General features: G+C 50.9%; 36 protein-coding genes. 19 read left to right on the top strand and 17 right to left on the bottom strand.

What is annotated here, in order from left to right; genetic code table 11:
• Positions 1-212 (bottom strand): hypothetical protein (locus B157_RS38585; protein ID WP_020606558.1); only part of this gene is annotated, 212 nt, incomplete at its 3' end.
• A 313-nt stretch (positions 213-525) separates the two neighbouring features.
• On the opposite strand from B157_RS38585, the gene B157_RS0127640 reads away from it, so the two are divergent.
• The 3 genes from B157_RS0127640 (at position 526) to B157_RS39905 (ending at position 3,150) form a co-directional block, all read left to right on the top strand.
• Positions 526-1,395: an Rpn family recombination-promoting nuclease/putative transposase gene (locus tag B157_RS0127640; RefSeq protein WP_020606557.1), complete on the top strand. Its 870-nt coding sequence runs from the start codon at positions 526-528 to the stop codon at positions 1,393-1,395.
• Positions 1,396-1,868: 473 nt separating this feature from the next.
• Positions 1,869-2,570: an IS110 family transposase gene (locus tag B157_RS39910; RefSeq protein WP_245565297.1), complete on the top strand. Its 702-nt coding sequence runs from the start codon at positions 1,869-1,871 to the stop codon at positions 2,568-2,570.
• Positions 2,571-2,625: 55 nt separating this feature from the next.
• Positions 2,626-3,150, top strand: coding sequence for a transposase (locus B157_RS39905; protein WP_245565296.1), 525 nt, complete (start codon positions 2,626-2,628; stop codon positions 3,148-3,150).
• Positions 3,151-3,360: 210 nt separating this feature from the next.
• Here the strand turns inward: B157_RS39905 and B157_RS0127625 are convergent, their stop codons facing one another.
• Positions 3,361-4,797, bottom strand: coding sequence for a BamA/TamA family outer membrane protein (locus tag B157_RS0127625; RefSeq protein WP_020606556.1), 1,437 nt, complete (start codon positions 4,795-4,797; stop codon positions 3,361-3,363).
• Between the two features lie 122 nt (positions 4,798-4,919).
• Between B157_RS0127625 and B157_RS0127620 the strand changes: the two genes are divergently transcribed.
• The 3 genes from B157_RS0127620 (at position 4,920) to B157_RS0127610 (ending at position 8,845) form a co-directional block, all read left to right on the top strand.
• Complete coding sequence (locus tag B157_RS0127620; RefSeq protein ID WP_020606555.1) at positions 4,920-6,296, top strand: MFS transporter; 1,377 nt, start codon at positions 4,920-4,922, stop codon at positions 6,294-6,296.
• 95 nt (positions 6,297-6,391) lie between these two features.
• Entirely contained in the window at positions 6,392-7,339 is a 948-nt protein-coding gene (locus tag B157_RS0127615; RefSeq protein ID WP_020606554.1) for a carbohydrate kinase family protein, read from the top strand.
• A 108-nt stretch (positions 7,340-7,447) separates the two neighbouring features.
• The gene (locus B157_RS0127610; RefSeq protein WP_020606553.1) at positions 7,448-8,845 is read left to right on the top strand and encodes a S8 family peptidase; all 1,398 of its coding nucleotides are present in this window, start codon (positions 7,448-7,450) and stop codon (positions 8,843-8,845) included.
• A 71-nt stretch (positions 8,846-8,916) separates the two neighbouring features.
• On the opposite strand, the gene B157_RS0127605 is transcribed toward B157_RS0127610, so the two are convergent.
• The 4 genes from B157_RS0127605 to lgt all read right to left on the bottom strand — a co-directional run bounded on the left by B157_RS0127605 (position 8,917) and on the right by lgt (position 14,791).
• Positions 8,917-9,546 (bottom strand): hypothetical protein, encoded by a 630-nt coding sequence (locus B157_RS0127605; protein WP_020606552.1) that lies wholly within the window; start codon positions 9,544-9,546, stop codon positions 8,917-8,919.
• Positions 9,547-9,652: 106 nt separating this feature from the next.
• A complete protein-coding gene (locus tag B157_RS0127600; protein WP_020606551.1) occupies positions 9,653-11,266 on the bottom strand; it encodes a M1 family metallopeptidase in 1,614 nt (537 codons plus the stop codon).
• 336 nt (positions 11,267-11,602) lie between these two features.
• A complete protein-coding gene (locus tag B157_RS0127595; protein ID WP_020606550.1) occupies positions 11,603-13,711 on the bottom strand; it encodes a S9 family peptidase in 2,109 nt (702 codons plus the stop codon).
• A 234-nt stretch (positions 13,712-13,945) separates the two neighbouring features.
• Positions 13,946-14,791 carry a prolipoprotein diacylglyceryl transferase gene (lgt, locus tag B157_RS0127590; RefSeq protein ID WP_020606549.1) on the bottom strand — a complete coding sequence of 282 codons (846 nt, stop codon included), beginning with the start codon at positions 14,789-14,791 and terminating at the stop codon, positions 13,946-13,948.
• A gap of 162 nt (positions 14,792-14,953) precedes the next feature.
• Here lgt and yidD point away from each other — a divergent pair, with 162 nt between their 5' ends.
• Entirely contained in the window at positions 14,954-15,163 is a 210-nt protein-coding gene (gene yidD, locus B157_RS0127585) for a membrane protein insertion efficiency factor YidD (protein WP_020606548.1), read from the top strand.
• A 115-nt stretch (positions 15,164-15,278) separates the two neighbouring features.
• Positions 15,279-15,653, top strand: coding sequence for a co-chaperone GroES (locus tag B157_RS0127580; protein ID WP_020606547.1), 375 nt, complete (start codon positions 15,279-15,281; stop codon positions 15,651-15,653).
• 157 nt (positions 15,654-15,810) lie between these two features.
• On the opposite strand, the gene B157_RS36095 is transcribed toward B157_RS0127580, so the two are convergent.
• A complete protein-coding gene (locus tag B157_RS36095; RefSeq protein WP_020606546.1) occupies positions 15,811-16,275 on the bottom strand; it encodes a hypothetical protein in 465 nt (154 codons plus the stop codon).
• Between B157_RS36095 and B157_RS40165 the strand changes: the two genes are divergently transcribed.
• The gene (locus B157_RS40165; RefSeq protein WP_020606545.1) at positions 16,274-16,408 is read left to right on the top strand and encodes a hypothetical protein; all 135 of its coding nucleotides are present in this window, start codon (positions 16,274-16,276) and stop codon (positions 16,406-16,408) included. The two genes, B157_RS36095 and B157_RS40165, sit on opposite strands and share 2 nt — an antisense overlap.
• Before the next feature lie 93 nt (positions 16,409-16,501).
• Here the strand turns inward: B157_RS40165 and B157_RS0127565 are convergent, their stop codons facing one another.
• Positions 16,502-16,765, bottom strand: a complete 264-nt coding sequence (locus B157_RS0127565) for a hypothetical protein (protein WP_020606544.1) — start codon at positions 16,763-16,765, stop codon at positions 16,502-16,504.
• A gap of 661 nt (positions 16,766-17,426) precedes the next feature.
• On the opposite strand from B157_RS0127565, the gene B157_RS0127560 reads away from it, so the two are divergent.
• Positions 17,427-19,310: a sensor histidine kinase gene (locus B157_RS0127560; RefSeq protein WP_020606543.1), complete on the top strand. Its 1,884-nt coding sequence runs from the start codon at positions 17,427-17,429 to the stop codon at positions 19,308-19,310.
• A gap of 726 nt (positions 19,311-20,036) precedes the next feature.
• Entirely contained in the window at positions 20,037-20,474 is a 438-nt protein-coding gene (locus B157_RS0127555; RefSeq protein WP_026309000.1) for a DUF4174 domain-containing protein, read from the top strand.
• 199 nt (positions 20,475-20,673) lie between these two features.
• Here B157_RS0127555 and B157_RS0127550 read toward each other — a convergent pair whose 3' ends face one another.
• Both B157_RS0127550 and B157_RS0127545 read right to left on the bottom strand, forming a co-directional pair.
• Entirely contained in the window at positions 20,674-21,510 is an 837-nt protein-coding gene (locus tag B157_RS0127550; protein WP_245565294.1) for a hypothetical protein, read from the bottom strand.
• A gap of 276 nt (positions 21,511-21,786) precedes the next feature.
• On the bottom strand, positions 21,787-22,320 hold the full coding sequence (locus tag B157_RS0127545; RefSeq protein WP_020606540.1) for a DUF2911 domain-containing protein: 534 nt from the start codon (positions 22,318-22,320) through the stop codon (positions 21,787-21,789).
• 216 nt (positions 22,321-22,536) lie between these two features.
• Here B157_RS0127545 and B157_RS0127540 point away from each other — a divergent pair, with 216 nt between their 5' ends.
• From B157_RS0127540 to B157_RS0127530, 3 genes are all read left to right on the top strand, one after another.
• A complete protein-coding gene (locus B157_RS0127540; protein ID WP_020606539.1) occupies positions 22,537-23,457 on the top strand; it encodes an AEC family transporter in 921 nt (306 codons plus the stop codon).
• A 7-nt stretch (positions 23,458-23,464) separates the two neighbouring features.
• Positions 23,465-24,718, top strand: coding sequence for a cation:dicarboxylate symporter family transporter (locus B157_RS0127535; protein WP_020606538.1), 1,254 nt, complete (start codon positions 23,465-23,467; stop codon positions 24,716-24,718).
• A gap of 135 nt (positions 24,719-24,853) precedes the next feature.
• On the top strand, positions 24,854-26,647 hold the full coding sequence (locus tag B157_RS0127530; protein WP_020606537.1) for an acyl-CoA dehydrogenase family protein: 1,794 nt from the start codon (positions 24,854-24,856) through the stop codon (positions 26,645-26,647).
• Positions 26,648-26,650: 3 nt separating this feature from the next.
• On the opposite strand, the gene B157_RS36090 is transcribed toward B157_RS0127530, so the two are convergent.
• Entirely contained in the window at positions 26,651-26,896 is a 246-nt protein-coding gene (locus B157_RS36090) for a hypothetical protein (RefSeq protein WP_020606536.1), read from the bottom strand.
• A gap of 1,086 nt (positions 26,897-27,982) precedes the next feature.
• Between B157_RS36090 and katG the strand changes: the two genes are divergently transcribed.
• The gene (katG, locus tag B157_RS0127515; protein WP_020606534.1) at positions 27,983-30,280 is read left to right on the top strand and encodes a catalase/peroxidase HPI; all 2,298 of its coding nucleotides are present in this window, start codon (positions 27,983-27,985) and stop codon (positions 30,278-30,280) included.
• Between the two features lie 106 nt (positions 30,281-30,386).
• Here katG and B157_RS0127510 read toward each other — a convergent pair whose 3' ends face one another.
• The 5 genes from B157_RS0127510 to B157_RS0127490 form a co-directional block, all read right to left on the bottom strand.
• Positions 30,387-30,881, bottom strand: coding sequence for a hypothetical protein (locus B157_RS0127510; protein ID WP_020606533.1), 495 nt, complete (start codon positions 30,879-30,881; stop codon positions 30,387-30,389).
• A 233-nt stretch (positions 30,882-31,114) separates the two neighbouring features.
• Positions 31,115-31,684, bottom strand: coding sequence for a hypothetical protein (locus tag B157_RS0127505; RefSeq protein ID WP_020606532.1), 570 nt, complete (start codon positions 31,682-31,684; stop codon positions 31,115-31,117).
• Between the two features lie 269 nt (positions 31,685-31,953).
• A complete protein-coding gene (locus B157_RS0127500; protein WP_020606531.1) occupies positions 31,954-32,838 on the bottom strand; it encodes an Rpn family recombination-promoting nuclease/putative transposase in 885 nt (294 codons plus the stop codon).
• 221 nt (positions 32,839-33,059) lie between these two features.
• Complete coding sequence (locus tag B157_RS0127495) at positions 33,060-36,140, bottom strand: PD-(D/E)XK nuclease family protein (RefSeq protein ID WP_020606530.1); 3,081 nt, start codon at positions 36,138-36,140, stop codon at positions 33,060-33,062.
• 109 nt (positions 36,141-36,249) lie between these two features.
• On the bottom strand, positions 36,250-36,846 hold the full coding sequence (locus B157_RS0127490) for a MiaE family protein (protein WP_020606529.1): 597 nt from the start codon (positions 36,844-36,846) through the stop codon (positions 36,250-36,252).
• Positions 36,847-36,935: 89 nt separating this feature from the next.
• On the opposite strand from B157_RS0127490, the gene msrA reads away from it, so the two are divergent.
• The 4 genes from msrA (at position 36,936) to B157_RS0127470 (ending at position 40,828) form a co-directional block, all read left to right on the top strand.
• Complete coding sequence (gene msrA / locus B157_RS0127485) at positions 36,936-37,622, top strand: peptide-methionine (S)-S-oxide reductase MsrA (RefSeq protein ID WP_041952300.1); 687 nt, start codon at positions 36,936-36,938, stop codon at positions 37,620-37,622.
• A 185-nt stretch (positions 37,623-37,807) separates the two neighbouring features.
• Complete coding sequence (locus tag B157_RS0127480) at positions 37,808-38,491, top strand: hypothetical protein (RefSeq protein ID WP_020606527.1); 684 nt, start codon at positions 37,808-37,810, stop codon at positions 38,489-38,491.
• A 120-nt stretch (positions 38,492-38,611) separates the two neighbouring features.
• The gene (locus tag B157_RS0127475; protein WP_020606526.1) at positions 38,612-39,625 is read left to right on the top strand and encodes a hypothetical protein; all 1,014 of its coding nucleotides are present in this window, start codon (positions 38,612-38,614) and stop codon (positions 39,623-39,625) included.
• A 138-nt stretch (positions 39,626-39,763) separates the two neighbouring features.
• Entirely contained in the window at positions 39,764-40,828 is a 1,065-nt protein-coding gene (locus B157_RS0127470) for an acetate and sugar kinases/Hsc70/actin family protein (protein ID WP_020606525.1), read from the top strand.
• A gap of 62 nt (positions 40,829-40,890) precedes the next feature.
• Here the strand turns inward: B157_RS0127470 and B157_RS36080 are convergent.
• A partial coding sequence (locus B157_RS36080; protein WP_020606524.1) for an IS30 family transposase occupies positions 40,891-41,161 on the bottom strand: 271 nt, incomplete at its 5' end.

Raw genomic sequence — 41,161 nt, 5'->3', positions numbered from 1 at the left:
GGGATTTGGTTCATTAATTCGGGTTGACTGAGTTCGTGATAAGCTTTTCTGAGGGTTCTTTGGGAAATACTCAACAGAAAGCCGATGTATCGTTTGCCGCCATAGCCTATTTTTTGGGCTTCCAGGGCAGCATAATGGCGTTTATCTTTTTCGGCCAGACGGGCATAAAAGTCACGAATGGCTTGTTCGATGGAGGCAGAGTAGTGAGCCATGAGCGGAAATAGAAGCTGCGAGCAAAACTACAAAATTTGTGTCACCTTATTTTATCAGCATTCCTAAGGTTAGTCGACCCCATAAAATTCCATTAACGAAATTGTATCTCGGCACTCACCAAAGTCCTGACAGCTTTCAGAGGTTAACCCGGTTAGTTGTAGAGGCAGTTGGCTTACCTGAAAGTTCTTTCAGAATAATCGGCGAAACACCTAATTTAAACGCAAATTCAGATTAATAATCAGCCTTTGTGGGTAGTCAAGTCACGTTTGATAGGTGATAGGGCATTTTCGAGGTTTCCAGTAACTTTGCTACATGGAGACAGGCGTTTACATTCCCATTATTTCTGATTACGGCTTTAAAGCCACTTTTGGCAACGAAGCCGACAGCCTATTTCTTCGCACAGCGTTACAGGCTCTTATCAAATCAGAAACCCCCATTCGGGAGGTGCATTTCGACAAGAATGCGTTCGAGGCTCTGACCATTGACAGCCGAAGTGGTATTTTTGATTTAGCCTGTACCGATGAAAACGGCAGTCAGTTTATCGTTGAAATGCAATTAGGTCTGGCCCCGCATTTTGTACAGCGCATGAAATTTTACGCTTTACACAAGTTCAATACTGTAGTAGAACGGGGTGAGTTTGACTATGCCAATCTGCCTAAAATCTACGCTGTCGCCATTTTAGCAAAGAGCATTCTGCCAACGGCCCATTTTCACACGATTGCCAACCTACGAAGCGAGGCCGGTGAAATCATTGACACTCAAATGACGTTTATCACGGTAGAATTGGCTAAGTTTAACAAGCGAGTGGCTGAAATAAAGACCGATTTAGAGAAACTGGTTTATACCATGAAGACGCTACATACTACTGAACCCACCCAATACCCTGACTTTTGGAACGAGGAATGGCTCAAGCGGGCCATTGACGAGTTGGATACCCGGAAAATGACCCCGGAAGAGCGCGCCTACTTTGCCCGTGTGACGGCGGCTAATGCCGAAGCAGTCAAAGCGGAAAAGCAAAAGATTAGGGAAGCAGAAGAGCGAAAAGAAATCACTGTCAAGACAGAAGCTGTTAGCAAGGCTCTCAAAGCGGGAAAGCTTACTATTGAGGAAATTGCAGACTACAATGGGATTACGGTTGATTTCGTTCTTGAAATTCAACGTGGGCTTGCCCAAAATCAGTAAGGCAGCTTCCCGGTGACAGGCAGCGCGTCCCAAATTCGACATTTTCAGCCCAACCACCACCGAGTTCGCAGGCGAACAAACCCCCGGCAAACGCATGAAAATTAGGCTTGAATGACTAACTTTCGGCTGCTATCAGTAGCCCTTGAATGGGAAAATCGTACCTCATCTCTGGTGCTGTCCAACCCGCCCAACCACCCGATTTGGCTATTCGTAACCTAAGGGGCTTGCTCACTGGGTTCCTTGAAAACCCCACTGGTGGAGTCACTTACCCTGACTACCCCGTACATCCGACTTACTGTTCTCAATAATAGCCCGCTGATAGCCATTTTTCACGTTTTAACCCCTTCAAAACATGAAACAACAGTCCGACCGCGGAACCGTTAACTACCAGCAAATGCCTGTCATTCATCAGCAGGTGGCAGGCATTGACCGCACCGGCGGCCCGGATCGGCTCTAAATTCCACGTCGTAGCTGTGGGAGACAATACCAAAACCGATGTCAAGGAATTTGGGGTATCGACCAAAGCCCTTTTCGAGTTAGCCCAATTTTTAAAAGAAAATGGCATTCAGCATGTCGCCATGGAAGCCACAGGAGGCTACGAAAGACCATTGGTGAGCGTTCTCCAACAGGAAGGCTTTGACGTGTTGGTAACGGCTGGGGCCAATACCAAAAATTACCGGCGCTTTAAGTCCGACGTGTCGGATGCCATCCACATTCGAACCCTGCATCAGTTAGGTTTGCTACCCCCCATTTTCATCACGGACGAGTTTGCTACTACCATTCGGCCGCTGGTGCGGATGCGCCAAAGTCTCATTGAGGATGGAGCCGACTACATCCGCCGAATCCAAAAAACGCTTCGACTGATCAATGTGCGCTTAGATGCCACCTTGACCGACTCCACTTCTGTATCGGGCCTAGCGATCATCAAGGCTATCTGTGAGGGAGAAGAGGACGGGTCAAAACTGGCGGCTCTGGTTGATAAACACTGTAAGAAAACACCCGCCGAACTCACCCAATTGCTAGCGGGAAATTGGACACCCAGTGTGCGGCTACAAGTGCAGTCGTCCTACCGGCTTTATCAGGCCGTCCAGGCTGAAATGGCCCAGTTAGATGCCGAATTAGACCGGCTCTTCACCGAGCATACCGCACCGGCGGCCCGGTCAACATTTGCCTAAAGCTGAAGCGACTAAGAAAAAGCCCCGTAAGCATAGGAATGCGCCTAAAGTGGCGGTGGAACAATATGCTCGGCAGATGTTGGGGGTAAATCTACATGAGATACCAGGCTTTGGTCGCACGGCTATCCTAACATTAATGAGTGAGGTGGGTGAAAGCATTCACCGTTTTACCTCGGCCAAAGCTTTTGCCAAGTGGCTGGGCTTTACCCCCAATAACAAAGCATCTGGGGGTAAAGTACTGTCGCGCAAGACATTGAAGAATAAATTGAACCTGCCTAATACGTTCCGGCAGGTAGCCAATTCAATTGGCAACATGAAGGACTCCAATCCGTTAGTGAACTTTTTTCGTCGGGTAGCTTTCAAATCCAGTCGCAAGAAAGCGATTACAGCTACGGCCCGGAAGGTAGCCGTGTTGATCTATACAATGTTGAAAAACGGGGAAGCTTACCAACCCGAAAAGCTGGAGCGGGACAAGGAGCAAGTAAAGGTGATGCAGATCCGAAAAATCAAGAAAAATCTGCATAAGTTTGGGATCTCAATTCAAGATTTAGGCTGGAATGTTGACTTTAAATCTGCCTGATTATGAGGCAGTTAAAAAGCATGCGTACATCCAACAGGTGTGTAAAGGCTCCTACGTCGCCATCACCACATGGGGTCGTTGGGTGATCGATTCGGTGGCGTAGCGTTGCAGCAAGCGAATGACATGAGGGAAGAAATGGGCCCTACAAGCAAAGCCGATCCCGATTCCTGCCAGCTGGCTCCCCTCGTAACGATGCAACAGGAAGCCTGGCTAAAACTCCTTCGCCAGGTTGAAGAAGAACCCCTTGTTTCCCTGCGCGTTTACGGTGCCGCTGAAACGCATTACCAGGTTATAGAACGAAACTATATCGACGCTTAGCCCCGTACCAGCCAGGAGTTGGTTAGCCAGCCTGCTTTGGTACTGCTCGGCAACGGTACTGCTCACGTAGCCCGCATCGCCGAAAGCGGTCAGGTAAACGGCTATTGGTACGGTATTGAACTGGCGGACGTGCAGCCAGTTCAGTTGTTTGCGGACGTTGAGAAGCTGGTACCGAACGCTGTTTCGCCAGATGGCTGTTCGCTGTCCGTCAATAACGTAGAGTTCATAGCCCCGCACCATATCGATGGAGCTGCCCAGGCCACGCAGGTTGAAGTAGGGTTGCCGGGTGGGCCAGGTAGCACGGGCGCGCAGGCTGCCTGCCCCGTAAAACCGCCCCCCCATCGACCAGTAGCGGGTCATTGACGCCGACAGATCCAGAAAATTAAAATTATCGGACGGCAAAATGCCTGATACGCCCACGAAGGCCGTAAACAACTTTCCAACCAGCGGAAAAACTACGTTATCCCGCCGGTCGTACCGGTAGTTATAACTCATGGCCAGAAACTGCTGCCGTGTACGCCCATCCAGAAAATAATCGGGATTGAGCCGGGCAACGGTATCGGCAATGGTGTTTCTCGTGTAGCGCGTATCAAAAGTGTGGTAATGATACAGCCCGCGCCGGTTGGTCAGGGTGAGGCTGGCATAGGCCCGTTCCCGGAGCACATCCTCCGATTTTGTGTATACCCACTTGTCGAACTGGGTCCGGTACGGTATTTCCTTATTCGTGGCGTAGCTAACATCAACCCGTAAACCGATTTTCTGGGCCTTATCGATATATGGTTTGGAATAGGACAGGATAGTACGCTGGAGAAAGCCCCGTTCAATAACCACCTGGAGCCGGTCATTCGTACCCGTCACGTTCCGGTAACTAAGTCGACCACCGTAGACAACCCGCCGAAAATCGCGCCCCCGGTCGTACCACCACTCGTTGAAATTCCGGTCGGCCAAATCAAAAACGGGGTAGGCAATGATATACCAGCGCTCTTTCATCACAACGGTCAGATCGAGCTGGGCCAGCTGAGTCGAATCGGCCGCCGGGGTAATTTGGGTAGTGACATCTACCGTTACAAACAGGGTTGTGTTATTGATGTTACGCTGGTCCCACTGCACACGACCCGGCAAATCGGCCAGCCGAACGGAGTCCCCGACGTGAAGCGTCATTTCGCGCAGAATGATCCGATCCTTCGTTTTAACGTTTCCCTCCAGCGTAACGGAACGCACGATTACCGACTGCGACGAGTCAGTTTGTGCATAAACAGACATGATTTGAGATGACAACAAAAATACCGTCAGAACCAGTCCAGCTATTGGCCATTTTTGGGTAATCATGCTCAAAAGTGTGTCTTTACAAAAAAATAAGCCAAGAATATCTCTCTATCCTGCAAATCGCTCCGTATTATTGTTATCTGTACCATATCACCTATGATAACAGTTTAAAGATACGATAATCTATGCAAACGGGAAGCATTAAGAAGTCCTCGGCAAAGGTCAAACCTACGTTGAGTTTCTGGCAGATCTGGAACATGAGTTTTGGTTTTTTGGGGATTCAGTACGGTTTTGGCCTGCAACAGGCTAACATGAGTCCTATTTTCCGATACCTCCACGCCGACGAAGCCAATATCCCGATTTTATGGCTGGCGGGTCCGGTTACGGGTCTGATTGTGCAGCCCATCATTGGCTCTCTCAGCGACAGAACCTGGTCGGTGCGGTGGGGCCGCCGAAAACCATTTTTCCTGATTGGCGCACTTATTACCAGTTTCGCGCTGGTCATGATGCCCAACTCGACCTCGCTCTGGATGGCCGCCAGCCTGATGTGGCTGCTCGATTCGGGACTGAACGTATCGATGGAACCGTTTCGGGCTTTTATTGGCGATAAGCTGAATGATAAACAGCGCGACCTGGGATTTGCGGTACAAAGCTTTTTCGTGGGTTTTGGGCAAACACTCGCCAATCTGATGCCCCGTATCCTGCCCCTTTTTGGTATTACAATGGTGGCAGCCGGTACCAACGGCATTCCTGATTTTGTAAAATATGCCTTTTATGTGGGTGGGTTTGCCGTACTGGCTGCTGTGCTCTGGACGATGTACACCACCAAAGAGTACCCGCCCGAAGATATGGAGGCTTTTAAGCGCGAGAAACGCGAATCGAAAGGAATAGCAGGGGTTTTTAAAGAGATTGGTGTTGCCCTGCGCGAGATGCCGCCTACCATGAAACAACTGTGGTGGGTCAAATTTTTTACGTGGTATGGCCTGCCGCTGATGTGGCAATACCTCTCACTGGCCATTGCCCGCCACGCATTCAACGCGCCCACACCTGAATCCCCCGGTTTTGAACGGGGCATCGAGGTGGGCAACGATTGCTTTGCCCTTTTCAATATTGGCTGCTTCGGCATTTCCTTTTTCCTGCCTACCATTGCCGGTCGTATTGGTCGCCGGGAAACGCACGCGGTTATGCTAACCATTGGTGGTCTGGGCTTTATGTCCATGCTCCTGGGAGAAAGCAGTTCTGTGTTCCTGATTGGTATGACCCTGGTTGGCCTCTCCTGGGGTTCCATCTTATCCATGCCCTATGTATTGCTTTCTTCATCGGTCCCCAGAGAGCGAATGGGCGTTTACATGGGTATCTTCAACGGTTTTATCGTTGTGCCACAGATTATCAATAATGTCACCATCAAGTTCATCTACGGCCCAATACTGGGGAATGACCCCCGCAATGCGCTGGTCCTGTGTGGTGTTTGTCTGCTGCTGGCAGCCGGAGCCTGTTTTCTGGTGAAAGAAACTAAAAGAAGCGAGGAAGTCGCCTTCCCAATACAACCCGGCGGAAATTAACTTTGTAGTCATTAGCTTCACGGCATTGGTAGCCATTGATTGTCATTCATCGAAAAACAGTTACTGACAATCAATGCCCCTTCATGACTTCTTTTATGATAGATTTAACCCGCCCTTTCGCTGTTCTTTCAGTTGGTGAATTATTGGCCGATTTAATTGGCCACCACGTGTCAACCAGTTTGCTGGATGCCCAGGATTTCAGACGCTATCAGGGCGGTAGTCCAGCCAATATGGCGGCAAACATGGCCCGTTTGGGTGGTCAGGTTGCCCTGGTGGCCTGCGTTGGCAATGATAACATTGGGAAATACCTGACCCGGCAGGTTGCAGAAACCGGGGTAAACATCGACAATGTGACAGCCGATCCGCTGGAGCCATCCAGTATCGTTGTTGTGTCGCGTACGGCTGGCACGCCCGATTTTGTGGCCTACCGCCATGCCGACTGCCTGATAAAACCCGAACAACTACCCGATTCCCTTTTGGCCCAGACGCAGGTATTTCACACAACCTGCTTCGCCCTGAGTCGACAGCCCGCCCAGGATACAATTATTGATGCGGCTCGCCGTGCCCATGCGGCTGGCTGTCTGATCAGTATTGATGCCAATTATGCCCCAACCATATGGCCCGACCGGCAGCAGGTCTGGCGGGTTCTGACGGATTACTTTGCCTCTGGCGCACTGGTAAAGGTAAGTGAGGATGATGTCGAGCGATTGTATGGCGAAAAACAGGAGCCGGAGCGCGTCCTGAGCGACTTTCATCAAATGGGTGCATCCATAATCTGCCTGACACTGGGCCCCGATGGTAGCCTTGTATCCTACGATGGAGGGGCTAAACAGGCCCGGATACCGGGTAAAAAACTCGACGTGGTGGATGTTACCGGCGCCGGTGATGCGTATTGGGCCGGCTTTCTGACGGCCTATCTGGATGGGTACGCCCCCGGAAACTGCGCCCATGCCGGAGCCGCCTTGGCCAAAATGAAACTAACGCGTCAGGGTCCATTGCCGGAGAAAGTAGACCGAAAAATAATTTATCAGGATTTTGAGTAAATAAATATTGTTTGTATAAATAAAATAGTTACTTTAATTCAGTTTTAATCGAATTAAAGTAACTATTTTATTTTTTAACATTTTGTCAGCCTTTCAAATAATTTCCCAATGAAAAGCAACGTAACGCTTCGGCTTGCTCAGGTAGCAACGCTTACCTTCGCGGCAACAGTACTCCTGGTAGGTTGTCAACCCATAGACCCGGCTGCCTCCGTTTCACCCGGCACACATTCTGCCGCCAATGCCCGGCTTAAAGCCGATGTGGACTACGTAGACGGTGAGTTATTACTACAGTTTGACGAAGAGGCTACGGACGATGTCAAGAACAAGGCCCTCGACAAAGTAAAAGGAATCCCTGCCGAAAAAATTCTGACGAAAGCCATGGAAAAGGCGGGCAAAAAAGAGGGACTAATGGTCGTGAAAGTAAACAAGAATGTACTGGAAGCCATTGCCGACCTAAGCAATACAGCCGGGGTAGCCTTTGCGGAGCCTAACTTTATTTACACGCATACCGCCGTAGCGACTGATCCTTTTTTCACGAATGGCTCGCTGTGGGGAATGTATGGGCCCGCGACATCGCCTGCCAATCAGTATGGCAGTAATGCGGCCGCAGCCTGGGCAGCAGGCAAGACGGGTTCGGCAGCGGTGTACGTGGGCATCATAGATGAAGGAATTCAGCTTACGCATCCTGATCTGAGCGGGCAGGTATGGGTGAACTCTAGCGACCCGGTTGACAAGGTAGATAATGATAAGAATGGGTACATCGATGACACAAATGGCTGGGATTTCGCCAATAACGACCGTACCATTTACGATGGTGGAACACGGGGTACGCTAGATGACCATGGCACACACGTGTCGGGCACCATTGGCGCAAAAGCCAATACGACGGGAGTTGTTGGTATAAACTGGAACGTAACGCTCATCTCGGCCAAATTCCTGGGCAGTAGAGGAGGTACCACGGCCAATGCGATCAAGGCCGTCGACTATCTGACTACCCTCAAAAACAAGGGTATCAATATTGTGGCTTCTAACAATTCGTGGGGAGGGGGCGGCTATTCACAAGCCCTTTACGATGCCATCAGTCGGGCTAATACAGCGGGCATTATGTTTATTGCGGCTGCCGGCAACAGCGGAACCAACAACGATGCTACAGCCAGCTACCCTTCCAACTACGATTTGCCCAACGTCATTGCCGTAGCGGCTATCGATAATACCGGAGCATTAGCCAGTTTCTCCCAGTACGGTGCTACCACGGTTGATTTGGGCGCACCCGGTGTAGCCATCAATTCGACAACAGCGTATAACACTTATTCGTCCTACAGTGGCACGTCAATGGCAACTCCCCACGTAACGGGAGCCGTTGCGCTGTATGCCTCGACCCACCCTGGTGCTACGGTTGCCCAGATCAGAAACGCGATCCTGTCCAGTGCGGTACCAACGCCATCCTTAAGTGGTAAGACGGTAACCGGCGGGCGGCTGGATGCCAATGCGGCTTTAGCCCGGTAAAATCACCTGTCTACCCTACAAACGAAGAAAGCCGAAGCATGAACTTCGGCTTTCTTCATTTGTAGAAGTGATTACTTCATATCGGCCAGTTTATCCAGATCAATATCGTCCAGGGCCGCTTTTATTTTATCCATGCTTACTCCCCGACCTTTGGCGGTAATAACAAACCGTTTATTGACCAGCACGTTTAATTCTCCGTTTTTGTCGGCACTGTCGTATTTTTCATACGCCTTGTTATCCCCCATTTTGGTAGTTTTTTCGTAACCGTGTTCGGTTTCTTTATCGACATCTATCATCGACCAGGCGGCCAGTCCCATCATCATGGGTGAGCCACCCCCATCTACAATCGACAACTCGATACGTTCACTGCCGTCTCCGTTTTCGTACTTACCCGTTGCGGTTGAAATCGTAAAGCCCATGGCTCCATTTTTTTCACCGGTAGCCTCCTTACGGGGCAAACCATCGGCATCGGCGGGAAGCAATTCTTTCAGCGTGCGGAAGTTGACCGTTTCAACGGGGCCATTTTTCTGCATGTCTTCCATCTGCGATGCCATCTCTTTCATCGCACCGGCGGCCCCCATCATTGATACGGATTCGTCGTCTTTTTTCTCTTCCTCTTCTTTTTCTTTATTACTTCCGCAACCGATGAGCAACATCACCGGGAGTAGTCCGGCCCAGAGTAAATTTCGATTTGTACGCATAGTTGTTTTATAGGTAAGAATGGGATAAAAATTAATCATTGGCAAAGTACATTTCCTTTCCATGCAGTAGCCAAACTTTTGAGTAAGCGTACCATCCAATGTTCGTTTACTCGGCTACCCGTCTACTCAAAACATAGTAATTCGCGTCTACCGTCAACGTCTTCACTCCCCTGGCCGACAGTTTCTGCCATTGTGCCGTGGGCTGAATAACCTGATACGGTCCCGACTCTCCCAGACACACCCGCACCGGCATCGAAAAGCCGGGCACCGTATTGACCCACCGATACTGAAACCCATCGGCTACCGGGCGGTATTCGAGTACGGGTATTCGGGTATCGCGTAGGTACTGGTCAAACACGGGTTTTAGATTCAGACCCGCCTGCTGACTCATGTATTGTTCAATCTGGTTCGTGGTTACGGTTTGGTGGTAGAATGTTTTATTCAGACCACGCAGCATCTGTCGCCATTTATCGTCGTTACCAACCAACTGTCTAATCGTATGGAGCATGTTACCCCCTTTGTAGTACATATCGCCCGATCCTTCATGATTCACATTGTAGGTGCCAATAATCGGTTTGTCGTTACGGATGTTGGCGCGACAGCCAATGACGTATTGCGCCCCAGCGGCTTTACCCCAGTAGTACTCCGTAAAAAGGCATTCCGAATAGTTGGTAAAACTCTCGTGAATCCACATATCAGCCACATCCCGGTAGGTGATGTTATTGGCAAACCACTCGTGCCCCGATTCATGGACGATGATAAAATCCCATAGCAATCCCCATCCCGTGTGCGAGAGGTCGCGGCCCAGGTAACCATTCCGAAAGTGATTCCCGTAGGTTACGGAACTCTGGTGCTCCATGCCCAGATACGGTGCCTCGACCAGTTTATAGCCATCTTCGTAGAAAGGGTACGGCCCAAACCAGTACTCGAATGCCTTCAGCATTCTTGGCACCTCTTTAAACTGTGCTTTAGCTGAATCGAGGTGCTCAGGGAGTACATAATAATTAAGCGCAAGTTTGCCTTTTTCGCCTTCATACACCTCCGACCAGTGGGCATAGCGGGCGATGTTCAGGTTTACACCATAGTTGTTGATGGGGTTCTGCACGTACCAGTCAAAGGTGCGGGTATGGTCGGGATTGGTGGTTACCTGACGGAGTTGCCCGTTCGATACATCCATCAGATCCTCAGGGACAGTTACCGTAATGGCCATCGAATCCGGTTCGTCGTACATGTGGTCTTTACAGGGCCACCACGCGCTGGCCCCCAGCCCCTGACAGGCCGTGGCAATGAACCAGTTACCGGCTTTGTCGTGCGACCAGACCAGCCCTCCATCCCAGGGCGGGCGTTTGGCCACGCGGGGTTTACCACTGTAAGACACCGTTATCGCTTCGGTCTGCCCAACTTTCTGTGCTTTGGCCAGGGTAACAAAATAGGCGTTGCCATCCTGCCGCACGGCTAGTTGTTTTCCGTCCTGCTCTACCCGTAGTACCCGCAGCGGCTTTTGCAGATCCACCTGCATCACCTGCCCCGGCTTCAACACCCGATAGCGGATCAACGTTGAGCCGCTCAGGGTACTATCAACGGGTTGCACCCGGACGCGCAGGTGATAAAAAGCCAGATCCCACCAGGCCCGCTCGGGCGTGATAGTCCCCCGCAGTGTATCGGCGTGCGTAAACCGGGTGTGTTGCTGCGCCTGAGCGGGGATTACCAGGAGCAGCATTAGTAGCTGAAGAACTGCTATTCTGTTTTTTGTTCGCATTTTTTTGGTGGCCTAGACTTTAGTCCGGGTAGCCGTTAGGCTAATTTTGTAAGTACTGGCAATCGCAACTCAGCTTACAGTTACCCGGACTAATTGATTTGAACAAAATAACCGCCGAACTAACAATCGCTTTTTCGCCCATACTGACCACCCCCAACCCCCTCCTAAAACAGGAGGGGGCTACGCTGAAGGGTTCCCTTTTTCAAGTCCCCTCCTGTTTTAGGAGGGGGTTGGGGGTGGTCGCAATCCGGCGGTTATTTACGTCAAATCAATAAGTCCAAGCTACTTTCAACCGGTCTACCGCGCCCCTGGAGGGCAGTTTTTAAGCAGATAATTCGTGTACAATGTTCGCAGGTGCAGGGTAGTTCCTTCCCCCTCATAAATACCGTGCGAGCGGTTGGGGTATGGCATCATCTGGAACTGCTTGTTGTACTTTATCAACTCGTTGATCAACACTTCGGCATTGTCGTACTGCACATTATCGTCGCCGGTACCGTGAATGTAGAGCAGATTACCCTTTAAGTTTTTAGCATAGGTTATGGGCGAACCCGCCACAAAATCGGCCCGGTTCTCCTGCGGCAATCCCATGTACCGTTCCTGATAAATGTTATCGTAAAACAACTGATTACCCACGGCAGCAATGGAAATGCCGGTTTTATAGATATCAGGGTACTGAAACAGCAGGTGCAGGGTAGTAGACCCTCCACCACTCCAACCCCAAACGGCCACGCGGCTGGTGTCGATGTAGGCGTGTTGCGAGAACAGTTTTTTAGCCCCCATCGCCTGGTCGCGGACGTTGAGTCGGCCGATGTTGCGGTAGATGGATTTCCGCCAGTCAGCCCCTTTCAGGTTAGGCGTTCCCCGGTTATCGAGGGCCACGTAGAGGTACCCCGCTTTGGTCATATCGCCCTGAAACAGCCGATTTTGCCCGGTCCCGAATACATCATTGACCGTGGTAGCGGCCGGTTCGCCGTACACGTAGAAAACAATCGGATACTTCTTCGTACTATCAAAATCAACCGGTTTGGCCATCCATCCATCTAGATTCACCCCATCGTCGGTGGTGACGGTGAAGAAACTAACATTTGATTTGTCAACCGGCTTCATCCGTTCGGCAATACGTTCATTTGCATTAACGGGGGTATGATCGGGCAGGCTTACCCACTCCCGAACGTTGGGGGTGTAGTAATTGGTGAACGAATGCCGGGCCAGTTTGCCCGACGGTGAAATGGCGTAATCGTGCGTACCGGCAAGGTCGGCGGGGGTTACCCGCTCGGCTTTCCCTTTCCCATCCAGACTGGTGCGAAACAGGTACCGCTGATTGGGATTCCGGGGAGAGGCAATGAAATAGATCTGATTGGCGGGTTCGTCAATCAGGCTGATGGTTTCAATATCATAATCGCCGGGGGTAAGCAGCGTTTCTTTTTTCCCATCGGTCGTAACCCGGTACAGGTGCCGCCAGCCATCTTTTTCGGATACCCACACAAAAGATTTACCGCCGTCGAGCCACTCCCAGCCGCTGGGATCATCGTCGTTCCAGCGACTTTTTACATCAATCCAGGTGCTATTGGATTCGGTATGGATGGGGGTAACGGCCTGCGTAGCGGGATTGCATATGAACACGATACTCTGATTCTGCTTGCGGTTCAATTGCTGAACAATCAGCGTATTCGCTTTTGGCAACCACTCCATGCGGGTCAGGTAGTGCTGCTGCGCATCGCCGGGGATGGGAAGCCAGTTGGTTTTACCACCCGTAGCGGCCACTACGCCAATGCGGGCGGGCGACGGACTAACGCCTACTTTCGGGTATTCGACCGGCACCGTGTAGGAGTAATTGGAATCCGTGGTGTTCAGCATCAGATAGTCCGGGATTTTTGTCGCGTCGATTTGCCAGTAGGCCAGTTGCTTGCTGTCGGGACTCCACCGGAAGCCATCCCGACAACCGAACTCCTCTTCGTAGGCCCAGTCGAACGTACCGTTGATGCGTTTGCGGGTGCCATCGGTCGTGAGTTGAACGGCCTTCCCGATCGCTACGTCTTCCACAAACAGGTTATGTTCACTCACGTACGCAACGCTGCGGCCATTGGGCGACAGTTTGGCGTACAGCAACGACTGCGCCGGACGGCTTTTGCCCACCTGCCGGGCTACGCCCGTTTTTCGGTCGATGAGGTAATAGTCGCCCCGCGTGTTATACCGCCACACGCGGGCGGTGTTGGTAAAAATTAATACCTGGGTACTATCGGGTGTGAAGGCAAAGTCCGTTACGGGCATGGACTGCTGCATTCCGGGTTTATTGAGTTTATCCGCTGGCAGCACAATCGTTTTTTGGCCTGTACGAATATCAATATTGGTCAGGCCCTTCTGTTCAGGAACCGTATAGGCATTGCCATCGGCCGACCAGTGCATCTGTCGACCGGGGACCTGCGCTACGGCGGAGTGGAGACTACCAACAAGTAAAGCGGGGAGTATGAAGCGGGAAAACGAAGAAAATGAATACACGGAAAATGCGATATGATTGATGAACGATAAACGTCAAAAATACAGCATTTTATGTATTCTGGTGCCCTCAAAAAAAATGCCCCGGCACAGAGGCCAGGGCAGGTGATACAGGTCATGCGTCGGGGTAGGGCGTGTAGGCCACTACGACTCAATCGGTTTCGACTCCTTTTTAACGGGTGATACTTCCGGATTCCGGTAACTGCGGACCAGGAAATAGATGCCCAGCAGCACGGCGGGAATGCTTAGAATCTGCCCCATGTTCAGGGCCAGGGTATCTTCAAAAGCCACCTGATTTTCTTTCAGGTATTCGTAGAAAAAGCGCAGGGTAAAAATCCAGATGAGAAAAATACCGAGCATACTCCCCCGTGGCGTCCGTTCTTTGTTCCGGTTCCAGAACCACAGCAGGATGAAGAAAAGAATCAGGCACGAAATGGACTCGTACAACTGGGCGGGGTGGCGCGGTATTTTGGCGTACTCACTGTTGTTCATGAACACAAACGCCCAGGGGACATCCGTTGGGCGACCCACAATTTCGGAGTTCATCAAATTACCGAACCGGATACAGGCGCCCGCCAGCGCAACTACAATAGCAATTCGGTCGGTTACCCATAAAAACGTTTGATTGGTCAGCCTGCTTTCTTTCCGGCGTGAGTAGAGCCACAGGCCCGTCAGGATACCAATAATAGCCCCGTGACTGGCTAGACCCGCAAAGGGAGGAGTAATAACCGTGAGCGGATGATGCAGCAAAACCTCCGGTTCGTAGAATAGAAAGTGGCCAAATCGGGCGCCAACAATGGTGGATATAACCATATAAATCAGCAGGGAATCCGTATCGGCAATGGGCTTGTCTTCTTTTTTGAAAATGTAGCCCATAATCTGCATCCCAATCAAAAAACCCAGCGCGAACAGGAGTCCGTACCACCGCACTGAGAAAGAGCCAATGTGGAAAATTTCGGGATCAACCTCCCAGATAATGAATTGGAGCATATGAATAGTTTGACGTTTGTGGTTTGTGGTTTACGGTCTATAGTTAGCCAACTGCACCGGCAACCAACTCATAGACCGTAAACCACAAACTATAAACCGAATATTGGCAAAGATACGGATTGCGGGAAAGATTTTGGGTGTTTTGCTGTTTATGCGTTTATGATGCGAACAATTCTGGTTGGATTCGTAAAAGTATATCAGGCGATTGTATCCCCTTATTTACCGAATGCCTGTCGGTACACGCCTACCTGTTCGCAGTATGCTATAGAGGCCATTCATAAACACGGGGCCTGGCGGGGCGGGTGGCTGGGGCTGAAACGCATTGCCCGCTGCCATCCCTGGGGGGGGCATGGCTACGACCCGGTACCCTGAGCAGTCAGCCGATTGTTAAGTCGGAGCGTTATAGTTACTGACAAGTTGACCTATACGTCACTCCTGCCCGATTTTTGCTCCCCCGCTACCGACTAGTTAACTCACGAACCATTCTATGATAGGAATTACTGCCGATAACAAACTAAAGCGCCTGATTGTGGTAGGCGACCGGGTACTCATCAAGCCCAAAGACCCCTCCGACCGTACATCCAGCGGGTTGTATTTACCGCCGACGGTGCAGGAAAAGGAAGAAATCCGGTCGGGCTACGTCATAAAAGTAGGCCCGGGTTATCCCATTCCCAACCCGACGGAAGATGAACCCTGGAAGGAAACTGAGGAAAAAGTGAAGTACATGCCGCTTCAGGCGCAGGAAGGCGATGTAGCCCTGTACCTCCAGCGGAACGCCATCGAATTACAGTACGAAGGGGAACAATACGTTATTGTGCCGCAGGGGTCCATTCTGATGCTGGAACGGCTGGAAGAGTTGTAGCGTACTGATCCATCGTATACCGATGGGGCTACCGAATAACGTAGTGGTAAGTGATGTTACCCCTACGCTATTCAATAGCCCCGATTGGTGATATGGGTAAGAAGACCCCGGTTGACAGTATGAACCAGCCCCCCGTTTACCAGCGGCCTGAGCATGGTTATTTCCTAACGACCAATTGTTTCCGGGTTGGAACTTCGGAGATAACGCGCTCCGTCTGGTTGTCCATCGAGATAGCGCCAGCCTGGGAGGCTTCAATGGTAAACGGTTTCACCACGTGACTACCCGTAGTTGTCAGATCAACCGTATAGTTGCCGACTGGCAGCGGTGATAAATCATAATACTCCCGACTGGCCACTACGTTTTTGTACTCGTCGTACACAAGGTTACCGCTTTCGTTCCGGATCATTACCCGCACTGCCTTACCGATAGGATTATCAAAATTGATCCGAATAGTCTGGGGACGGTTGGCTACCGGATAAATTAAAGCCTCGAATATTTTAGGGACTTCGGTCAATTGCCTGGCCCGGTTGAAGGTCTGAGCCTGGGTAGGACTCACGAGAAAAAGGCAGGCAGCGAGGGTAACACCGGTGTTGACAATCGAAAAAATACGGTTCGTTTTCATGGTCAATAAATGGTTTTTTGTGGATAGTGAAAAAGAAATGCATGAACAGATACAGGGGAATGTGGATAAATCAACGGAATGGATTGGAGCACAGACCAATAGTGAGCAATCCTCCTCCATGGGTGCTTCCTAACGACGGCCAGACGATAGCCATCCGGAAAGCGCCCACTCCCAGAAAGGCTTTCCCGCCCAGATCGCCCGACGAAAACGATTTTTCCAGTCCGTACTAGTCTTTTATTTTAACCGATACGGTGGCATAGCCCAGCCCTCCTCCTACGTAGAAACTGGATGTTCTAGAAAAACGAAACAAACCATTGGCGGTAAGAATCCCGTAGTTGGGGGCCGACTGTCCGAAGTAATTCATAATATCGACATCCAGCACAATGCCCCCCATTCGGCCGGGACCCAGAAAATAATAACCCGACCCATACGTGATGCCGTTTGCTTCGGCAAATGCCGAACTGGGCGTTGTATAACCTACATTCCACATCCAGCCTGTGCGCTTTACAGCCGACTCATCGGATACAGGTGTTGACGGAGCCGTGTAGGCCGATGGATCGGATCGAACGGCAGGTTGCTGAACGTAAGACGATGTGGGTACCGAAGCAGGTTTGGCAATGGCTTCATTGAACTTCTCGCGGGTGCCGTCTTTGTAGATAATGACGAAGACGTCTGATTTTTTCGGACTGTACGTTGGCCCATCGAGTCGGCTGGCCTATTAAACTACCTGAGTTTTTGGTGCAGGTTTTCCTAACTTCCCAGTTTACTTAAAGACAAAGATAAATTCTGCCCCCTTACGGTACCATCGCATAATGATGTGATGCTTTAAACGGATAGGGCAATTACACAAATAATATTTCTAAGAAAGCATGGTACTATACCGTTTTATGGCGATTTAACTAGCATTGAAAACGACCTGATTTGACATGAAAACAATCAATTCTTTACGTGCGAATCACTTTCGATAGCTAACTACCACTTTCATGCAATGGCCCTATTAAACGGATAGCCCAGTTGAATGTACCAGGCGGTTTAGCTACCAAAAGTAATCAGCTTTATTAGCCATTACCATACCCCTTTCGGGGTATTTTTAAACCGGCATTCATTACCGTTCTTTGTATCAATTCGCACCACATAACGGTATTTTTTCTATGAAGACCCTCTGGCAATTAGCCTGCTTTTTACTTCTTCCTGCCAACGGCATGGCGCAGGCTGCGTATAAAATACAGCCTGATTTCAAAGTCGTTACGCTCAAAAATCCGTTTTTACACCAACTTCCCCAGCCGGTTCAGGCCATAAAGTCTCCCGCTGCGCTACCCATTGATCCAGCCCAGTGGGAGCCGGTCGAAAGTATCAATTACGGGCGTCTTCATTTTGTGGGCTGGGCGCGGTTTACGGTCCGCAGTGAATCCGCCCGAACGGTCTGGCTAGAACTGACAACGCACTTTCTGGACTCGTTATCGGTATGGACTGCTCAGGCCCATACCCCGCCCGTTCCCGTCCGGGGACCGGCTACCTACCGGCAACAAGCCACCCACCTGTCCCCCGTCAACCATCATTACTTCCTGTACGCGCTGAACCTCCCCGCCCACCAGACTACCACGGTCTGGATCAGGGGGCAGGTTATACCGGGCGACGCTATGAAATTCGACGTCAGGCTATGGTCACCCCGCTACTTCCTGACGGCTCAGCAACGAGACATCTGGGGCTGGGCGATATTCGCGGGGGTTGTCCTTTCCATTTTGGGCGGGGTACTCATCGGGTTCTTCTTTTACCAGCGAACGGTGTACCTGCTCTACGCCTGCTACGTCATTTGCCTGTCGGCCTACGCCCTGCTCAACGATGGATGGGGTGCCTTTTTACCCGATTCATTGGCAGGATTTGATAGTATTACCAGCATCGTACACTGGCTAAACATCGGATTTGGAGCTTTTTGTCTGTTTAGCAGACGGTTTCTGAGGGTTTCCGGCCAGCAGGACCAGGTACTGTACCGATGGCCGGAATTGCTCCCGATGCTGGTTATTGCCGGGGCTACGCTCCTGGCGCAGTGGGCGCAACGCCAGGAGCAGCAGTACATCGTAAAAACGGCCTATGTAATTGGGTACGCTGGTTTTAGCGGCTACGGCATTATCTGGCTACGCTACGTTGTGGATGCCGTCAGACGCCGGAACCAGTTGGTATGGCTGTTGATCGGGGCTGTATCGACGCTGCTGATTTTCTTTGCGGTCAACTCGTTTCTCATCAACCTGGGCCTGATGCGAAATCCCCTGCCCGATATGGTGGCCCTGCGTATCGCGCTGCTGGCCGAGTTGGCGATACTATCTGCTGGGTGGCTCTACCGCCGGAAACTACTGCAACTGGCCCGTCAGCAACTCGAAGTTCAGAACCGTACCCTACAGGCGGCTCTGATTCAGACCCAGGAATCGGAACGGCAACGCATTGCCGCCGACCTGCATGATGATCTGGGTGGTACACTGGCTACCCTGAGTCGGCGCATCTCCGACCTGTACCAGTATTTGCCCAGTGCGCTGATGACCGAACAGATTGATTTGCTTATTCCCCTCACCCAAAAAAGTAGTGACGATCTACGGCGCATTGCCCATAACCTGATGCCACCCGAATTTCCCCGGATTGGTCTTCGCCACGCGCTCGAGCAACTCGTTGGCAGCCAACCTGCTCAACCTACTCACTTCTCTTTTATCGTATCGGGAACAGAGCAAAAATTACCACTTGACACGGAACTGAACACCTATCGAATTGTATCGGAATTGGTGCATAACATCCATAAACACGCGCAGGCCAGCCGGGCTTCGGTCCAGCTACTGTACCTGGACAACCGACTTTCCATAACGGTAGATGACGACGGAATGGGTAATCAGGTTAACCCACCACGCCACAAAACACAAGGTATTGGGCTAAAGAACAACCGCTTACGGGCCGAGTACATCGGCGCTACATTATGGCACCATGTTAGCACAGCCGGCACGCTGGTCATTCTGGAGATTCCCTATCCCGCTACAGCAAATGTTGTCTAACCGTTCATACAAACACTGCCCTGTCATTGTTACCCCATAAGCCGCAGAGCGATGATGGTGGTATTGTCCTATGGAGTTAGGGGCGTAAACTATAAATCTCTGTCCATGAAGTACTTACTATGAACTAACGGAGTATATCAGCCATTGACGTCTGTTACTGGTCCTGTATTTCCGGACGGGGCTGGGGATCGATCCTTTTGGTTGAATCGCTTACGCTTCTATCAACATAAGGCCGGGGAACAGCGTGTGAATCCTGGTTAATAATATGAACTATCTCGGGCGCACTCTGTGGCTTTGGTTCGATCGTATCGGATTGGCAAGCCAGTAAATTACCAAGGGAAGAAGCAACAAGCGTTAACAGAAAATAACGGGAGATGGTCTGGGAAAGTGAGAACGTTTTCATGACTTCTGTAAGCTAAAGGTACATTCTTTGTCCGCTTTGAACGATTCAAAGGTCACTGTCGCTGGCCGGAAAGACGTTCAAATTTGAGTCAAATACTACTAAATTTGGGACAGGTGAGAATCGAGCCTGAGTAGGTAGTAGGTGTCAGGCACTGTTCAATGCTGATACTCCTATTGAGCACAACCGGATTTCCTGCGTTATTGTCAGCTAGTATACATGCATTGGGGCGGCAATAGGCTGTAGCCCTGTACCATTGGTGCCAAAACCGGCAAACCCATCCTGTACACATATCGTTAACAGGAGTGAATCGAATCCGAAACACTATGCAAAATCACTGGTTCATATCTCTGATAGCCCTGCTAATGGGGCTTACCCTTACTATGGAAAGTATAGCGAATCAACAGAAATCGCTCAAAGCGATGTTACACGAGAAGAAAGACAAACGGCGTGTATTACTTGTTTACGGGCGTGACGATGCCCAGCATTACACCATCGAGCAACAGGAGAGCCTGAATGAAGATAAAGCCGGATTGGCCGATCGCGACCTGGATGTGATTGTATTGATCGCTTCTGAGGTGCCGGAACCAGACCGTCAGTTTCTTATGCACGACTACAAACTAAATCCTTCCACCGAGTTTGTGGCCTGGCTCATTGGCAAAGATGGGGGGGTAAAAGAAACCTACAAAAAGCCGGTTTCAACCAAAGATCTTTTTGGACTGATTGACAAAATGCCCATGCGCAGGCAGGAGATGAAAAACTAGTTTATGGTTTGAGTCTTTGTGGATACGGCTCCACATCAGGACCATAAACGATGAACGCTCCAATCATAAGCGAAAGGTGAAAACCGATATGCTACCAACTAAAAACAGAGCCAGTACCCGAAATTCGGGTACTGGCTCTGTTTTTAGTTGGGTTTGCTATAATCGTATCAAAAAGTTTGTCTTGTCTTTAGGCGTATAGTTACTGGAAACCTAAACGGCTTTTCCCCTGCACGTTCAGTATCTTAGTCTGATTACGCTGGGTAGAAAAGGAGTAGCGGAGTGTAACGCCATAGCTCATGCCAGAACCTGTTCCCTGTAAGGTAGCCATTTGTGGTGCTTCACGGAGTGCCGTATACGTCGCATTAGTCGTTACTGCATTAGTCAGGCCCCAGAGCTTACGAACCGACATTCCTAAATCAACCGCATTACTGAGCCGTACGTTATACTCAATGCCTAACTCGGCTAAGGCGGCTGTTTGCGACTGAACTGTTGTCTGACTGGTTAAATGAAACGGTTCGTGCGTTTCCCATTGGGACTGGTACCGGTAACCGCTGGCGGAGAAACTATTCGCTGGCTGGTTATTGCCGGGTAGCATCCACATGCCGCCACTAACCCAGAAACCCGATCGGAGCCAGGGCTTACTGGTTGACAGTACAAGACGCTTTGCGCGTAGCGTAAAGGCATTGCGCTCATTAGTATACCGTGCCGTAATCGGTGGATTGGTTTGGGAAATGGCCAGTTGCGTATGAATGGGAATCCGGGCGTAGCTTCCTTCAACAGCCCACTTTTCTCGGTGAGCCCAGCCGACAGTAACCCCCCAGCTTGCCTTACCAACTGCGTTAGTTTCAATCAGGCCATCATAGGCGTTGTTAAGCTGGGCACGGTCTGTTTTGATGAAGCCGTCAAGGGCAACATACCAGCGATCACGAATCTGCGGACCACCATACCGACTCTGTAGCCGCTTATACTGCTGGCGGTTCTGAGTAACCTGATAATAGTCCGTAACTCCCTGACCACTGGCGGGTATTACAGCCAAACCGATTAGTATATACAGTAAGTAATGTTTCATCATGCAGCATCCGATAAGTCATATTGCAAATAACGATATAATCATTTGTTTGTTAACCACTTACAACATTTTTTTTCACTGACGGTCAATATCACCCCTATTTTTATCGTTTGTGGCCCGTTCTAACGAATTTTTTGTCTTTCAATACCCGTTTTCACCCCATTTGAACATGACATAAAAAAAGCGAAACCCGGCCAGATAGACCGGGTTTCGCTCCTGGAAATTACTTTAATTGAATGCGTATTACGAACCGTGCTTCATGACCGGAACCGAAATGGTCATGTTATCCCAAGCAATAGCGATGCTGTTGTTGGCGGGGGTGATGGTCAGTTTTTCAATGGGTGTCTTGGTGGCCGAAACAGGCACTTTTATCATGGCTACATCGGCTCCCTTGATCTTGTCGTAATCAAAGGCACCCCACTGACCCAGCGTGCTGTTCAGGATAACACTCCACTCTTTTTCGCCGGGAATAGTGTACAGGGTATAAGTACCCGCTTTTACCATTTTACCACCGAACATAACGTCGTTCTTGAAGGTTACTTCGGTGGCGTTATTGGCACCGGTACGCCACACTTTCCCGTACTTCTCCAGACTGGCCGACCCTTCGGGACCAAAGATAACCCGGCCTTTCTTAGAGGGCTGTCCGTAAACAACCTGAATATTTTTGTCGGGGCTTTCAACGGTTACTTTCGGACTTGCTGGTGCTTTTTTGTCCTGCGCCTGTGCGAATGAAACCACCGTTACGAATAAAGTGAATGCTGCAATTAAATTTTTCATGATTGCAAAGTTTGTTTGTTTAATCATTCCTATAAACGTCAGAATTACAGGGATAGTTTTTCACGGTGTCCAAATAGACTATATAGCTGGATTTAACCGGTATTTTCGGTTTTATAGTACGTATTATTACGGTAATTTGCTGATCAATTTTTAGTTTTGAGGGAGCGGTGCAGGTTACTATAGCCCACACCGATCCTTATTTCCCCAACGTCTGTTATGGCCAACCTGGCCCTGTTGCTGGTTTGTTTGTTACTGGGTGCTGCCCTGCGTTACTGGCGGGTTGTACCGGCTGATACTCACCTCACCATCAATCAGTTGCTGGTAACAGTCTTCATTCCGGCGCTGATCCTTCTGTACATCCCCGATATTCACCTCACACGGGCGTTCTGGCTTCCCGTGCTCATTCCCTGGCTGGTCTTTCTGGGCGGCCTGCTGTTCTTTAGTTTAGTGGCGAAACTGGGGGGCTTATCTGGTCCCATACCGGATGCCCGCACGCTGGGTACGCTGCAACTAACGGGCGGTATCAGTAGTATTTCGTTTGTTGGTTTTCCTGTCTTCGAATTGCTTTACGGTAAGGCCGGGCTGGCCATCGGACTGATGATGAGTCAGGCGGGGACGTTTCTGGTGGTCATGACACTAGGCGTGGTGGTAGCCTCCTGGCACACAACCCAACACCCGTCGGCCCGGATACTGATGGGTAACATGGTGAGGTTTCTACCATTCCCGGTATTTGTCGTTGCGCTGGTGGCCAACCTGGCCGGTTATCGCCACCCGGCACTGGTGCACGATGTGCTGGAGCGGGTTAGCAGTCCTTTCTCGGTGCTGGCGATGCTTACGGTCGGGCTGCAGTTGCGGTTACGCGTAGAACCCGGACAGCGCTCCAGCCTGACACTCGGCCTGTTTTATAAACTGATTCTGGCTCCCCTGCTGGTGCTGGGTGTGTTACGACTATGGCTGGGCCGTCAGGATTACGTAGCCGACCTGTGCATTCTCGGTGCTGCCATAGGGCCGATGAATACAACGGCCGTGCTGGTCAGCCGGTACAAGTTAAATTCGGTGCTGGCTTCACAAATGATTGGGATTGGCATCCCGCTTTCGCTACCCGTTTTGTTTTTACTGTATCACTTCTTACATTGACCTGAACATGAAAAAGATCGTCACCAACCTCACCTTCTGGGTACTCACTGCCATTATTTCGGGCGCACTCCTGGGTCATTTTGCACCAGAAACGGCCGTTCAGATGGAGTTTCTGGGTAAGTGGTTCATCAACGTTGTCAAGCTCTTCATCAACCCCATTATTTTTCTGACCATTACGCTGGGTATCAGCAACATGGGCGACCTGAAAAAAGTGGGACGTGTGGGCGGCAAAGCGTTGCTCTACTTCGAAATCGTCACCACGGCCGCCCTGCTTATTGGTGTGCTGGTGGCCAACATTATCCGGCCGGGCGATGGCGTAGCGACGGGTAACCTCAACAACGGAGCTATCGGGCAGTACACCCAGCGCGCAGAAGAATTCTCGTGGTGGAAGTTTGTGGCCGACAATCTTACGCTTCAGGTGCTCATTGTCTCTATTTTCGTCGGTATTTTTCTGAGCCGGTATGCAGGGAAAGAAAAGGTGCTAAACTGGTTTTCGGTAGCGTCGAAATGGGTGTTCAGGGGCCTGCACCTGGTGATGCGCTTTGCCCCCATCGGCGCGTTTGGGGGAATGGCTTACACCATTGGCAAATATGGTATCGCCACGTTGTTGCCCCTGGCCAAACTGATGACAACGGTCTACGCCACCATGTTTCTGTTTGTGTTCATTGTGCTGAATGCGTTGCTCCGGTATTACAAGGTTAGTTTATGGTCGTTCCTGAAATACATCCGGGAAGAGTTACTGATTGTGCTGGGTACGTCCTCCTCCGAAGCGGCCCTGCCTGCCCTGATGGAAAAGCTGGAGCGAATGGGCTGCGCCAAACCGGTAGTCGGTCTGGTCGTTCCGGCGGGGTATTCGTTCAATCTGGATGGCACCACGATTTATCTGTCGCTGGCAACGCTGTTTCTGGCGCAGGTTTTCGGCGTTGAACTAACCCTGTCGCAGATTCTGACAATTATTGGTATCCTGATGGTCACTTCCAAGGGAGCTGCGGGTGTGACGGGCAGCGGTTTTGTGGTACTGGCCAGCACCCTGACGGCTGTTCGGGTCATTCCCATCGAAGGGCTGGCCCTGCTGCTGGGCGTCGACCGGTTCATGTCCGAAGCGCGCTCCATTACCAACTTTATTGGCAACGGCGTGGCAACGATTTTTCTGGCCAACAACGAGAAGGCATTCGACCGGGCGAAAATGGAGCAGGCGTTTTCCGGCGAATTCCCCCCGCTTACCGACCCAGCCCCACCACAGCCAGTCCTCACCCAATAGGAAACCACCCCCGTCCGGTCAACAAAATGCATTCCCGACACGAATAGGCCGGCTCATTTTATCGTTACCCCGCCAAGTGTTAACTTTACTCAATCGCTGGTCATTACCCCCAACTCTTATAACGCACGCCCCGCTATGGCAACCACTTATTTCAGCAAACGTAATCTTCACTTCCTGCTTCACGAAGTATTCAAAGCCGAAGAACTCACCAAATACGCGTATTTTAATGCCCACGACCGCGAAACGTTCAACCTCGTGCTCGACTCGGCAACCTATATTGCCGATACGCTGATGCACCCGTATTTGAAAGACGTGGACCGGAACCAACCTGAACTGAAAAACGGGCAGGTAACGGTACATCCCAGGGTGAAAGAGTACCTGAAAGCGGTGGGTGAGGCCGGGATTATCGGAGCGGGATTTCCGTTTGAACAGGGCGGTCAGCAACTCCCCGAAATGATCAGCGCGTGCATCGGGTTTATTCTGATGGCGGCTAACAATGGGATGATGTTTATTGGTCTGACATCGGGGGCGGCTCACCTTATCACCTCCTTTGGTAGCCCCGAACTCATCGACACGTACGTGCCCAATATGCTGAATGGCAAATGGCAGGGCACCATGGCCCTTACGGAACCACAGGCTGGCTCGTCCCTGTCGGACGTGACCACATCGGCCACGCCCCAACTCGATGGATCATACAAAATCAGAGGCCAGAAAGTGTTTATCTCGGCGGGCGACCATGATGCCACCGACAATATCATCCACCTCATGCTGGCCCGCATCGACGGAGCACCGAAGGGAACGAAAGGCATATCGCTGTTTGTGGTGCCCAAGTACCGGCTGGATGGGCAGCCCAACGATGTGACTTCCACCGGAGTATATCACAAAATGGGTCAGAAAGGCGTACCCGCCATGCACCTCACGATGGGGTCCAATGACGACACTATCGGCTACCTGGTGGGGGAGCCGCATCAGGGGTTGCCTTACATGTTCCAGATGATGAACGAGGCCCGTATTGGTGTGGGCATGACGGCGGCAGCCATCGCCACGGCGGCTTATCACGCAGCGCTGGAATACGCGAAAGAACGCCCGCAAAGTCGGCGACTGAACCAGAAGGGGCAACTCGACGCCCCCCAGACGGCCATTATCAACCACCCCGACGTGCGCCGGATGCTGTTGTTCCAGAAAGCCGTAACGGAGGGCTCTTTATCCCTGTTGATTGAAGCGGCCCGGCTGTACGACATTAGTCAGGTAGCCGAGGGCGAGGAGAAAGAGAATGCGTTTTTACTGCTCGATTTACTGATGCCCGTGGCGAAATCGTACCCCTCCGAAATGGGGGTTCAGTCCGTCAGCCAGAGCTTGCAGACGTTTGGCGGGTACGGCTTTACAGAAGATTTCCCGGTGGAGCAGCTCTACCGCGACATTCGCATTACGCCCATTTACGAAGGTACCACCGGCATCCAGGCGCAGGATTTGCTGGGGCGCAAAATGACCATGAAAGGTGGCAAGGCCCCGCAGTTGCTGTTTGCCGAAATGAAACATACCATTGCCCAGGCCAGCACCCACAACGACCTGAAACGCTACGCCGAGCAACTATCGGACGAAATGGACCGGGTGCAGGACGTAATGAAAAGTCTGATGCCCCATGCGATGCAGGGCGATATTGAACGGTATTTGTCCGACGCTACCTTATTCCTGGAATTTTTCGGGATTGTCGTGGTGGCGTGGCAGTGGCTCAAGCAGGCCGTGGTGGCGCAGGAAACGCTGCTCACCCAAAACCCGCAGGGCGACGAACTCGCTTTTTACGAAGGTAAGCTGCACACCATGAAGTTCTATTTCCACTACGAAGTACCCAAAACGCTGGGCCTGTCCGTACGGCTCAAAGACCCGGAGGTTTTAACCATCGTGACGGAGAAAGAACTGGCGTTGTAACCCTCACCGTTTTTTCTGCACTTTCTGATAGGCCGAGAACGCTCCGTATCCAACCAGAGCCGCAATGATACCGTATACCCAAACGGGTATGTTCTTGCCGACAATGATCAGGTAGAGGTAAGCGGATATAAAGAAGAAACCCGTAAGCAGTAGTGGGACAACGATGGATTTTTTCTGGCGTAGCCGACGGATGAGCCAACTCAGCGAAAGCAGGAAAAAGGGAATGGCCCCCCACGTAGATACTCCCAAAAATAATCGGGTTCACGCCGTACTGTTTGCCCAGGTTAAAAAACCACTCCTGCACCTGACTCCACCATTCCATCGGATTTCGTCGCTTTAATACTTACCGTCCCGTAAAATTCTTGGCAATATCCTATTAACTACCTTACCGGCTGCAAAACCCTTTAAGATCGCAGTACCGGCAAGTTTCCAGTTGGCTGATTTATCGGAACGATTCGTTTACGTCGGGAAGTTTGTGGATGGGCAACACCGGTAATACGTCCGCGATTTGGATGTATTACCGGGGTTTTCGTTACTATTGAAGCGGACAGAGTTGGTTTTGAAGCCGCAGCATCTACCGCGCTCTTGTAACTATTGATCCGTGAATAAAGTCTTCATAGCTGGCCAATTACCATCTTTGACAAAGTTCTAACCTTTGAAAAAGGTTAGAACTGACACCTCTTTACAGATTAATTCACGGACCAATAAGTAGTCCGATATAATGCCGTGAGCAAAAAGGGCTGGAAGTGTATGGGTACGTTAGTATGAGTAATCACGTATCCCTGATGGTGCGTGCTGGTCGCGAAAACCTTTTTGATGGGTTGCGGGACTTTAAAAAATTCACGGCGAGTCAAATCCTAAAAAAAATCATTCACTGTAAAACGGAAAGCCGCAAAGAATGGCTGTTAAAGCGGTTTGAATTTGCGGCTCAACGCCCTATTCGTAAAGCCTTGTATCAATTCTGGACGTATGAAGACCATGCTGTAGAACTTATCAGAAACAAGTTCATCAAACAAAAGTTGATGTGTATATAGCCACGATAACTCAGTACGAGCAGGGTGTAGGTGGAAGAGCCGCAGGAATATCTGTACGCAAGCGGCCGCACTTATGGTGGTCGTCAGGCAATGACTGAGATTGACTTACTTACGTGTCTCGATGGTATACGAGCCGGTCAGAGACCGGATAACACAGCAACGTAGCCGGGAGACTACGCCGGGTAAGACGTCGACGAAGGGAGAAACTACTGGCAACCGGGTAAGCCTTCTTCTACCGCATGCGAATACTAATAATCGTTTAATCGTTCAAATACATTTTTAACTCAACTATAAATTTAGAATGAAATCATTTGATAATCCGGAAAGTCTTGAAAAATGCCCATTCAGAGGTACCCGCGTAGGGGGTGCACTGGGAACGGCTCCTCAAATTGATGACTGGTGGCCTAACCGCCTGCAGGTAGAGTTACTTCATCAGGAACAGCCCGCGGCAAATCCCCTCAGTGACGAGAACTACAAAGAACTGTTCAATAAAATTGATTTTCCGCAACTGAAGCAGGACATCAAGGAGTTACTCGTCACTTCTAAAGAGTGGTGGCCGGCCGATTACGATAATTACGGCCCGCAGATGATTCGGATGGCCTGGCACTCAGCCGGTACGTACCGTATTGCCGATGGCCGGGGGGGTGCCGGGCAGGCCATGCAGCGCTTTGCCCCCATCAACTCCTGGTGGGATAACGGCAATACCGACAAGTCCCGTCGGCTGCTGTGGCCCATCAAGAAAAAATACGGTGCGTCGTTGTCCTGGGCTGACCTGATCGTGCTGGCTGGTAACTGCTCGCTGGAAATCATGAATTTCCCCACCTTTGGCTTTGGTGGCGGACGCCGGGATGCGTGGGAACCCGACCGCAGTACGTACTGGGGACCCGAATTCTGGGGCGGTAAACCCGTTGACGAGGTTCCGGCATCCACCGACCACAAGGGGCATCCCGACGAAATGGTCAATAATAATTTGCGCTGGGTTGGTGACCCTAAAGAGACCATTTGGGACCTGGAAAATCCACTGGGCGCTACCCACCAGGCGTTGATTTATGTGAATCCGGAAGGGCCGGCGGGTAATGCTGACCCACATGATTCGGCCCGCGAAATCCGCGAATCGTTCGCACGGATGGCCATGGGCGATGAAGAAACAGTAGCGCTGATTGCCGGCGGACACGCATTCGGTAAGAGCCACGGCATGGTAGCGCCGGATAAGATTGGTGCCGCGCCGGAAGCCTCCCCTATCCACGCGCAGGGTTTTGGCTGGCATAACCCGGTTGGTTCCGGTAACGGTGTCAACACCATGACCAACGGTATTGAAGGATCCTGGACGCCAAGCCCTACCCAATGGGACAATCATTACCTGGAAAACCTGTTCAAATTCGACTGGAAGAAGATCACGAGTCCTGCCGGTGCAACCCAGTGGACGCCCATTGATCCCAGTGCGCCCAAAACACCGGACGCCCACATACCTGGTCAGATGAACGACCTGATGATGATGACTTCCGACATCGCCCTCAAGGTAGACCCGGCGTATAATGAGATATGCCAGAAATTCCTGAGCGACTTCGATTATTTTACGGATGCTTTCTCGCGGGCCTGGTATAAACTGACGCACCGGGATATGGGGCCGAAAGAACGCTATCTGGGCCCGGAAGTACCGGCAGTAGATATGATCTGGCAGGATCCAAGACCGGACCGGGATTATGAACTGATCGACGGTGATAACGTGGCTACCCTGAAGCAGCATATCCTGAACAGTGGCCTGACCGTTTCGGCGCTGGTTTCGGCAGCCTGGTCGGCAGCTTCGATCTATCGCGATACCGATAAGCGCGGTGGCGCTAACGGGGCCCGCATTGCACTGGACCCGCAAAACACCTGGGAAATGAACCGCCCCGACGAACTGAACCACGTTCTGCAAACCCTCCGGGGCATTCAGAGCGATTTTGCAAGCGGACAGTTTGGCAACAAAAAAGTGTCGCTGGCTGATCTGATCGTGCTGGGCGGCTGTGTAGCGGTTGAGAAAGCGGCTCGTGATGCGGGTATTGACGTTAACGTCCCCTTCACACCGGGCCGGGTCGACACGACGCCGGAGTTGACCGACGAAGAAAGTTTCGATTGGCTCAAGCCGGTATCGGACGGGTTCAAGAACTACCATAATGACCGGGTAGGCTACCGCGTTGCTCCCGAGCGTATCTTCCTGGACCGTGCCCAGCTCTTGACACTGACGGCTCCCGAGTGGACCGTACTGGTTGGTGGACTTCGCGTGCTGGATCAGAATTTTGATTACTCGAAGCACGGTGTCTTTACGGAGCGCCCGGGCCAGCTAACGAATGATTTCTTCCAGGTGCTGACCAACATGGATTATGTGTGGGTTCCCCAGGCGGGTAGCGACATGCTGTTCAACATTAAGGAGCGGAGCAGTGGCGTTACCAAGTACACCGCCACCCGCTGCGACCTGATTTTCGGTTCGAATTCCCAGCTACGTAACATCGCTGAAGTCTACGGCGCCGACGACGCGCAAAAACGCTTCGTTCACGATTTCGTGGCGGCCTGGGACAAGGTCATGATGCTTGACCGCTACGACGTGAAAGACGAATAATATTCTCCTTAATAGAGAAGTCAAAAAGAAGAGGTCCGGTACCATCAGGAATGGTACCGGACCTCTTCTTTATCTACTCCAACAATCGGCTCTAGCATACGACCGTTTAAGCGGCTGCTGCAATAATCGTTAGATAGTAATTTATACAGTGTAAAATAGTCAGCATCATAATCTCTTTATTTTCTGTGCGGTCAAATTCCGTTGACGTGTCAATTGTATAGTCAAATCTCAACTTACTCCATACAAAATCAGTGTCAACTACCAGCAACTCACTTTCCGCTGCGTCGATAAGTATAAATTTACTACTGAGAAGGCTTTTCGTTTTTAACAGATAATTGTGCTCATTTCCGTTGAAATTTGTCCTGATAACAATACCGTTCCAACCCATTCTAAAACCTAACAGCACGTTCTCGGCTTTTTTCAATTCAATTTTTGATTCCCAAAATCCTGTTGGCTCAAATTGATACGTCGAATTGTCTGCCAGTTGTATTTCAGCGTCAAACGAATACCATTTCGCATAAGCCAATTCGCCAATCGGGGAATTACCGTTTGTCAAACTGAAGTTTCTGGAGTTTGTCGATTTTACTTTATACTGTCCCATCGTTAGACTTTTGGTATACGATTTCCCCTACTGTTTCATGGCGTTTGGAATGTCGCCCGGAACCTCAAAATCTAACCTCTGCGACCTGTCAGCAGTGATTCCAACACACAATTACTGGAATACTTAACGCCTACATGACTTAACAAAACACACGGATGCCCTTCGTTTACACCCCCTGCCGGATGGGCTGAAGCCTTCCTTCGGGGCGGGCATCCTATCGCCGGAAACCTGCCTTAACTAACGTGTTCATTTATAGGATCAATGCCTGCATTTTTCAGTAGACGTGTGAGAAACGTTTTGGTCAAGCCATTAAACCAATGACTTACTCCTATACAAAGTTGCATTTCGGTATCAGTTATAGTAACATCATCGCTGCTTTTGGGATGAGTAATGCGATTACGAATCTTGATAGCATCTTGAAAGTTTTGCCATGCCTTTGTACCCACGCCTAATTCAATACCCGCACTGTGCCTATAATTGACAACCTTCGTTACAAACTGCAAATTGTCATTCAAAGACAGAAACCTGGCCTGTTCTCTAATGTCTCCATTACTCTTAAGTGAATACTCAGTCTCGGATAAGAGCAAGTATTCGCTTATGGGCATTTCGGGGGCATCTGGTGATTTTTCAGCGTACAAGCATACCTGCTTCATAATCCAGACGCAACCTTCAATGCTAGCGAAGATGGTTCTGATGTAAGTACGCCTATGAAACGGAACATCAGCCGTTTCTAAAAGTAACTCTGCGAGGGCCGAATCATGAAGCAAATTGAGATATGCGTCTCCGAGATCACGAAAAGTCATTTTATATAATGGTAGTTATCTGATTGTCCAAACCTACCCAACCGGGGCGGTTCTCGTGTCAGCCGAAACTTGCCGAACAAGCAAAGAAGCCAACCTCTGCAGCCTACAACCTGTCGACCACAACCCGCTGAACGAATACATAAACAGCGAACACCCAACGACTCCATGTGCTGATGGCGAGGAACGAGCCTTTACACACATGGCCGGTTCGGCTGTCAACGCTGACCTTGCGGCCTGCTGCCTGTCGCCAAGAAACTGGCAGTGCTATTTTAACTACCAGTTATTCGCTGTTGAACTCCAAGCACAAAATCAATCGAAACGCCGTTATCTTCTGCTATCTCTTCGAGTGAAAGTTTTCCTCGATTGAGAGCTTTCGTAATGGCTTCTGTCTTTACAGCCAAATTCTCTGCCTCCTTAGCTGCCTCAATTTTCTTGTTTTCATTCTTGACCGCCAGCGCGTTAGCCGAAATGGTCATTTCATAACTCAATCGCTGCTCGGGCGTGAAAGCCCGCTTGTCCAACTCCTGAATCGCCACCCGTAGCCATTCCTCATTCCAGAACTGGGGAAACTGCGTTGGCTCACTTACTTCATGTATGGTTTTCATCGTATAGATCAGTTTGTCAAGGTCATTTTCAACCTCGCTCATCCCCTTTTTGAACTTATCTAACTCTACGGTAATAAACGTCATTTGCTCGTCTATCAGTTCGTTGTTCTGATTTTTAAGCACAGCAACGTTTTGGTAGTCAGCAACGTGTGTAAAAATACTAACCGCCAAAATGCCGATACAGTAGATTTTGGGCAGGTTGTCAAACTGGTAGTCTCCTTTCCGAATCAGGGTGTTGAGCCGGTAAAACGCATAGAATTTCATACGTTGAATAAACTCTGGATACTCGCTCAACTGCATTTCTACGATGAACTCATTTCCCCTTTCGTCTTCGCAAAATAGGTCATAAATCCCGCTTCGGCTGTCACGTGTCACGCCCTTAATTTCGTTTTGAATAAACGTTACCTGCTCAATAGCCACGGGCGAGTTAATGAGTGCCTGTAATGCCTTTCGCAAAAACCGGGTATCGGATTCGTTGCCAAAGGTGGCTTTGAAGCCATAATCGGAGACGAGAGAAATAAACCGCTCGTTGTCGTTGTACAAGTCCATGAGTCAAATTTACTCTAAATTCAGCAATTCCCACTTTGGCTTTTTGGGCTCTTTTTTGACCTGTGAAACGACTTAATTTTGAAAGAAACAGGCCGTTTTGATGCGGGTGTTCTCATAAAAGCATCTATTTGGTGGTCATTCTTTAGCGCATTTTTTCCAAAGTGGGAATTGCTGTACTGTTATGGATTTTCGCAAGTAGCCAACAATAGGTGTTACGTCCTCTACCGCCCGCAAATCCCCTTGAAATCGCAGTATTGGCAGGTCTCCAGTTTGTCGGTTTTGCGGAAGGGTTCGTTTACGTCGAGGAGCCGGTGGATTAACTGCTTCAGCAGGGATTCCGAATCGCGGATGTACTGGTCGGGGTCGTCGTTGCTGTCAAAGCGGACGGGGTTGGTTTTGAACCCGCCATTCACATCCCTGAAGGAGTAAAACCCGGCTTCTACCGGCATTCCCTGCGCGGGAAAAATGTCCCGTTTGGCCCGGTCGCGGGGCAATCCCCCGTGTTCCTGTATGTTTTTGAGGGCCAGGTAGCGATACAGCCATACCTGCCGCATCTTCTCCTGCGCCCCGTCGCCCAGCAGTTTTTCAATCAGATCTTCCTTCTTCACATCCGGCAACTTGACACTCCCGGTCTTATAGTCGACAATACGAATTATATCGCCAAACTGCTCAATGCGGTCTACCTTACCCGCTATCCGTACCCGGATGGTTTCACCCCCGTCCAGCGGCACGTTCAGGTAGGTTTCGAGCGTTTGCTCCGTTCCAATCACTTTCAGCCCGGCCAGTTTGCCCTGCTCCTCCTGGAAATCGAGCATCAGCTTCTGCGCCAGTTCGTAGAGCAGCAGGTTCATGCCCGATTCAATCACCCGCCCTTTCATGGACTTGTTGAACTCTTCGGCCAGCAGGTTCCGTATAATCGTTTCATCGACGGGTTTGTCCAGCAACTTATAGTCCTGGTCCAGCCGTTCCAGCACCTTGTGCACCCAATCGCCAAACTGGGCCACGCCCATTTTCTCCTCGATGTCTTCCTCCTCGCTGATTTTCACGATCCGGCTGAAGTAAAACCGCATGGAGCAGGCAATAAACTGGTTGAGGTACGACGGGTAAAGCCCTTTGCTGGTCAGCGTTTGAATGAGTTCGGCCCGGATGGTTTCAGTTTTAGGAACGCTCAACGTCGATAAATCGGCGACTTTACTCTCCCCCTTCCGGCCAAAGCGTACCGTTGGTTTGGACAACTGGATGCGGGGATGTCGAATCAGGCTGGCCTCCTCCAATCGCCCCTCATCGAATAATTTTTTCCGCTCCGCTTCTGACAGGCTATTCGCTTTTTCAACCAGTTCGTGTTCGAGCTGACGGATGTAGCGGCTTGGCTCCCCTTTGCTGTTGCCGTAGGCATCGGTAGAGGTGGTGTGCAACAGCACAATATCGGTAGCCCGCTGTAGTAACCGATAGAAGTGATAGGCCATCACGGCCTCCTGCTCCCGGTAGGTAGGCATTTTCAGTTCGGCGGCTATATCGAACGGAATCAAGGAATTGAGCTTCCGTGATTGGGGCAGTATCCCTTCGTTGACCGACAGGATGATAACCCGTTCAAAATCCAGCGCCCGCGTTTCGAGCATACCCATAATCTGCAACTGGCTTTTGCCCTCACTCGTAAACGGAATGCTCGTCTGCCGGATGAGTTCGTACAGAAACTGCCGGAAACTCTTCACCGTCACGGGTGTACTGTCCGCCGATTCGGCCTGCCTGTCTAGGGTGGCTTCCAGTTGTTTGAGCAGGGTGAAAAATAAGTAGAGGTACTCGATCTCGATGGCATCCTGACTAACCCGGTACACATCACGCAGGCGTTCGATTAGTTCGTAGAACAACTTGATAGCCCGCATAGGGTCTTCGTTCGGCCAGCGGGCAAAGAGAATCTGTACCAGCGGGTCGTCCTGGCCTAACTCCCTGATTTCCCGCTCGGTCAGGTACACGCGCTGCTCCCTCACAATTTCTTTGGCAATCCATTGAAACAGGGGCTCCGGTGGCAGCACCTCCCCTGTTTCAGCAAATCCCCCTGGCCACATCAGGTCCTTTATGCGTTCGTACTGTTTCACAAAAGGGTGATTCAGCACCTTTACGACGTGGCGGTGGTGGTACTTTGGAATACGCAGATCGCGCCCGTCCTTCGTTCGGAACTCGTGTACCGTCCGCTGCATCTCAAACAGCGTATCGACCAGCGTAAACAGCAGCGACGATTTTAAGGATAGACCCATCGTAACGTTCAGGTCAACCACGCTTTCATCCAGCGCATAGAGCACCGGAATCAGCAGGGTTTCGTCGGCGAGTACGATGGCGGTTTTCGGCGAGCGACGGGGTGTTGCCGATGCCGGATCGAATCCGCTCGTTTCCTGTCGCTCGGCCTCCTTCCATTCGCTGAATAGTTTCCCGGCCACTTTTGCCTGCATACTGGCGTTGGCCACCCCAACGATACGGATGTTCTTTTCGGTCCCCAGCAGATTGTTAGACAGGTCGTCATTATTCTGAGCGGAGAACAGCCAACCCTCCTTCCGGTACCGGCGCAGGAATTCGCCCGACTCCTGCCGCCAGTCGTTGATGTAATACTGATCGGCATCCCAGAATATTTCGGCTTTCTGCGCATTCAGCAGAATCTGGATAATGTGCTCCTCGGCGCGGCTCAGGGCGTTGAATCCCACAAAATACACCTTTTCATAGGACAGGTTATCCCGAATCTGCGACTCCACATTTTGGGCCAGCCGTCGATAAGCCATGCCCCGGTAGGCTAGTCCCTGCCGGTCCAGCCGCTCCTGCAGGGCTTTGTAGGCCGCATGCAGGTTCTCGAAGAGTTTGAAATAGCGCGTAGTGCCCGCCGTTTCCACAATGGGAGCAGCCTGCGGGGGGGCGTTCACCTGCCAGCGTTTCAGGGCTTCGGCGGCCGTCAGGTAACTAAACAGTTCGGACGGGCTGACGAGGTACTGGTCGATCCGGTCAAAATCGGCGAGCAGGACGGTGGCCCAGCCAATGAACTGCTCGAACTCAACCAGCGGATCGATGGCCCGGAAAACATCGTAAAGTTCAAATAACAAACTGACCGAATCGATCAACTGCACCCCGGCGGCCTGCGTAATAAAATCATCGACGGCCAGCGCGTGGGGGGCCAGAAAAGGCCGATCAGAAAGCGCGGACAGTTCATCGAGGAAAACCGAAACGGCCCGGCGTGTGGGGAGTATTACCCAAATCTCGCTCATGCTTTCGCCGTGAGCATCAAAAATTCGTTGAGCAGTTTGTTGTAAAAACGTCATTCAGTAGGTTGTCATTCGTTGTCATTGATTGTCATTCGTTGTCATTGATTGGTAAAACCACAAATGACTACTAATGACAATTAACGAATGACAATTTATGACTAAAAAGTTAGTGCATCCGGTCACTCCGCACATCCAGTGATTTCATAATGTCGGCTTCTTCGGCCAGAAATTCCTTCCACCGCTCCCGCACGCGCTGGGTGGGTACATACGTTTCGGCGAGTTCGATGAAACTACGGTAATGCCCCGCTTCCGAGATCATCAGTTCGTGGTAGAATTTCCGAAGTCCTGCATCGGCAATGTGTTCCGACAGTAGTTTGAACCGTTCGCAGCTTCGGGCTTCGATTAGCGCATTCATCAGCAGGTTATCCATCATCTGCTCCAGGTAGTCCTTGATGGTCCGGCGCAGGCGACTCCTTAGCTGGTTGACGTATTCATCCTTACGAGGCCGTCCGAGGGGAATATGTCGCTTGTCGAGTTCGTTGAGTACCCGCCGGAAGTGCCCCCACTCTTCGGCCACAATGGGGGTAAGTACGGCAATCAGCTGCGGCTTATCGAAATACTGGACAATGAGCGAAATACAGGACGAGGCCGCTTTCTGTTCGCAGTAAGCATGGTCAATCAGGATTTCGCCAATGTTCATTTCGGCAATGTTGACCCAGCGCGGGTCGGTGGGCAGTTCAAGCCCCAGCGTAGTCAGTGACATAAAGCAGCGTGGTCAGTAAACAAAGATACATGTTTGCCGACAAACGGGCGATTTCGCAACCTCCAGCGCAGGTTTTGTGTTCAGTAGGTATGAAATCAACGTACCGCTATTTTCTTATTCCTCTGTTCTTTGCCGGCCTGTTTGGGCTGACCGGTTGTCAGCAACAGTCATCCAGCGCCACGGAGGCCAGTACCGATACCCGCCCGGCTACCCTGCCCACCCCGCAACCCGGCGAAGCGGTGGCCACTTTTGCCGCTGGCTGTTTCTGGTGTACCGAAGCCGAATTCGAATCGCTGCGGGGCGTTCGGGAGGTAGTGTCGGGCTATGCCGGTGGCGAACTAGACAAGCCAACCTACGAACAGGTCGGCAGCGGTCAAACGGGCCACGCCGAATCCGTTCAGGTGTATTACGACCCAAACGTCATTCCGTTCGACACCCTTGTCAAGGCATTTTTCATTGGGCACGATGCCAGTTCGCTGAATCGGCAGGGCCCCGATGTGGGTACGCAATACCGGTCCATCGCCTTCTACCGGACACCCGCCGAGAAAGCCGCTATCGAGTCGGCCATTCAGCGCGAAGACGCGTCAGGGCACTACAGCCGCCCCGTTGTGACCCAGGTGCTTCCGTTCAAGGAGTTTTTTCCGGCGGAGGTTTACCATCAGGGTTATTACTACAGCCACCCCAACGAGATGTATGTCAGCAGCGTTTCGAGGCCCAAAGTCGAGAAGTTCCGGAAGCGGATGGACAACTGGCTGAAACCGGATGTAAAAAATTAACGAATCCAGACATTCGGCCCGTCCTGGGGCATTTTGTCAGTTCCCGCAACCGTTCGGCCAAATCTGATATTGCGGGAATGAACCGAACCTCGTAACATTGTTCAGTAATTCAACGAACGGATTGCCCCGCATGGATTGCCCCGCATGGAATGCCCGGCGGGATTTCCGGTAACTGACTGAATACGATGCCTGAACCAGACAAATCCATTGGCCAGAAAATCCTGAGCTTCTTCGTAAAGGAAGGGGAACCGGGTGTAGCCACGGGTACGCCCCCGGCCCCTTCCTCAGCCGCAACACCCCGCCCAGCACCCGCACCGGTAACGACACCGCCCGTAACACCGTCGGAAGCAGTCGATGCGAAGTTTGCCGAGCACCTGGCCAACGTACTCGCGCAGAGTAACCCACCGGGACCCGATTATTTCGAGTTTCGTGAAACGCTTCGCAGTCTGAGCAACCTCGGTCTGTCCGAAGAAAAGCAGTTTCAGGCGGCCTGGGCAAGTTTCAAGGCGCTCGGTGGACCAGCCGACATAAACACGCTGACGAGTACGGCGAATGGGTATATTGCGGCCCTGAACAAAGACCGGGACGGTTTCGGCAAGAGCGTGGAAGCGGCTCTGACAGAGCGGGTTGGTGGCCTACAGACTGAGCAGAAACGGCTGCAATCGGAAAACGAAGCGCTGGCGAAGCAACTGGTTGAAATCCAGAAACAGATTGATACCAACAAAAACCGGCTTACAGCCATTGAGGGCGACATAAACGAACAAAGCGCGAAGATTACGCAGAACCGGCAAAACTACGAATCGACCTTCGCCCACTTCCTGAATCAGATTAAAGACGATATTGGAAAAATGACACAATATCTTAAATGAGGTGCAAGGTTTTCGGTCTATAGTTTTCGCCGGGCCGCCATTGCAAGTGGCCTGTCATGAGCCAAAAACTTTAAATCCTAAACCGTAAACCATAAACTAAAAACCGTAAATCTACTTTCAATGGCAACTCCCGATTTCTCTCAACTTGGCGGTAAAACAGACACCGAAAAACGGTCGTTCTGGAGCCGCCCCGAAGGTGTTCTGGGCATGATTGTGCTGGCTGGTGTGGCTGGCTTCGGCCTGGTGTACTTCAACCGAATCATCGAATTTCTGATTCGGGCGACGTCCAATATTCTCGAACTTGGCCTGTTGCTGGGTGCGCTGGGTGTACTGATTTTCCTGTTCACCAGCAAAGACGTTCGCACCGCTGTTTTCTTCCTGTTCAAGTCGATGATGCGCAGCATTACGGGTACGGTTATCCAACTGAACCCCATCGCCATCATGAAAATCTACGTGCAGGATCTGCGTGAAAAGCGTGAAAAAATGCAGGGGCAAATAAATACGCTGGCGGGTCAGCTGGTGAAGTTGAACAAGAAAATCAACGAGAATAACGAGACTATCAAGCAGAAATTTGCCGAAGCCAACAAAGCTAATTCCATGAGCGACAAACCTGGAATGCGGGAGTCGGCCCAACTGGCTACCATCGAAGGGGCGGGCCTTCAGGAGATGAATGAAAAGCTGTTTCCGCTGCAGCGTAACATGAAGCAGGTGCTGGCCTTTATGGAAAAAGTGAACCAGAGCGCCGATTACATCATCAAGGAAACCGACATAAAAGTACGGCTGAAAGAAACCGAATACCAGATTGTAAAGGAAAGCTCCAACGCCCTTAAAACGGCGGTCAGCATCTTCAAAGGCGATCCGGACAAGAAGTTCTACTTCGACCAGTCGATGGAATACATTCAGGACGATATGAGCCAGAAACTCGGCGAAATGAAGCGGGCCATGGACCTCTCGATGGATTTCATCAACGGCGTTGATATTCAGAACGGTATTCTGTCCGACAAAGGCGAAGCGCTGTTGGACGCCTATAACAAAGGTGAATTCAAAATGGTCCAGCTGGATTCGCCCGCTCAACCCGTCATCCTCGGAGCAAACCCCGCGAAGGACGCAGGTTACCGGAATTTACTGGACTAATCTTTAAAGTTGAATGAGTGAATGTTGAATGATTGAATAAAAACGGATGGCCATTTTATCAATCAGCGTCTCACCGCACGGGCGGCCCCATCACTTATTCACTCATTCAAAATTCACTCATTCAAAACTAACAATTCTATGCAACGTTTAACCGTGGCCGGTCGGCTGCTCATTACGGCTCTGATTCTGGCCGGTATCTTCTTCGCTTTCCGCTACTTCGGTGGCAATGAAGCCCTGCGCAAACTGGCCCCCAAAGATCAGGAAACCGCGGAGTCACAGACGCTGCCCCGACCTGATAACCAGACGACCGATGGATCGGCTGAGGAAGCAACGTCTACCGCATCGTCTTCTGATGATGCCAGTGCATCCGACAATACCGCCAGCGATCAGCCCAAACAGGCTTTTTCCTATACCGCGCCCGAACCGCAGAACGGGCAGTTGAAAGGCGTGGTTGAGTTAGGGGCCAGTGGCTTCAACTCATTTATTGTTCGCGTGGATGACCAGAAACGCTGGAAACTGGAAAAAGCGGAGTTCGGTAATAGCTTAGTGATGGAAAACATGGCATCCGACAACGATATTCGGGCGGGTCTGAAAAGCTATATCGGCAAGATGCTCGACTTTGGTGTGGGCGGGCGCAACATTCACTTTGTGGTCAGTTCCGGCGCGTTGAAAGCCGAAGGAACGCAGAAGATTATCAAAGCGTTGAAATCGCTGAATTATGTTGTAAACACGGTCACTCCCGAACAGGAGGGATCATTGGGCCTGCGGGCAGTGTTGCCGTCTGAGTTTTATCCCAATTCCTTCGTAACGGATATTGGCTCAGGCAACACCAAGATTTCGTGGAAAGAAGGCGGCTCGACAAAGGCGCTGGAAACCTACGGAGCCAAGTATTATGAGAACGGCACCTCCGCCGAAACGGTAGCGACCGAAGTGCAGGCAAAAGCCAAACAGGTGCCGTCCGACCATCGGAAAATCTGCTTCATCATCGGGGGCGTACCGTTCGAACTGGCCAAAGCCGTTCGGAACGGAAAGGAGCGTTATACCGTACTGGATGCCCCGTCGGCCTACACCAAAATGGAAAGTGCCAAATCGAAGGCGGGCCTGAACATTTACAAATCCATTGCCGATGCTACGGGCTGCAACCAGTACGTGTTCGACTGGGATGCCAACTTCACCATCGGCTATTTGCTATCGCTGAAGTAAATTGCTATCAGTGCCCATTTTATCGACCCGATCAGGCTAACCTGATCGGGTTATTCGCACATTCACATTTCCAGTGCATAAAGCTTATTCTGAGCGAATTCAGCCGGACTTAGATAACCCAAACTTTTGCGAGGCCGTTGATTAAGTTGTTCTTCAATCCAAGATACATCAGTAGGACGGACAATACTAATTGGACAAGCTTTGGGGATATACTGACGGATCAACCCATTCGTATTTTCATTGAGTCCGCGCTCCCAACTATGATACGGATGAGCAAAATAGGTAGCTGCCCCGAGTTGTGTGCCGATTAGTTCATGGCAGACGAATTCCAGG

Source organism: Spirosoma spitsbergense DSM 19989 (genome assembly GCF_000374085.1).
GTDB classification, from domain to species: domain Bacteria; phylum Bacteroidota; class Bacteroidia; order Cytophagales; family Spirosomataceae; genus Spirosoma; species Spirosoma spitsbergense.
The sequence above is the reverse complement of the archived record's forward strand: the minus strand, read 5'-3'. Positions and strand labels throughout refer to the sequence as shown.

Excerpts from the sequence above, each read along its gene's own strand:
- B157_RS0127640 (WP_020606557.1), top strand. The coding sequence starts at position 526 with ATGGAGACAGGCGTTTACATTCCCATTATTTCTGATTACGGCTTTAAA.
- B157_RS0127625 (WP_020606556.1), bottom strand. The coding sequence starts at position 4,797 with ATGATTACCCAAAAATGGCCAATAGCTGGACTGGTTCTGACGGTATTT.
- B157_RS0127620 (WP_020606555.1), top strand. The coding sequence starts at position 4,920 with ATGCAAACGGGAAGCATTAAGAAGTCCTCGGCAAAGGTCAAACCTACG.
- B157_RS0127615 (WP_020606554.1), top strand. The coding sequence starts at position 6,392 with ATGATAGATTTAACCCGCCCTTTCGCTGTTCTTTCAGTTGGTGAATTA.
- B157_RS0127610 (WP_020606553.1), top strand. The coding sequence starts at position 7,448 with ATGAAAAGCAACGTAACGCTTCGGCTTGCTCAGGTAGCAACGCTTACC.
- B157_RS0127605 (WP_020606552.1), bottom strand. The coding sequence starts at position 9,546 with ATGCGTACAAATCGAAATTTACTCTGGGCCGGACTACTCCCGGTGATG.
- B157_RS0127600 (WP_020606551.1), bottom strand. The coding sequence starts at position 11,266 with ATGCTGCTCCTGGTAATCCCCGCTCAGGCGCAGCAACACACCCGGTTT.
- B157_RS0127595 (WP_020606550.1), bottom strand. The coding sequence starts at position 13,711 with ATGCACTGGTCGGCCGATGGCAATGCCTATACGGTTCCTGAACAGAAG.
- lgt (WP_020606549.1), bottom strand. The coding sequence starts at position 14,791 with ATGCTCCAATTCATTATCTGGGAGGTTGATCCCGAAATTTTCCACATT.
- yidD (WP_020606548.1), top strand. The coding sequence starts at position 14,954 with ATGCGAACAATTCTGGTTGGATTCGTAAAAGTATATCAGGCGATTGTA.
- B157_RS0127580 (WP_020606547.1), top strand. The coding sequence starts at position 15,279 with ATGATAGGAATTACTGCCGATAACAAACTAAAGCGCCTGATTGTGGTA.
- B157_RS40165 (WP_020606545.1), top strand. The coding sequence starts at position 16,274 with ATGGTCAATAAATGGTTTTTTGTGGATAGTGAAAAAGAAATGCATGAA.
- B157_RS36095 (WP_020606546.1), bottom strand. The coding sequence starts at position 16,275 with ATGAAAACGAACCGTATTTTTTCGATTGTCAACACCGGTGTTACCCTC.
- B157_RS0127565 (WP_020606544.1), bottom strand. The coding sequence starts at position 16,765 with ATGTGGAATGTAGGTTATACAACGCCCAGTTCGGCATTTGCCGAAGCA.
- B157_RS0127560 (WP_020606543.1), top strand. The coding sequence starts at position 17,427 with ATGAAGACCCTCTGGCAATTAGCCTGCTTTTTACTTCTTCCTGCCAAC.
- B157_RS0127555 (WP_026309000.1), top strand. The coding sequence starts at position 20,037 with ATGCAAAATCACTGGTTCATATCTCTGATAGCCCTGCTAATGGGGCTT.
- B157_RS0127545 (WP_020606540.1), bottom strand. The coding sequence starts at position 22,320 with ATGAAAAATTTAATTGCAGCATTCACTTTATTCGTAACGGTGGTTTCA.
- B157_RS0127540 (WP_020606539.1), top strand. The coding sequence starts at position 22,537 with ATGGCCAACCTGGCCCTGTTGCTGGTTTGTTTGTTACTGGGTGCTGCC.
- B157_RS0127535 (WP_020606538.1), top strand. The coding sequence starts at position 23,465 with ATGAAAAAGATCGTCACCAACCTCACCTTCTGGGTACTCACTGCCATT.
- B157_RS0127530 (WP_020606537.1), top strand. The coding sequence starts at position 24,854 with ATGGCAACCACTTATTTCAGCAAACGTAATCTTCACTTCCTGCTTCAC.
- katG (WP_020606534.1), top strand. The coding sequence starts at position 27,983 with ATGAAATCATTTGATAATCCGGAAAGTCTTGAAAAATGCCCATTCAGA.
- B157_RS0127510 (WP_020606533.1), bottom strand. The coding sequence starts at position 30,881 with ATGGGACAGTATAAAGTAAAATCGACAAACTCCAGAAACTTCAGTTTG.
- B157_RS0127505 (WP_020606532.1), bottom strand. The coding sequence starts at position 31,684 with ATGACTTTTCGTGATCTCGGAGACGCATATCTCAATTTGCTTCATGAT.
- B157_RS0127500 (WP_020606531.1), bottom strand. The coding sequence starts at position 32,838 with ATGGACTTGTACAACGACAACGAGCGGTTTATTTCTCTCGTCTCCGAT.
- B157_RS0127495 (WP_020606530.1), bottom strand. The coding sequence starts at position 36,140 with ATGACGTTTTTACAACAAACTGCTCAACGAATTTTTGATGCTCACGGC.
- B157_RS0127490 (WP_020606529.1), bottom strand. The coding sequence starts at position 36,846 with ATGTCACTGACTACGCTGGGGCTTGAACTGCCCACCGACCCGCGCTGG.
- msrA (WP_041952300.1), top strand. The coding sequence starts at position 36,936 with ATGAAATCAACGTACCGCTATTTTCTTATTCCTCTGTTCTTTGCCGGC.
- B157_RS0127480 (WP_020606527.1), top strand. The coding sequence starts at position 37,808 with ATGCCTGAACCAGACAAATCCATTGGCCAGAAAATCCTGAGCTTCTTC.
- B157_RS0127475 (WP_020606526.1), top strand. The coding sequence starts at position 38,612 with ATGGCAACTCCCGATTTCTCTCAACTTGGCGGTAAAACAGACACCGAA.
- B157_RS0127470 (WP_020606525.1), top strand. The coding sequence starts at position 39,764 with ATGCAACGTTTAACCGTGGCCGGTCGGCTGCTCATTACGGCTCTGATT.